The following is a 55,549-nucleotide window of genomic DNA, read 5'->3' on the forward strand; positions in this document are numbered from 1 at the left end:
CGTGCTGGCCATTCCGTCCGACGCACAGGGCCTGGAGCGCTCGGACGACCTGCAACTGATGGGCCTGCAATCGAGCAACACCGCGGCACTGGCCTTCCACCAGGTGCAATTGCAGCGTGGCTGGTTGCTGCATGAAAATGCCCGCGAGTTCCTTCCCCGGGTACGCCCGGCTTTTCTGGCGCTGCAGTGCGGCATGGCCATTGGCCTGGCGCGGCGGGCACTGGCGGAAGTGCAGGCACACCTGCATGGCCGTGCCTCGTTCCTCGACGAAGCCCGCCAGGTGCTCAGCGAGCGCCTTGAAAACACCGTGAGCGAGCTCAAGCAGGGCCTGCTCGATGGCCGCTTCCAGCAGCAACCGGCAGCCTTGTTCAAGCTGCGCATCACCCTGGCCGAAAGCGCTGCCGACGCCGTACAGCTGGAGTTGCAGGCCAGTGGTGGCAAGGCCTACCTCAGCGAGTACGGTGAAGGCTTTGCCCGCCGCTGGCGCGAGTCGGCCTTTGTCCCGATCGTCACGCCCAGCCTGGTGCAACTGCGCGCCGAACTGCAACGCCAGGCGGGCGCGGCATGAGCTCAGTGTTGCTCGAAGCCCGCGACATCAGCCTGGGCTACCCGCGCGAGGGTGGCTGGCAGGCGGTGCTGGCGCAGTTCGACCTGCAGCTGGCCCCCGGCGAAGTGGTGACCATCCTCGGCCCCAGCGGGGTCGGCAAGTCCAGCCTGCTGCGGGTACTGGCCGGCCTGCAGCAGCCCCGTGGTGGCAGCGTGACCCTGCACGGCCAGCCGTTGCAAGGCCCGCACCCACGCCTGGCGGTGGCCTTCCAGGACCCGAGCCTGTTGCCCTGGTTGAACCTGGAGAAGAACGTCGCCTTCGGCCTGGACTTCGCCCGCCAGCCAAAACTTGCCGCTGCCGAACGGCGCGCGCGCATTGATCATGCGATTGCCGCCGTGGGCCTGGCCCATGCCCGCGGCCAGTACCCGGCGCAGTTGTCCGGTGGCATGGCCCAGCGCACCGCGCTGGCCCGCTGCCTGGCCCGCCAGCCCGAAGTGCTGTTGCTCGACGAGCCGTTCGGCGCGCTGGATGAAGTGACCCGGGCCGACATGCAGCAACTGCTGCTGCAACTGATCGCCACCCACAACACGGCGGCGGTATTGATCACCCACGATATCGACGAAGCCCTGCTGCTGTCCGACCGGGTACTGCTACTGGGCAACCACCCAGCGCACACCCTCGGCCAGTGGCACATCGACCTGCCGCAACCACGGACGCAGCGGGTCGAGGAGCTGGGCGCCTTGCGCATCGAAATCCTCAAAACCCTTCGGCGGGCAAGCCGCACAGTCGAACCTACCCTAACCCCGTTGCCCTCGGAGGCTGTCCATGTGCATGGATGACTGCTGTTCTTCTTCGCGTCGCGATTTCCTCAAGCTTGGCGCCATGCTCACGGCCGCCGGTGCGCTGCCGTTGCTGTCGAGCCTGCAGGCCCGTGCCGCCGCCGAGCCGGACGCGCCGGTGCGTATCGGCTATCTGCCTATCACCGATGCCACGCCGCTGCTGGTGGCGCACAACAATGGCCTGTTCGAGGCCGAGGGCATCAAGGCCGAGCGCCCGGTGCTGCTGCGCAGCTGGGCCCAGGTGATCGAGGCGTTCATCTCTGGCCAGGTCAACGTCATTCACCTGCTGTCGCCGATGACCGTATGGGCCCGCTACGGCAGCAAGGTGCCGGCCAAGGTGGTGGCGTGGAACCACGTGGGTGGTTCCGGCCTGACCGTGGCCCCGGACATCAGCGACATGAAACAGCTCGGTGGCAAGACCGTGGCCATCCCGTTCTGGTACTCCATCCATAACGTGGTGCTGCAACAGATGCTCAACGACAACGGCCTGACCCCGGTGTCGAAGCCGGCCAATGCGCCACTGGCCAGCAACGAAGTCAACCTGCTGGTGTTGCCGCCATCCGACATGCCGCCAGCGCTGGCCAGCAAGCGCATCGCAGGCTATATCGTCGCCGAGCCATTCAACGCCCTGGCCGAGAACCTCAAGGTCGGCCGCGTGCAGCGCTTTACCGGCGATGTTTGGCGCAACCACGCCTGCTGCGTGGTGTTCATGCACGAGCACGACCTGAACAACCGCCCGGAGTGGTCGCAGAAGGTAGTCAACGCCATCGTCAAGGCCCAGCACTGGACCCGTGACCACCGCGCCGAGGCCGCCGCGTTGTTGTCCAAGGCCGGCCCCAACAAGTACACACCGCACGAGCCAGCGGTTCTCGGCAAAGTGCTGGCCCCGGCCGCCGAGGACCGTGCCGGTTACATTGCCAGTGGTGCCATTCGCCACCAGCAGTGGGACGAAAAGCGCATCGATTTCCAGCCTTACCCGTTCCCCAGCTACACCGAAGAACTGGTCAAGCGCCTGAAAACCACCCTGATCGAGGGCGACCACGCTTTCCTGGCCGGCCTGGACCCGGCACAGACCGCTCGCGACCTGGTCGACGACCGCTTCGTGCGCAATGCCATCGCCAGCGTTGGCGGGCCGTCGGTGTTCGGCATCGCCGATAACTTCGAGCGTAGCGAGGAGTTCGCGGTCTGATGCGCAAGCATGTCGTTCATGCCGGCCTGGGGCTGGCCGGTTTGCTGGGTTTGTTGCTGTTGTGGTGGGCCGGTGTCGTGCTGTTTGGCCAGGCCGATGGCCTGTCGGCGCGCTTTTCCCCGGCAGCGACCCTGGCCAGCCTGGTCGAGTTGCTGGGGCAGGGCGAGGTGTACGGGCATATCTGGGTCAGCCTCAAGCGTATCCTGATCGGGCTGCTGCTGGCGCTGCTGGTCGGCGTGCCGCTGGGTTTGCTGGTGGGCAGCTACCGGCACCTGGAGGCGGCTACCACGCCGGCGTTCCAGTTTCTGCGCATGATCTCGCCGCTGTCGTGGATGCCGGTGGTGGTGATGCTGATGGGCGTGGGTGACCAGCCAATCTACTTCCTGTTGGCATTCGCCGCATTGTGGCCGATCTTGCTGAACACGGCGGCCGGGGTAAGGCAGCTGGACCCGCGCTGGTTGCAGTTGAGCCGCAGTTTGAGTGCCACGCGTTGGGAAACCTTGTGCAAGGTGATCGTGCCCGGGGTGATCGGCCATGTGCTGACCGGCGTGCGCCTGGCCATCGGTATTCTGTGGATCGTGCTGGTGCCGTGCGAAATGCTGGGGGTTAGCGCGGGGCTGGGGTACTTCATTCTCGACACCCGCGACCGGCTGGCGTATTCCGAGCTGATGGCAATGGTGCTGCTGATCGGGGTACTGGGGTTTGTGCTCGATGCCCTGGCGCGTGGGCTGCATCGGCGCTGGGTGCATGGCTGAAGGGCCAGTGGGGCTTGTTCGCGGGCTTGCCCGCTCCCACAGGTATCCTGGCGATACCCCTGTGGGAGCGGGCAAGCCCGCGAACAGGCACTTGGATCAATGCACGAGCTTGCGCTGCCGTACACACTCCTGCGCCTGAGCGGTCAGTTCGTCCAGCCGCTCATCCCGCATCTGTTCTGCTTCGATCATCGCATCCTCACCCTGCTGGTTGAGCAGGTAGGTATGGATCTGCATCACTTCCGCCGTCTGGTAGATCGGCGCAATGTCCAGCCGCCCGATCAGCGCGCCGCTAGCCTGCCCGGTACTGCTCATCAATACTTGCGGCCCATTGACGGCCACCACCTGCATGCCCATCGCCTCGAACCACGGTACCTGGCTGGCAAAGGCATTCAGTTCGACGCAGGCATGGCGTGCCTGCAGGTCGCCCAGCAGTGCGCGGGCGATGCCTTGGCGACGATGGCTGGCGCGCACGGCCAGGAACGCCAGGGCGCACGCTTGTTCATCGTCCTCGGCGGGCAGTGACAGGGCAAAACCCAGCAACTGGTCCGGCGCCTCGGCATCCAGCGCAAGGGTCAGTGTCACGGCCAGGCCGCGGGTGCCGTCCAGCGCTTGCAGGTACTGGTGCACCTCCATGCCGACGCCGTACTGGTACAGCGGGTACAGCGGGTTGTCGGCGCTGATGGCGACACTGCTCAGTTCGCCGACGTGGTGGATCACCAGTTCGCGGATCTGGTTCTGGAAAGATTCAGGCGGCACGCTGTCGAGGCGGCTCAGGATGAACATCGGGGGGCGGGCTCCGGCGGGTAGAAGGACGGCCCGCGCCATGCGGGCGCGGGCTGTACAGTCTAACCGTTTTTGCCGATCAGCCTTGTACCTGCAATGCACCGAGCATCAGATCGAGGTTTTGCACTGCCGCACCGGAGGCACCTTTGCCAAGGTTGTCGAACACTGCGGTCAGCAGTACCTGGCCATGCTCCGGGTTGGCGTAAAGCGCCAGGCGCAGGTCGTTGCTGTCGTTCAACGCCTCGGGGTCGAGGTTCGGCGCTGCGCCGTGCTGGTGCAGGGGCATCAGCTGGACATGGCGTGCACCTTGGTAGTGCTGCTGCAGGCAGGCCTGCAGCTGTTCGGCACTGACCTGGCCGGGCAGCAGGCGTAACTGCAGCGGGATGCTCAGCACGATGCCCTGGCGGTAGGCGCCGTAGCCGGGCATGAACATCGGGCGCGCCGACAGCCCGGCGTGTTGCTGGATTTCCGGCACGTGCTTGTGCGCCAGTTCCAGGCCGTACAGTTGCAGGGCGGGGGCTTTGCCAGCGGCGGGCTGTTCATGCCGTTCGACTGCGGCGCGGCCACCGCCGGAGTAGCCTGAGATGGCGTGGATGTTCAGCGGGTAATCCGCTGGCAGCAGGCCGGCCTTGACCAGTGGGCGCAACAGGGCGATGGCGCCGGTAGGATAGCAGCCCGGGTTGCTGACGCGCTTGCTGTGCGCGATGCGTTCGGCTTGCTGTTCGTCTAGCTCCGGCAGGCCATAGACCCAGCCTGGGCTGGTGCGGTGCGCGGAGCTTGCGTCGATCACCCGCACCTGCGGGTTGTGAATCGCCGCCACGGCCTCGCGGGCGGCATCGTCAGGCAGGCACAGCAGGGCGATGTCGGCGCTGTTGATCGCCTCGCGGCGGCGTTGCGGGTCTTTGCGCTCGGCTTCGGGCAGGGTCAGCAGACGCAGGTCGCTGCGGCCTTGCAGGCGGGCGTGGATCTGCAGGCCGGTGGTGCCTTGGTCACCGTCGATGAAGACAACAGGGGTGTGCATGGTCAAAGTCCGGTCGGGGAGGGATGGCCTATGCTCGCCGGTAGTTGTAGTAAAGAAAATTTGAATATGATGACCGATATGTTCATCTTTTCTGAATGAGTCGGGCCCATGCGCGAAATCAGCCTCGATCGCCTCCGCACCCTGGTAGTCATCTGCGACCTGGGCTCCTTTGCCGAAGCAGCTCGCCAGCTCAACCTGGCGCCGCCCACCATCAGCCTGCACGTGGCCGAGCTGGAAGCGCGCATCGGCGCCCCGTTGCTCACCCGTACCCGTGGCCAGGTGCGGCCCACGGTCATCGGCGAAACCCTGCTGGCTCGAGCCCGCCGCCTGCTGGCCGACGCCGACCTGGCGCTGGACGAAGTGCGCCGGCAGGTTGAAGGCCTGACCGGGCGGGTGCGCCTGGGCGCCTCCACCGGTGCCATTGCCCACCTGCTGCCGCAAGCGCTGGAGCACCTGCGTACGGAGCACCCCGGGATCGATGTGCAGGTACAGGTGCTGACCTCCCAGGCCTCGTTGACGCGCTTGCGGGAGGGCACGCTGGATATCGGCCTGGTGGCCTTGCCGCAGGTGGCCGGCAAAGGGCTTGCGGTTACCCCTTGGCGGCGCGACCCGATACTGGCCTACGTGCCGGCCGACTGGCAGCCGCCGGCCAGGGTCACGCCGGCGTGGCTGGCACAGCGGGCGTTGATCCTCAACGACAGCAGCACCCAGCTTTCGCGGGTGACCGGTGAGTGGTTCGCGGCGGCGGGCTTGTACCCCGAGCCGCGAATCGAGTTGAACTACAACGATGCGATCAAGAGCCTGGTCGGGGCCGGGTATGGGGCGACGTTGCTACCGCAGGAGGGGGAGTCGGCCGAGCTGGACCGGCGCATTGCCCGTCGGCCGCTGCGGCCGGGGTTGTGGCGGCAATTGGGCATCGCTTGCCGGGAAGGGCAGGTTGAGCGGGCCACGGGGTATGTGTTGCAGGCGTTGGGGCGGTTGCGGCAGTAGGGGCTGCACAGCAGCCCCCATGGGGTTACCTCCGCGGGTTGTCTGTTCGATCAGCTGGCGCTTGTGTTCAGCGCCCACATCTTCATCGGTCACGCGAAGATGGACATAGGGCATGTCGCCACCGCCACGCTGGTGCGCCATGGCGGCGGGCTGATGCAGGCCTACCGCTTTACTGTGCAGGACGCACTGGCCAGTGGCGAACTGGTAGAAGTGCTCGCCGAGTTTGGCGGCACCGCGCGGCCGATTTCCTGTTGGCCGAGGGGGCATGGTCCCCGGGCTGAGCCGAGGCGCCGGAAGGTATGGCCGACTATGCTGTTTGCTGCGTCGAGCCAATGTCATCTCGATGACCCTTCAGGTTTTCCAGGAGAACGCTCCATGAAATCCACGAAATGCATACCGTTGCTAGTGATTGCCTCGGTCCTCAGTTTTGCCGCACACGCAGACCCGGCGAGCAACTGTGCGGCGAAGATCAAGGAACTTGAGGATTTCGACAAGGCCAGTGGCCAGGCAATGCATGGCGGCATGGCCCATGACTTCAAAGTCCACCTGCAAAATGCCAAGGATGCTCAGAGCAAGGGCGATATGACTCAGTGCCAGGCCTCGGCAGACCTGGCCAAGACCATCTACAACAAGGCACGTAGCAGGTAAGCCCTTCCCGGCCTCTTCGCGGGCTCGCCCGCTCCCACAGGTACTGCGCAGGCCTTGAGCCTGTTGGAAACCCTGTGGGAGCGGGCAAGCCCGCGAAGAGGCCGGTGCAGGAAAGCCCAGTCAGAACCAGCGATCGTTCTTCCTGCGCCCACGGGTCAGTGCCGGCAGGATCAGCCCCGCCAGCAAGCCCGCGCCGGCAATGCTGCCGCCATACACCATATAGCGCATCATCACCTGCTTGTTCTCATCCCCCAGGCGTGCCTGGGTATCGCGCAGCTGCGACTGGCTCTGGTCGAGCTGTTCATTCAGCGCCTTGTTGCGCGCTTCCAGTTCGTCGATCAGTTTCTTGCGTGAATCGAGGGTTTCCTGCATGCCCTGCACACGGTTCTTCCAGCTTTCGTCGATATTCTTCAACTGCCCGGTCAGCTCCGCGACCTGGGCATCAAGCTGCGGCAGGCGCTCGTTCTGGCCTGGCACCGACTGCAGGTCGCTGCTCAGAATCCACACCACATCGCCGTTCTGCCCACGCACCTGGCTGTAGTTGCCCTGGCTGCCGATCAGCGTCAGTTTCTGCCCGGACTTGAGCGTACCGACGATGCGGTGGCCATCGGTCGGGCCGCTGCGCACATAAGTGCTCAGGCTGTCGCTGACCCAGCGTGCATCGCTGGCAGGCTCTTCGGCGTGCACCGGTGCGGCAAGGGCTACCAGGGCGGCGATCAGGCCGCCGCGCAGGACGGTGAGGGCGGAAACAGTTGGGCGGGAATCGGGCATGTTGGGTCTTCGCTGAAACAGGACAAAAGTAGGCCCGGTGACTGGGCCGATGAACCGGTCGGTGAGTTGACCGTCAGCGAAAGACCCTTTTTTTGTCAGCAGGTTCACTACCTGATATCGGAAATGTCTGCAGGATGTTGCACGGCAGCAAACGGCAACGCCGGGCTAGACTCAAAGGCTCACACACTTTCATGGAGCAAGACCATGACTGCCAAGAACACCATTTGCCTCTGGTACGACAACGATGCCGAGGAAGCCGCGAATTTCTATGCCAGGGTTTTCCCTGACAGCAGAGTGATTGCCGTGCACCTGGCGCCTGCCGACTACCCTTCCGGCAAGCAGGGTGACGTGATTACCGTGGAGTTCAGCGTGATGGGGATTCCCTGCGTGGGGCTCAATGGCGGCAAGGCCTTCACACACTGCGAGGCTTTTTCGTTCCAGGTCAGTACCGAGGACCAGGCCGAGACCGACCGGCTGTGGGATGCCATTGTCGGCAATGGTGGCGAGGCCAGCGTCTGCGGGTGGTGCAAAGATAAGTGGGGGATTTCGTGGCAGATCACACCGCGCATTCTCATCGAAGCCATTGGCAACCCCGACCGGGCGGCGGCCAAGCGGGCGTTCGAGGCCATGATGCAGATGGGCAAGATCGATGTGGCGCAGATCGAAGCGGCATTGAAGGGCTGACCGCGCCGCCTGATTCGCGGGTGAACCCATTCCCACAGGTACTGCACCTGGCTTGGAGGCAATGCGGTCGGGGTGGGAGCTGGCTTGCCGGCGATGGGCTGCGCAGCAGCCCCCGGCTCCCCTGGCGTGCCCGATCAGTTGCCGGTCACTTCGGTCCCTGCCGACGTCGCCTTGACCGAAGCTTTCTTCTCCTGCACCACGATGTAGAACTCTTCGCCATGCTTCACCGCACCATACAGCACGGCCTTCTCGATCAGTTCGTTGCCGCGCAGGTGGCGCAGCATCATCGGGTCCTTGCGCAGGTCGCGATACAACGCCAGGCACAGCAGCACCATCACCACCACGAACGGCAGGGCCACGACGATGGTCAGGTTCTGCAGGCCGGTAAGCGCCTTGCCAGGGTCGCGCGGGTCGCCGATTGCCAGCATGATCGCCGCCACCGTACCGGTCAGCGCGCCCCAGAAGATCACCGTGCGCCGTGATGGCGTGGTGGTGCCGTGTTCCGACAACGTGCCCATCACCAGCGAGGCCGCATCGGCACCGGAGACGAAGAAGATACCCACCAGAACCATCACCAGCACTGATGTCGCCGAGGCCAGCGGGTAGCTGTCCAGCAACTGGTACAGCGCGTGGTTGCTGTTGACCGCACCATTGGCCAGCTGGAGGGCGCCATCGCGCAGGGCGTCGATACTCGCACCGCCAAAGATGGTGAACCACACCAGGCTGACCAGGCTCGGTACCAGCAGCACTCCGGTAACGAACTGGCGGATGGTGCGGCCGCGGCTGATGCGGGCGATGAACATGCCCACGAACGGCGTCCAGGAAATCCACCAGGCCCAGTAGAACACGGTCCAGCCGGCCAGCCAGCTGTTCATCTGCTCACCGCCGCTGGCGTTGGTGCGTGCCATCATTTCCGGCAGCATCTTGACGTAGATGCCGATCGAGGTGGGCAGCAGGTTGAGCATCAGCAGGGTCGGGCCGACCATGAACACGAACACCGCCAGCACCAGTGCCAGCACCATGTTGGTGTTGGATAGCCACTGGATACCCTTGCCGATGCCGGACACCGCCGAGGTGACGAAGGCAATGGTCAGCAGGGTAATGATCGAGATGTAGAACAGCTTGCCGGGGCTCTCGATCCAGCCGTTGTATTCCAGGCCACCGGCGATCTGCAGCGCGCCCAGGCCCAGCGAGGCCGCCGAGCCGAACAGCGTGGCGAAGATTGCCATCATGTCGATCAGGCGGCCAAGCGGGCCGTTGGCATGCTTGCCGATCAACGGCCGGAAGGCGGCGGAAATCAGCTGCGAGCGGCCGCGGCGGAAGGTGCCATAGGCAATCACCAGGCCGACGATGGCGTACATGGCCCAAGGGTGCAGGGTCCAGTGGAACAGCGTGGTGGCCATGGCCACCTGCATCGCTTCACTGGACTGCCCGGTGGCCGTCCCTGGCGGTGGCGACACATAGTGCGACAGCGGTTCGGCAACACCGAAGAACATCAGGCCAATGCCCATGCCGGCACTGAACATCATCGCCACCCAGGACACCGTGCGAAATTCTGGCTGTTCGCCATCACGGCCCAGCGGGACCCGGCCGTAACGGCTGGCGGCCAGCCATAGCACGAACACCACGAACAGCGTGGAGGTGAGCACGAAGAACCATCCGAAGTTGAGAATGACCCAGGATTGCGCGCTGGAGGCGCTGCTGGCGAGGCTTGCCTGGTTGAGGAAGCCCCAGAGGACGAAAGCGATTGCCAGAAGGCTGGTGAAACCAAAGACGATCCAGTCCAGCTTGCCCTCGAAATGCCGATCCTGGCGTGCTTCTGCGGTTTTTGAGGGGTCCGTCACGCCAAGGTCAAGCGTTTCGGTGATGTGTTCCTTTGCCATGAATGATGAGGCCCCTTTCTGGCTTACCCGCAGGTGCAGGCTTGTAGTTTTGTGTGGGCTACCGAGTTCGGTGACTGCCTCGGCGGAAGTATTGCCGGCGCGATTATCCTGCGCAGCAAACGACCGCTCCTGTCCCGATAGCGCCCCGGGGCGTCCATTACGCGACCTGGCAAATACTTTTAGTTCTGGGGGCGATGGCCCTTTCTGCCTCGCGTTCTGGTACCCTGATGGGCATTACCCGGGCCTGCACATCCGAGCACCGTAGAAGCGCTGCTGCTTGTGGGCCTGGCCGTATCAGGAAACGGAGATTCGTGAAAATGGCCACTGACCGTGTGAGCCTGATCCATTTCGATAAATTGAGCATGAGCCCTGCCGCTGCCGATCGGTTCCAGAAAGCCCTCGACGCGCTGGAAGCGCTCAAGCTGCAGGACCGTTACGTGTATCTCATCGCTCCTTATCTGGGTGATGTCGCTGACGCCTCCGACCGCGAGCAACTGGCTACCGCCCTGGAGCAGGGCCTGCGTGTGGTCGAAGAACTGCTGGCTGCCAGGTCGGTCAGCAAGGTCAAGGCCGAGGAAGTACGCCAGGTATTCCACACCGCCGCCGAGCGTGCGCGGGCAGAATTGCCCGGCTGATTGGTGGCATGGCCAAAGACATCGACAGCCCGTGCGTCTCGCTATGCCAACTCAATGGCGAGTTGTGCCTGAGCTGCGGCCGCACCCGTGACGAAATCCGCAAATGGCGGGGCATGAAGCGCCCCGAGAGGATGGCCACCGTGCAGCGGGCGGCAACGCGAATGAAGGCTATCGCCAAGAAGGCGGCCAAACGGCAGAATGCGGGCTGAACCTGCGTGCCTCGCGCGCGGCCCTTTCTGATTGCCTGAAGAGTTTGAAATGGATTCTCACTCGCTGTTTGCGTTTACCTTGGTCGCCGCCATCGCGATCGCCAGCCCTGGCCCTGCCACGCTGATGGCCATCAACAACAGCCTTGCCCATGGCCAGCGCAGCGCGATCTGGTCATCGCTTGGCAATGGCTCCGGGCTGTTCTGCCTGTCGGCTGCCGCCATGCTGGGGCTGGGTGCGCTGCTGGCCAGTTCCGAAGTCCTGTTCAATGCCGTGAAGATCCTGGGGGCGGGCTACCTGTTCTACCTGGGGGCGCGGCAACTGCTGAAAAAGAGCCCGATGCTGGCGCAAGGCGCTGCAGAGGGTATGGCCAAGGTCCGGCCCTCGCCGTTGAAGCTGTACAAGTCGGCCTTCCTCACGGCGGTGACCAACCCCAAGGCGACCATGTTCTTTACTGCGCTGTTCCCGCAGTTCATTGACCAGGGGGCGGCGTTGCTGCCGCAATTCCTGATCCTGACCGGAATTTTCGTCGCGTTGTCGCTGGTTTCGCTGAGCCTGTATGCCGCGCTGGCTGCGCGGGCCAAGGGTGTGCTGACCCGGCCGTCGCTGTCGCGCTGGGTGAGCCGGGTGGTGGGTACGACCTTTATCGGTTTTGGCGCGGCGATCCTGGCGATGCGCCGGCAGGGGGCCTGAAAAACCAGGGCATCTGGCCGATGAAAGGCCAACCTGATGCCCCCACATGGTCCAGACTGTCTACAGCACGCACAGTTGGATGCTGCAGTCGACCACAGGATGTGGCAGCCTTCGGCCACCGCCGGGTCTGCGGATGTTACCTGGGCCGAGGGTTGACGATGATCGAGCGCTGCTTTCGCCACGCCTTGCTGCTGTTACCGTGCCTGTTGCTGCTTCCGCTGGCGGCGGTAGCGCACGAGGACTGCCGGCGGCTGACTGCTACCGGCAACTCGGAATATCCCCCCTACCTGTGGCGCGACCCGCAAAACCCCGGGCAGCTGATCGGTGCCAATGCCGACCTGCTCAAGTACCTGGGCAGCCAACTGGGGCTGGAAATCGAGGTGGTCTACGGCGGGCCATGGTCGCGCGCCCAGGAAGAAGTACGCACGGGCCGGATCGACCTGATGGCCGGGTATTTCCTGACCAAGGCCCGTCAGCAGCAGATGGACTTCATTGCACCGGCATTCCTGCATACCCCAAGTGTTGTCTGGGTGCGCCAGGACAATACCTTTGCCTACCGGGAATGGGCCGATCTGAAGGGCCGCAAAGGCGGCACGCTGGTGAACAACAGCCACGGCCAGCAGTTCGACGACTACGCCAGGGCCAACCTCCTCCTCGAAGCAGTACCCGGTGCCAGGCAGGCGTTCGAGAAGTTGATGCTCAAGCGCAGCGACTACGTGGTGTACGAGCAGTATCCCGGCTTGGCGCTGGCACGCACTTTGGGAATTGCCGACACATTGCAGGTACTGGAACCACCGATATCCAGCGAGGGGCTGTACCTGGCGCTGTCGCATGAATCGCCTTGCAACCAGCCGAAGCTGCGTGAGGCGCTGGCTAGGGAGATGGAAAAGATCGTTGCCGGGGCGTTGCCGGAGCAACTGTTGCAGCAAAACCTGGAGCGTTGGCAATAGCAGCCAGGGATGCGCTCCTACAGGGTCAGTTGCTCGGCTTCCTTGGCCCGGGTCACGCTGACCGCGTTCTTCGTCGCGAGGATCTCGGCCATGACGCTGACGGCGATCTCGGCCGGTGTCTTGCTCCCGATATAAATGCCGATAGGGCCGTGCAGGCGCTGCAACGACGCTTCGCTTTCGCCGAAGTGCTCGATCAGCCGCTCGCGGCGCAGCTGGCTGTTGCGCCGTGAGCCGATCGCGCCGATGTAGAACGCCGGGCTGTGCAGGGCTTCGAGCAGGGCCAGATCGTCCAGCTTGGGGTCGTGGCTGACGGCGACGATGGCGCTGCGCAGGTCCGGGGCGAAGGCGCGGACCACGTCGTCCGGCATGCCGGCCAGGCGGGTGACGCCGGCAACGTTCCAGCCTGCCGTGTACTCGGGGCGTGGGTCGCACAGTGAAACGCTGAAGCCATTGAACAGTGCCATGGTCGCCAGGTATTCGGCGAGCGCGCCGGCACCGATCAGCAGCAGGCGGTAGCCGGGGCCCAAGGTACTGAGCATGTGCCGGCCATCGAAGCTGAACAGTTCGGGCGTGGTGGTGGCGGTGAGGCTGGCTTTGCCGCTGCCCAGGTCGAGCCCGCGGCGTACCAGGTTGCCGTCGTCGAGGCCGGCAAGCAGTTGCTCGAGATGTGTCAGCGACGGGGAGAATTCCAGTACCAGTTCGAGGGTGCCGCCACAGGGCAGGCCGAAGCGGTGGGCCTCGTCGGCACTCACGCCATAGCGCACCACCTGGGGCAGGCCGCCGGACATGCCGGGGCCGCCATAGGCGCTGGTGTAGCGGTGGATGAGGTCGTCTTCGATGCAGCCGCCAGAAACACTGCCGACCACGCGGCCGTCGCTGCGCAGGGCCATCATCGAGCCCACCGGGCGGGGGGAGGAACCCCAGGTGCGGGCGACGGTGGCGAGCAGGGCGCGGTGGCCGGCGGCGAGCCAGTCGCGGGTGGTGCGCAGGACCAGCAGGTCGATGCTTTCCATGGGGACTCCATTAAACCTGATGTTGGCTGTACCGGCCTCTTCGCGGGCTTGCCCGCTCCCACAAGGCCCCCACAGTCCTGAAGGGCGGCGCCATAGCTGTGGGAGCGGGCGTGCCCGCGAAGAGGCAGGTACAGGCATTACCCATTTCAGCGCATATGCAAAATGATCGGGCTACTGCTGGCCGGGTTGGTATGCCCGCGCAACTTGCCCACCGCCTGCGCATTCACCGCACCGCCATTGTTCCCCCAGGCACTGCGCACGAAGCCCAGCACATCAGCAATTTCCTGGTCGCTCAATTGCTCACGGAAGGCCGGCATGCGATAGGCATCGGGCAGCCCGGCCGTCACCACCCGCTGGGAACCATTGAGGGTGATATTGATCGCCGAGGCGTCTTCCTTGGCCAGTACCGAGGTAGCGCCGGCCAAGGGCGGCATCCATTCGGCCTGGCCCTTGCCGTCCAGGCCGTGGCACGACGCACAGCGGGTTACATAGGTATGTGCCCCGGGGCTATCGAGCCGCGCCGCCGTCGCTTCGGCCTGGTATTGCCACGGCGCGCCATCGCGTTGCGGGTCGCCGGGCAGCGATTTCAGGTAGTGGGCGATGGCGGCCAAGTCGTCGTCGCTCATGAACTGCGTGGAGTTGTTGAATGCCTCGGTCATCGAGCCGAATACCACCGCGTGCCGGTTGCGCCCGGTCTTCAGGAACTGCGCAATCTCGGCCTCGCTCCAGCGTCCCAGCCCGTTGTTAGGGTCGGCACGCAGGCTCGGTGCATACCAGCCGTCGAGCAGGGCACCGGCGAGGAACGGCTTGCCGCTGTCATCCAGGGCCTTTTCGTTGAAGGCCAGGCCGCGCGGCGTATGGCAGCTGCCACAGTGGCCGGGGCCCTGGACGATGTAGGCGCCGCGGTTCCACTGCGCATCCTGCCCGGCCTGGTCGGTGTACGGGGTGGTGGCGGTGAACAGGCCGTTCCACAAGGCGATGGGCCAGCGCATGTTCAGCGGCCAGGGAATGTCGCTGGCCCGGTTGGCCTGTTGCACCGGTTGCACGCCGTGCATGAAGAACGCATACAGTGCCTTTACATCGTCATCGCTGAGCTTGGCGTAGGACGGGTAGGGCATGGCCGGGTACAACCGCCGGCCCCCGGGTGCGACGCCCTGGCGCACGGCACGGTCGAAGTCGGCCAGGCTGTAGTCACCGATGCCGGTGTTGCGCTCGGGGGTGATGTTGGTGGCGTGGATCGCCCCCAGCGGGGTGGCCATTTCCAGCCCGCCAGCGAACGGTTTGCCCTCCGGCAGGCTGTGGCAGGCCACGCAGTCGCTGAGGCGGGCCACGTACTCGCCACGGCTGACCAGCGCCGGGTCGGCAGCGGCGGCCTGTACATCGGCAAATGGCGAGGCGGGCTCGCGGGTGACGTACCAGGCCAGCAGGCCTGCCGCGACCAGGCACGGCAGCGCCAGCCAGCCAGCGGTTCTTGCGAAACGATGGTTCATGGGGCGTCCTTGTCTGCTCAGCTGAAGGTATGGCGGCTCAATGGCAGGCTGCGCACGCGCTGGCCGGTAAGCTGCGCGACTGCGTTGGCCACCGCCGGTGCCACGGCGGGCAACGGTGGCTCGCCTATGCCGCCCATCTTCGCCCCGCTCTCGATAATGCGCACATGCACCCTGGCCATGCGCGATGGCGGCAGGATCGGGTACAGGTCGTAGTTGCGCGCGCGCGGCTTGCCATCCACGTACACCGCTTCTTCCAGCAGCGTCTGCGACAGGCCCAGGGCGACCGCGCCGTTTACCTGATGCTCGATGATCGCCGGGTTGACGATGCTGCCTGGGTCGATGGCCTGCCAGATGTCGTGGACCTTGACCTGGCCGTTCTCGATCGACACCTCGGCAATGACCGCTGCCTCCGAGCCGAACGGCGAGGCCATGGCCACGCCACGTGCACGCTTGCTGCCGTCTTCGGCGGTGAACGGCCCACGCTTCCAGCCGCCGGAAAGCTCGGCGACGGCCTGCAACAGGTTGGTCAGGCGCGGGTTGTCGCGCAGCAGGTGCAGGCGCAGGTCGAACGGATCCTTGCCGCCTTTGTCGGCCAGTTCGTCGAGGAACGACTCATAGAAGAAATCGTTCAGCGAGTTGCCCACCGAGCGCCAGTAGCCGAGCATGGCCGGGCCTTTGACGTAGATTTGCGCGATGCGCTTGTTGGCGATGGCGTAGGCCTTGCCCGACAAGCCTTCGAGCGCGGTCGGGTCGAGCTTTTCGCCCTGCTTGCCGGCGATGGCTTCGGTCGGGCCTTCGGTGGCGCTGACTGCTTCGAGGGCCACCGGCAGACCGTCGGCATCCAGCCCGGCGCGGAACTTCACCACGGCGACCGGGCGCAGCACATCGCGGAGGAATTCTTCCTCGCGGCTCCAGATGAGTTTCACCGGCCTGCCGACCGCCTTGGCCAAGGCAATGGCCTGCGGGTAGGGGTTGGCCGAGTCGTACAGGAAGTGGCGGCCAAAGAAACCACCCAGTAGCGGCGAATGCAGGGTGATCTGCGCCGGGGCCAGGCCGGTGCGTTTGGCGATGTCGTCACGGAACATGTCCGGCGCCTGGTTGGGCAGCCACACTTCCAGGGTGCCGTCCGGGTTGAAGCGTGCCAGTGCCGACGGCGGTTCCAGCTGGGCGTGGTTGAGGTACTGGTTGTGGTAGGTCGCCTCGACCCGGGTCTTGGCACTGGCCAGCATGCCGGCTACATCACCCTGGTTTTCGTCGTCGCGCGCCGGGCCCGTGACCGTGGCCAGGTGCTCGCGCCAGCCATCGCTGGAAAAATCGGCCGGCATCGGTCTTACCGAGCTGTCGGCCGCGGGCTCCTTCCAGTCCACCTGGATGGCTTCGACCGCGCGCTTGGCGTGCCACCAGCGTTCGGCAACCACCGCCACTGCGCCCGGCAACTGATGCACCGAATGCACGCCCTTCATGGCCTTGACCTGGTCTTCGTTGCGCATGCTGCCGACGGTCATGCCCAGGCGTGGCGCGTGCTGCACGGCAGCGTGGAGCATGCCGTCGACCTTGATATCGATGCTGTACACCGCCTTGCCGGTGGACTTGTCGTAGGCATCCAGGCGACGTACCGGCTTGCCGATCCAGCGAAACTGGCTGGGGTCGCGCAGCTTGACGCTGGCCGGGTCCGGCACCGGCAGGTCCATGGCACGCCCGGCCAGTTCACCGTAAGGGATGGAACGGCCAGTCGTGGTATGTACCACGTAACCCGGTGTGGTGGTGAGCTCTTCGACCGGTACGCCCAGCTGTGCGGCGCCTGCCTGCAGCAGCATGGCCCGGGCCAGGGCGCCCAGGCGGCGCATGGTCGGGTAGCTCATGCGTACCGACATGCTGCCGCCGGTGATGCGCATACCGTTTTCCATCACCACATAGGCTTCCCCGGGCGGTGCGCTGTCGACCACGAAGTTGGCCGGGTCGACGTCCAGCTCTTCACCAACGATCTGCGCCATGGCGGTGAAGGGGCCTTGACCACCCTCCATGAACGGGCTGAGCAGGCGCACTTTGCCGTCCGGGCGGATCTCCAGAAACGCCGGCACCTGGGTGCCGCGCTCCGGGGGTGCGGCGGCTGCCTGCACGCGGGCCGAGCCCATGGGCAGGCCGAAGCCAAGCACCAGCGCACCGACAGCCGTACCGGCAAGAAAGCGCCGACGCGACAGGTTGACCGTTTCGCCCTGCTGCAGCCTGAGCAATTCGGCGGGGGTATCGACTGGTGTGTTCATCAGGCCTTCTCCCCTTGGGCCAGTTCATGCACGGCGGCATGGATGGCGTTGTAGGTGCCGCAGCGGCACAGGTTGACCATGGCCGCCTCGATCTGGGCGTCACTGGGCTTGGGCGTGTGCTTGAGCAGCGCCGTGGCCGCCATGACCTGGCCGGACTGGCAGTAGCCGCACTGGGCCACCTGGTGCTCGACCCAGGCCGCGACCACGCGCTTGCCGACGGCATCTGCCTCGATCGCTTCGATGGTGGTCACCTCGCGCCCGACCACGCCGGCCACCGGGGTAACACAGGCGCGCACCACGTTGCCGTCCACCAGCACCGAACAGGCGCCGCACTGGGCCAGGCCGCAGCCATATTTGGTGCCGGTCAGCCCCAGGTCGTCGCGGATCACCCACAGCAGGGGCGTGTCGGCGTCTGCCTCGACCTGGTAGGTCTTCTGGTTGATGCGTAGTTCCATGGTTCACCTGCCCGTCAACGGTTGCTGTCGCCTGGTTTCTTCTGATTGGGGAGTACGGTGCTCCCCAGTGCAGAAACGCTAGCACAGCGGGGTGGCCGCCGGTCTGCTGGCGGCGCAGGTTCAGAGGATCAGGCAAGCAATTCGTTGAAATGCGCAAGCCTGTACCGGCCCTATCGCCGGCAAGCCGGCTCCCACAGTGTCCCGTCCAATCCAATGGGTCATCTGCAGTGGCATGACAACTGGCTTGCCTGCGATCAGCAGGCCATGCGGGTGTATCAAGGCTTGATGAAGGTTCGCCCGCCGTCGGCATTGGGTAGGGCGCAGATAAATCAGCCCCGGCTGGCCTCCAGTGCCTGGGCCAGGTCGGCGATGATGTCGTCGCTGTGCTCGATGCCGATCGACAGGCGCACCATGTCCCGTGGCACGCCGGCCCTTTCCAGTTCCTCGTCGTTGAGCTGGCGGTGGGTGGTGGAGGCGGGGTGGCAGGCCAGCGACTTGGCATCGCCGATGTTCACCAGGCGCACCACCAGTTGCAGCGCATCGATGAAGCGCGCACCGGCCGCCTGCCCGCCCTTGATGCCGAATGACAGGATCGACGCCGGCTTGCCGGCGGTGTAGCGCCGGGCTAGTTCATGCTCGGGGTGGTCGGGCAACCCGGCGTATTTCACCCAGGCTACCTGCTCGTGGGCTTGCAGGTAACGGGCGACTTTCAGCGCGTTCTCGGTGTGACGCTCCATGCGCAGGGCCAACGTTTCCAGGCCTTGCAGGATCAGGAAAGCGTTGAACGGCGACAGCGCGGCACCGGTGTTGCGTAATGGCACCACGCGGCAGCGGCCGATGAAGGCGGCGGGGCCGAAGGCTTCGGTGTAGGTAACGCCGTGGTAGGACGGGTCGGGGGTGTTGAGCAGGGCGAAGCGTTCCTTGTTGTCGGCCCAGGGGAATGTGCCGGAGTCGATGACGATGCCGCCGATGCTGGTGCCATGACCGCCGATGTACTTGGTCAGCGAATGCACGACGATATCGGCGCCATGCTCGAACGGCCGGCACAGCACCGGGGTGGCTACGGTGTTGTCGACGATCAGCGGTACACCGTGGCGGTGGGCAGCCTCGGCCAGCGCGGCGATGTCCACGATATTGCCGGCCGGGTTGCCGATGGACTCGCAGAACACCGCTTTGGTGCGCGAATCGATCAGCGCTTCGAGGGCGGCAATGTCGTCGTGGGCGGCAAAGCGGGTGTGGATGCCCATGCGCGGCAGGGTGTGGGCCAGCAGGTTGTAGGTGCCGCCGTACAGCTTGGCCACCGAGACAATGTTGTCGCCAGCCTCGGCGACGGTCTGGATGGCGTAGGTGATGGCCGCCATGCCCGAGGCCACCGCCAGCGCGCCGACCCCGCCCTCCAGGGCGGCCATGCGCTGCTCGAGCACGTCGTTGGTGGGGTTCATGATGCGCGAGTAGATGTTGCCGGCCACCTTAAGGTCGAACAAGTCGGCGCCGTGCTGGGTGTCGTCGAAGGCGAAGGAGGTGGTCTGGTAGATCGGTACGGCCACTGCCCGGGTGGCCGGGTCGTGGCTGAAGCCTGCGTGGATGGCGAGTGTTTCCAGCTTCATGCAATCGTTCCTTGAGCGTGGGTGGAGCGACCGAGCATGTGGCGGGGGAAGGGTGTGGGTCAAGAACGTTGTGGAGCCCACTTGAGCAGTGCCGCACACTTAATGTGCAAATCGAAGGGAGCGGTAAGGTGCCGTCATCTGCGACCCAACAGAGGCGACTTACGGAAAGAATGAACGCAACTGCAGACTACAAAAGGTGACGTATCACCATGAAAAGGCGGGCAGGCGTTGGCCTGGGTTGCGGACAGGTGACAAGCGGTATCTGTTAGGGCAGGATATGGGTGATGGCTAATTGCCTCTAATGTATGGATAAACACAAGCCTGCATTGGAATCCACATATGGAGGGTGGGGTGCAACAACTCTGGCATGACTTGGAAGCCTTCCTGCAAAAGCACAGTCCGCGGCAATTCGCTGACCTCAATGCTTGCGCGTCGGTTGTACAGATATCAGCACTGCAAGACCAATTGGGCGCGGCGTTACCCGCTGACTTCGTACAGTGCCTGCTGCGACATGACGGCCAACAGGGCAAAGCAGAAGGGCTGTTCGAGGGCTACGAATTTCTTTCGTCCCGCAAGATCCTCCTGGAATGGTGCGCGCTACGCCGTCTACTCGACCACGGCGACCTAGACGAGCCACTTGATCATCCCGATCCCGCTGTACTTCATACATGGTGGCACCCGTGCTGGATTCCTTTTGCTGCCAACGGTGCCGGTGACAACCTCTGTCTTGACCTTGCTCCAGCCGCCGCAGGCGCCCACGGTCAAATTATCAGCTATTCCCATGAATTCCCTCGTCGATCGGTGAAGGCACCCAATTTCACTGTTTGGTTCGAGAATTTAGTCAATCGCATGTGTGCTTGAGCCCCCCATGGAAATGACCCTTACCGAAATGCGCGAGCAGCGCTTGCAAAAACTGTTCGATGATTGCCAGCAACAGGTCATCGGGCAAATCATCGGGCCTTTTGGTCTTTCTACGGCTATGTTTGAGGACAAGAACGGCGGAAATGTCACTACGCTGCACAACTTCTCTCGTGGCGATGACGGTTACATCGCCACTGACTCCGACAAGGCGCTGCATGCGCATTCGAAAACAGAGTACAGCGAAGAAGTTCGATCCCAGTACGAGATCAAGACTCAAAAACAAGCTGAGGCGACTGGCGGCAAGACTTGGGATAAGAAGCGTGACGAGCGGATTGCGAAGGGGCGGGACGACTATACCGGTGCCAAGGTTGCGGCTGATGGGACCACGGTCATGCATACAGGCGAGACGGTTACTGTAGAGCTGGATCATGTGGTGTCCATCAGTGAAGTCCACCGTACCCCCAAGAATCATCTTGCTCTAGGCGATGTAGTGGTCGACCCCACAACGGGCAAGAAGCAAGTCGACGCTGGGCGTATGCGTAAGATGGTCAATGATGATAATAACCTTGCCTTGACCAACAAACCCGCAAACGGGTCGAAGAAAGGTCATGATCTTGACGAATGGTCAAACCGTGAACGAAATGACGGAACGACCAATGCGGAGGAGTTTGGGCTCAACCAGAACATGGTCGAGGAGGCTTACCAAAAAGCCCGGGCACATGTCGACAAGACTGCCAACAGTGCTCTGTTCAAGAAGCAGGCTGGCGAGTTGCTCAGCACCGGTGGCAAACAAGCGGCGACCATGGGCCTTAAGCAGGCGCTGGGAGTTCTTCTGACGGAGTTGGTCAATGGCCTGTTCATCGAGTTCAAGGTGCTGATCAAAGCGGGGGCAAGTGCGGGCAAGACCCTCTTCGAAGAAATCAAGGTGCGTTTGCAACGGGTAATCGCCTCGGTCATCAAGAAGATTCCGGACGCTGCATCCCAGGCCCTTAAAGGGGGGGCCAGTGGATTCATGAGCAATTTGATCACGTTCTTGATCAACAACTTCCTGTCCACCGCCAAGCGCTTCGTTACTGTCATCCGCGACGGTTTGCTGAGTTTGGTAAAGGCCATCAAGATGATCATGTTTCCGCCCAAGGGCATGACGTCTGACCAGGCTCTTCAGGAAGGACTGAAGATTCTCACCACCGTCGTAGTGACAAGCGTCGGCTTCCTGTTGCAAGAAAGTGTGGCGACGTTTCTGAAGACGCTGCCGTTCCTGCTTCCGATTGCCGACATTGTCGCCGGTGTGCTGGTTGGCATGCTCACCGGTTTGCTCAGTGCCTTTCTGGCTTACCAACTGGATAACCTGTTCGCGCGCTACCGTTATGCCTACGACGAAAAACTTCTGGACGCCATCATCCTTGATGGGCGCTTGAGTGAACGGCTGGCGGGTGACTTGCTGGCGCAGGCTGAGGTCTCGCTGCAGTCCATCGGTAAATATGCTGAGTCAATCAAAAGCTACGAGTCCACCGAGCATTCATTTATTAACGCTGCACAGGCTGCCCAAAGTACATTGTTCAGCCTTGCAGCGAGCATCGAGACGGCCAAGGCGCAGGTCAGCGAAACGCGCCAGATGGTGGCCTATCTGGACGAAACCCAGGTGCTGCTGGAAGACTTTTTCAGGACAAGGTAACGCAATGAGTAGTTTGAAAGGCAAGGAAATCCAGATCGTCACCGCGTTGTCTCAAGCGGATTTGTCAGAATCGGTAATTGGTGGCAGCTGTGTAAAACAACTGATTACTGCAGTCGTTGATGCGCAGAACCAGGCCAAGAGCGCCAACGATGCGTTGCAAAGGGCGCGCAGTGAAAAGAGCTCTCAGAATATTCTGAGCAATTGGTGGAACAACACCGAGGACAAGATCAAGGATGCTCAACTCACCCTGAGTACCGAGATTGCCAACCTCAACCGGCACTCATCGCAGTTGCTCATTTTCAACACCGCGGTGTCGAAAGTGCTGTGCGATCAGCAAGATATTTTACTAAGTCAGCAGCAGCGTCTTGAGGCTCAAGCGGCCCAGTTGCGGGCACAGAATGTTCAAATCCTTGAGCAGCAGGAGCAGCTGGCGTCCCAACAGCAGGACATTCGCACGGCCAACCAAGGGCTACTCGAGGCTAAAGGCCTCACCGCGGCCCAAGCGCGTGACTTGATCGGTTGCGTACAGCGGGTCGAGGCGGCCGAGAAGCGCATTGGCCAGGTCAGCCAGGAATTACTGACTGAAATTGGTCGGCAACTCGAAGTTGCACGCAAGGATGTTGCAGATTCTCTTGCAGCCGCAGTCAGCAATCTGGAAGCAAGGGACAAGCAGCTACTGCGCATCGCCCATGACCAAAAGCAGAAACTTGCCAGCCATAGCGAAGCGATTGACGGTAAGCTTGATGCCTTCGATCAGGCCTTGCCTGCTCGACTTGAGCATGCGATCAAACAACACTTGGAGCCCAGCATTGAAAAAAGCCAGGCGCTGGAATTGCGTCTGGAGCAACAGACGGTCGAGCAGGCTCGCTTGGCCAAACGCCTGCTGATCAGCTCAACTGTTCTCGGTGCTGCACTCCTTGCAGTCGGCGTGGCAGCGGTATTGCTTTGAAGAAAGTCGCACAGTAGGGAGTCGCCAGTGTTCGCGGGTGAACCCTACTGCCCATCAGCTAAACAAGTTGAGGCCACTTCGCGGGCTTGCCCGCTCCCACACAGGTACTGCACATCACATCAAATCGGTGCGATCGAAGTGTGAGCTGGCACATTGAGCACAGAGTCAGCCGCCGAACGCTCGCGATTCGCCACCCCGAACGGCACATGCACCATCGGCAAATCCCCCGCCGGCGACTGCAGATGACTACGCTGGTCATCAAAGAACACATGCGGCTTCAATATCGACAACACCCTGGGCTTCTCCATCCCACCCAGAAAGAAGCACTCGTCCGGCGATACGCCCCAGTCCTTCAGCGTCGTCACCACCCGCTCATGCGAAGGTGCATTGCGCGCCGTCACTATCGCAATCCGCAGAATCCGTTTGTACGCCGGGTCCTCGGCCAACTTGCGGTCCTCGAGCATGCGAATCAGCGAAAGCTTGCGGTACAGGTCCGCCAACGGCCCCGGCGAGTGCGGGATGCCCTTGCGCGCCCGCTCATGCTCCTGAAACTCGTCCAGGTTGTCGTCGCGCTTGTACACGCGCTCCGCCTCGTCATCGGCGATCACCCCGTCAAAGTCAAAGGCCACCCGCAGTTCGGTGTCGATCTCGTCATCGTAGATGCGTGTCGGCAGCACCCGACCGGCCGGGTAGTCGGCGTCGATGGCTTTCTGCACATCCTCCTCGTTGGCACTGAGGAACAGCGAGGCATTGAACGCCGGGATATACTCGTAGGGCGATCGGCCCGACATGAACGCCGCACGGGTGATGTCCAGCTGGTAGTGGCTGATCGAGCGAAACACCCGCAGGCCGGTTTCCGGCGAGTTGCGCGACAGCAGCACGACCTCTACCGGCAACTGCTCGGGGAACGCCTGGTTGATGCTCAGGAAGCGGCGAATGAACGGGAACGCCACGCCCTTGGGGAAAGGTTCGTCCAGGTTCTGCTGCTGGTGCTGACGGTAAGCCTCGACGCCCTGGGTCTGGTAGATGTCATCCGAGACGGTGAGGTCGAACAGCGCACTCGAAGCAACGCCGATGACCAGTTTCTGTTCGATGGGGTAGGGCATGAAACAACTCCTGAGCCTGAGCTGAAGGCAAGTGTACCGCGCGCTTCGCGGCGCTGTTGGCGTCAGATCAGGATGTAGTCGTTACGCACCACCACCGGCTCGTGTGCGCCTTCGACCAGGTGCACGAACTGGCCTGCCACCCGATCGATCGCCAGGCAATCGTCCACATCCAGCAAGGCATCGGTATGCGGCTTCAGCCAGTCCGCCTGCATGCGTTGTTTGCCCAGGGCCTTGGCCTCGGCCTTGTTGTGGGCAGTAACCAGCAGGTAGCGGTGGGCCTCGCCGAATATCTCGCGTTCGTAGCCACCGAGGTTGATGAAGTACAGGCGCAGGGCGCCAGGGGCCGGGGCGTCAGGGCGCAGTTCGATGCGTTGGCCGTCGATACCGTGCAGTTCCAGCCACGAATCGATATGCAAACCTCGCGGGCTGCCGAACCAGGCCTGGCGCAATTGCGGGTAGGCCTGTTCGAAGGTGTCGGCCTGGGCGAACACCACATCGTGGACTTCGATCTTGGCGCCGGGGTGGCGGCCTCCGAGCATGACGACGTAAAGCATGGGCGGTCCTTTGCGTGGCTAACGTAAGAGTGCGGCATTGTACTGCCTGATCGGTGGATGCCGCTTTCATGGAACCGCACATGACTCATTGAATTGGCAGGGGCCCCGTGGGAGCGGGCATGCCCGCGAACACCGGCGTAGCCGGTGCCAGGCACTGTGTTGGATTCTTCGCGGGCACGCCCGCTCCCACAGGTGCGCGAATGGGCTTGTGGACTCAGTTCTCTGCGCGACAGCCCAGGCCTGACGGTTGCTCCACCAGAAAATCCACGAACACCCGCACCCGCGCCGGCATCGCCGGGCCGCCGACGAACACCGCATGGATCGGTTCGCGATCACCGGGGTTGTACACCTCCAGCAACGGCACCAGCTGTCCGCTGGCCAGGTCATCGGCCACGGTAAAGGTTCCGATGCGCGCCACGCCGGCGCCGAGCCTGGCCAACTGCGCCAGGGCTTCGCCGCTGCTGCATTCGATATTGCCCGTCACCTTCAATGAAAATACCTGCCCGTCGCGGCGGAACGGCCAGTCGGGCGCGGCGCGGCGGAAGTTGAAGCGCAGGCAGTTGTGCTCGGCCAGGTCCTCCGGCACAAGCGGCGTGCCGCAGCGCGCCAGGTAATCGGGCGAGGCGACGATCACCTGACCGGTTTCGCCAATGGCGCGGGCGCTCAACGAGCTGTCCGGCAGGTGGCCGAAGCGCAGCGCCACGTCGGCCTGGCCTCCGAGTATGTCGGCCACTTCGTCACTGAGGGTAAGGTCGACCAGCACCTGCGGGTAGCGTGCGCTGAACGCGGCCAGCAACGGCACCACGGTCAGCCGGCCATGGCCCAGCGCAGCGCTCACCCGCAAGCGCCCGCGTGGCACGCCCTGGTCGGTGATGGCCTCTTCCACTTCGAGCATGTCGGCCAGCACCCGCCGTGCACCGCGCAGGTACGCTTCACCCTCGGGCGTGAGGGTGATCGCCCGGGTGGTACGCAGCATCAGGCGGGTGCCCAGGCGCTGTTCGGTCCGCGCGAGGATGCGGCTGACCGCCGAAGGCGTAAGGCCCAGCGCCCGGGCGGCGGCGGACAGGCTGCCCTCCTGGGCCACCTTGGCGAATATTTCCATCTCTCCGGATCTTCCACTGAAGTCCATTTGTGCCTCTTCAGCAAAGGTGGTTCGCAAAAACGCAGTCTAGTGCCGCTCAGCTTCTGATCGTAGCATTTGCAGCACAGATAAGGAGTTTGCCATGCGTATCAATCCACCGCTTGTCGCACTCGCCATCGGAGCCTTTGGCATCGGTGTCACCGAGTTCGCCCCCATGGGCATGCTGCCCAGCATCGCCACCGACCTTGGCGTCTCAATCCCGGCTGCGGGGCTGTTGGTCAGTGCCTATGCGATCGGTGTGCTGATCGGCGCACCACTGATGACCCTGGCCACGGTGAAGGTCCCGCGGCGTTACCTGTTGATCGGCCTGATGGCCATCTTCACTTTGGGCAACCTGATGTCGGCCCTGGCCAGCGACTACGCCAGCCTGCTGGTCGCCCGCGTGGTCACCTCGCTGAACCACGGTGCGTTCTTCGGCATTGGCTCGATCGTCGCGGCCAGCGTGGTGCCGCCCGAGAAGCGCGCCGGGGCCGTGGCCGCGATGTTCATGGGCTTGACCCTGGCCACCATCGGCGGGGTGCCACTGGCGACCTGGTTCGGTGAAATGCTGGGCTGGCGTACGGCATTCTGGGGCATCGCCGGGCTCGGCCTGGTGGCAATGACCACCCTCTGGCATGCGCTGCCCAATGTACCGTTGCCCAAGGGTGACGGGGCAATGGCCGAAATCCGCGTGCTGGGCCGCGGGCCGGTGCTGGCGGCATTGCTGCTGACCGTGGTGGGCTCCAGTGCGATGTTCACGGTATTCACCTATATCGCGCCGATCCTGCAAAGCGAGGCGGCGGCTTCCACCACCTTCGTCACGGCCATGCTGGTGTTGTTCGGTGTCGGCCTGACCTTGGGCAACGTCTGGGGTGGCAAGGCCGCGGACCGCTCGATCGACCGAACCCTGATGCTGTCACTGGCCACGTTGATTGCGGTGCTGCTGGTGTTCCCGCTGGTGATGGACTGGCCGCTGCCGACCGCGCTGGCGGTACTGGTGTGGGGCGCTGCCAGCTTTGCCTTGGTGCCGCCGCTGCAGATGCGGGTGATGGAAGCGGCCAAGGATGCGCCTAACCTGGCGTCGGCGGTAAATATTGGGGCGTTCAACCTGGGTAACGCGATTGGCGCGGCGCTGGGTGGGGCGGTGATCAATGCGGGGTTGGGGTATCCGGCGGTTTCCCTGGCGGGGGCGGCGATGGCGGCTTTGGGCTTGGTGATGGTGCTGCTGTTCGCCTGGCGGGGGCGGTCGGGGGCTGCGGCGAGTCAGGTTGCTGTTTAACAGGTGGAGACTTCAGGGGCTGCAAGGCAGCCCCACACTTTTGCCCATCACGGCGTACCGTTACGGCCATGCAGGTGATAGGCCGGGCGTTCGCTCAGCCGCTCGTAATAATCGCGCACGGCCGGCAGGTGCGGGTGCTCGAACGGCGTTTCGAACCAGCGGTTGACCGACAGGCCAATTGGGATGTCGGCCAGGGTGAACTGGCCGCCGGCCACGTAGGCACCGGTGTTTGCCAGCTGGCGGTCAAGAATGTGCATGTAGCGCGACCACTCCGCGCAGCCGGCTGCCAGGGCCTGTGCGTCCTGGTGGGCGGGCGAGTGCCTGACCAGCGACATGAACGGGTAGCTCCACGAGCGATTGAGGTCCGACGCCTGCCAGTCGATCCACTGATCGATCCTCGCCCGTGCCTGTGCCTCGCCCGGGTAGAACGCGGTGGCGCCGTAGCGCGTGGCCAGGTAGCGGATGATGCTGTTGGATTCCCACAGGGTGAAATCGCCATCCTGGATCACCGGGATCATGGCGTTGGGGTTCAATGCAAGGAATTCGGCGCTGTCCGTGGGCCTGAAGCCCGACCCCCAGTCTTCGCGCTCGAACGGGACCTCGAACTCGGCGCACGCCCACAGGACTTTTCGTACGTTGATGGAAGAGGCTCTGCCCAGTATCCGTAGCATGGTGTTCATCCTTGTGTGGGGGAGGTTGATCGTCCGCCACTGGCGGTTGCCGGTCAAGCGCCTGGTCATTGGCAGAGCGTCCCTTTCGTGGGGATTTTGTAGTCCATTTCCGAAAGTTAGCCTTTCCACCCCAAGGTGATTGTAGTGGGGCAGGCAGCACCCTAGTCTCGGCACGCTCGTAACCCCGAGGAATGGACATGGACAAAGACACTCCGAAAGAAAACAGCAATCTCAATGTCGTGCGCGCAGCGGGCCGCTTTGGTCACGGCGGTGCCGAACTGGTGCAGATGAAAGCGCAGTTGCCCATGCGCACGGCGCTGATGGAAGCATCGAATATCATGGGCTGCATTACCGAGCTCACCCGCAAGGCCATCGACCGGCCTGGCGACCGCAAGGTGATGATGCAGGCCACGTGCTACCTGGCAGGCATGGCCAAGGCGCTGATCGATGGCCAGTTGCAGCAGTTGCGCCAGGCGCGGGAAGGTGAGGAGCAGCCCTAGTCAGGCTTGCCTGGGGGGCGCGAACTTGGCACCCTTGGTCAGTTTGAATCGTCTGTATCACCACAGAAGGAAGGTCGCATTGAGCTGGGACAAGGTGGGGAAGCTTCTGGTAGCCGTGCTGCTTGGCCTGATGGTCCTGCTGGTCGTCTATGGGGTGTTCAGAAGCAACCCGCGCCTGGAGGCATCGCTGACCTACGCCTACCTCACCTATCCCAGCCAGTTCAGCGAACGCATCAGCAAGGCCAGCGAACAGCTCAAGTACGAGCAGTTGCAGGGGCATATCAACACCATCAGCCAGGGCACGCTGAGCCACGATCAGGTCGAGCGCCTGATCGAAATGGCCCAGGCACCCTATGCCCAACTGTTCGCCAAGCCCTTCGAGGCCGGGCTGGTCGACCACCGCACGGGTTTGCTCATCGAGTTGCGCAACAGCGGTGATACGCAAGTGCGTCAGGTGAAAATCCGCCTGCCGGCCAAGGGCCTGGTGCAGGTGCGCGATGCCGCGGGCAATGACACCATCCTGGAAACCGCCACCATGCAAGCGGATATCGCCGCCATCGAGCCGGGTGGCGCATGCAAGGTATGGGTGTATTTCGATGCGGACTATTCGCAGATCCGCCAGGGCGGGGTCAGCATCAGTCACGCGGACGGTAAGGCCGACATACAGGTGTACCGCGAGGTCATCGGTTTCCCGGCCTGGGTGGCCCGCTACAGCCGCGAGCTGGTGGTACTGCTGGGTTTGTTGGTGGCCAGCGTGCTGGGCCTTGGGTATGCCTGCCTGTCGCGCCGTAAGCCGCACTGAACGCTTCAACTTTAGGGGAGCCTCTTCGCAGCACAAGGCTGCTCCTACAGAAAATGCAAAATGGGTGTTTCTGAGGCAAAGGTCATTTGCCCCCAAGTCAACAATCGTGAGTTTGCGACCCTCTATAGTGCTCGGCATTCCAAGACCCATGCCGAGCCTGCCCGATGATTCCCACCCTGGATTCGATTTTTTCCCGCCTGCGCCTGCGTCAGTTGCGCCTGCTGATCGAACTGGACCGCTGCGGCTCCTTGCACAAGGCGGCGGAGGCCATGGCGATCTCCCAGCCCGGAGCCACCAAGGCCTTGCGTGAGGTGGAGGAGGTGCTGGGCGTGCCGTTGTTCCAGCGCCTGCCTAGCGGCTTGGTGGCCAATGACGTGGGGCGTTGCGTGGTGCGTTATGCGCGCTTGATCCACAGCGACCTTGGGCATTTGCGCGAAGAAGTGCTGGGCATCGTCCAGGGGCAGGGTGGACGGCTGGCGGTGGGCAGCATCATGGGTGCCATGCCGACCTTGGTCGGCGCCCTCGGGCGGCTGCGCAGCAAGCAGCCGCAACTGGCGGTGGAGATCGCCGAGAACACCAGTGCCAACCTGCTGGCCCAGCTCGATGAAGGGCGCCTGGACCTGGCGATCTGCCGGCCGGGGTTGGGCCGTAATGCGGCGGACTACGCTTTTGTCGAGTTGGCCCAGGAGCCGCTGGCGGTGGTCGCGCACCCGCAGCACCCGCTGGCTGGGGCGGCGGCGCTGGCAGTGGGCGACCTGAGCCAGTACCGCTGGGTTGTGTACCCGGCCAACATGCCCATGCGCCAGGCGCTGGAGCGTGAGTTGAGCGAGGCGGGGGTGGAGGTGCCACGCTATCCGTTGGAAACCTTCTCCACCTTTGCCACCTTCATGCTGCTGGAGGATGACCCGACGCTGGTAGCGGTGATCCCCAGCGCGGTGGCGGCCTTTGCCGAGCATCGCGGGTTGCTGGTGTCGCTGGCCGTGCAGCTGCGGGCGCTGAGCGAACCGTTCGGCATCGTGCACCGGGTGGCCGCGCCGCTGTCACCGGCGGCGCGCTTGCTGGTGGAGGAGTTGACGGCTGGTCGAAACCTATAGCGGCCCCTGTGGGAGCGGGCGTGCCCGCGAACACCGGCGCAGCCGGTGCCATCCACCGCGTTGCCTGCTTCGCGGGCACGCCCGCTCCCACAGGGGCTTGCAATCCCAAACCTCAGAACTGCCGCTCGCGGTAATCGATAAGGCTCGAGAACACCGCAATCAACACCGCCGCCACCACAAAGAAGATCAGCGCAAAGAAGTAATCCCCGGTGAACTGTACGATCAGCCCGATCACGATCGGCACCAGCACCCCGGCCATGTTGCCGCAGAAGTTCATGGTGCCACCCAGTACGCCGGTGCGCGACGGCCCACCAATGATCGCCGGCAGGCACCAGTACATCCCGCACCAACGGATGAAGAACATCGCCACGCACAGCAGGCTGACCACCGCGACGGTTTCGCCCACATAGGCTGCTGCCAGGATGCACAGCGCCGCCACCAGCGCCGAACCGCTGAACAGGGTGCGCATCACCAGGTTCGGCGAGGCACCGCTGGCCCGCCAGCGGTCACCGATCCAGCCGCCGATCAGCTCGCCGACAAACCCGCACATGAAGATCAGGAAGGTTGCTCCGCCCATGGCCGAGATGTTCAGGCCATGGGCTTTGTGCAGGTAGCTCGGCATCCAGGTCAGCAGGCCGTAGAACACCGCCAGGATGCAGCTGTAGCCGGCGAACATGGCAAAGATCGAACGGTCCTTGAGCAGCTCGCGCAGCGGCAGGTTGGTCTTGGCCGCCGCGGCATGGGCACTGGCATTGCCTGCGGTGATGTGGCGCAGCTCGGCCTCGTTCACCCCCGGGTGTTCGCTGGGGTGGTTGCGGATGTACTTCCACGCCAGAATGCCGGCCAGCACGGTGCCGACCCCGGCCACCACGAAGGCCAGGCGCCACGAGCCCAGCCAGGCGATCAACCCGGAAATCAGGATCGCCCCCAGGGCGCTGCCCAGAGGTGCGCCGCCATCTACCAGCACGGCGCCACGGCCGCGCTCGTTGGGCGTCAGCCAGGCGCCATTGAGTTTGGCCCCGGCGGGCATGATCGGCGACTCGGCCACTCCCAGGCCGATGCGCGTCAGCAGCAGGACCAGCCAGTTGTGCGAGGCCGCGCCCAGCGCCTGGAACAGGCCCCAGGCCACGGTTGCCGCGCCAATGATGCCGCGGGTGTGGAAGCGGTCCAGCAACAGGCCGCCAGGAATCTGCATCAAGGCATACGACCAGAAGAACGCACTGAGCATCAGACCTTCCATGGCCGGGGTCAGATTGAATTCGGGGGCGATCAGCGGCAGCGCCACCGACAGCGAGGCGCGGTCGATGTAGTTGATTGCGGTCAGCAGCAACAGGATCAGGAAGATGCGCCAGCGCACCGTGGTCATCGGGGCCGCAGCGGGCAGCGCCAGGTCGGCCGGGGAGGGGAAGGTCTTCATCGCAGGAGCTCGTTGTTGTGATTATCGGGAGGCGTAGCAATTACGCAGGCCGATTGTTGGAGCGCAGCCGACGGGGCGGGTAATGAAAAGAGCTGATCCGCCAATAACGGCTGCTTATTACCCGGTCAGGGGATAAGCAGTGGTTATTGGCGGATCAGCTCTTTTCATTATCGGCGGCCCCGGCCTGCGCTCTAGATTGCCCCGGCACGGCCCGCCAGCGTCGCGGCGGGCACAACAAGAACAACGCAGTTGCCTGAGGACCCCTCATGAACCAGTTCCAGTTCCATTTTCCTACCATTGCCAAATGCGGCGCGGGCCTGGCCGACCAGGCCGGTGCGCTGTTAAAACCGTACCTGGACGGCCCCCTGCTGGTGGTCACAGACCAGGGCCTGATCGACGCTGGCATCCTGGCCGGCTTTTTTGCCTCGCTGGAGCAGGCGGGCATCGACTACCAGCTGTTCTGCGCCGTTGAAGCCAACCCCGGCACCGACGTGCTCGATGCTGCCGTGGCGCTGCTTAAACAGCGCAACTGCACCGCCGTGATCGGCGTGGGTGGCGGCAGCAGCATCGACACCGCCAAGGGCGTGGCGGCGATGGCTACCAACCCTGGCAACATCCTAGACTATGAGGGCTACGACAAACTCACCCAGCCGCCGCTGCCGATCTTCGCCATCCCGACCACCTCGGGTACCGGCAGCGAATGCACGGCGTCGACCGTGTTCACCAACAAGCGCACGCTGTTCAAGACGGTGATCGTCAGCCCGCGGCTGTTCCCGCGGCTGGCAATCCTTGACCCGGCACTGACCCTGAAACTGCCTGCGGCCATCACCGCTGCCACTGGCATGGATGCGCTGACCCACGCCATCGAGTCGTATGTGTCGCGCCAAGCCAACTCCATCAGCCAGGCCATGGCCCTGCAAGCCATTCGCATGATTGCCGGCAGCCTGAAAAAAACCTACTTCGTCGGCACCGACATGGCCGCCCGCGAGCAGATGCTGCTGGGCTCGTTCCTGGCCGGGGTGGCGTTCTCGCAATCCAGACTGGGCAACGTGCATGCCATTTCCCACACGTTCGGCGGGGTGTTCAACATCCCCCATGGCATCGCCAACGCCGCCCTGCTGCCTTACGTGATCAAGTTCAACCTGCCGGCCTGCCCGGAGCGCTTCCGCGACATCGCCATTGCCCTGGGCGCCGATGTGACCGGGCTCAGCGTGGAGCAGGCTGCGGCGTGCACGGTAGAGGCGGTGGTGGCCCTGAACCAGGCCATCGGCATCCCCGCGACCATCCGTGAGCTGGGCGTGGACCTGGAGTTTCTGCCGCAGATGGTCAGCGACTCGATGCGCAGCGGCAACGTGCTGGTCAACCCACGCCTGACCACCGCGCGTGATGTCGAGCGCCTGATCACCGACGCCTACCACGGCAACCTCTGAACCTTAACGGAACCACGACCATGTTCTATGAAATGCGTACCTATACCCTGCACATCGGCAAGATGAAGCAATACCTGGAGCACTTCGAAAAGGAAGGCTTGCCGGTGATCTCACGCTACGCCAAGCTGGTGGGCTGGTGGTACACCGAGATCGGCGAACTGAACCAGGTGGTGCACATCTGGGCCTACGAGAGCCTTGACGAGCGCATCGAGCGCCGTGCCGCCCTGTACCGCGATGCGGACTGGCTGGAGCGCTTCATCCCGGTAGCCTTTCCGATGCTGGTGCGGATGGAGTCGAAGCTGCTGATGCCGGCCGCGTTTTCGCCGATCCGGTGACCCTGTAACGGCATTGCATCAAGGAGCAACCCAATGGATCTAGGTATTACCGGCCGCTGGGCCATCGTCTGCGCGGCCAGCCAGGGCCTGGGCAAAGGCTGCGCCGAGGCGCTGGGCAGAGAAGGCGTCAACCTGGTCATCAATGCCCGCACCCAGGCCACCCTGGAGCAAACGGCCGCCGAGTTGCGTGCGGCCTGCCCGGGTATCGAGGTGCGCAGCGTGGCCGGTGATGTCGCTGACGCCGAGGTGCGCCAGGCACTGCTGGCCGCCTGCCCGCAGGTGGATATCCTGGTCAACAACGCCGGTGGCCCGCCGCCGGGTGATTTCCGTGACTGGGGGCGTGAGGACTGGCTGAAGGCGCTGGACGCCAACATGCTTACCCCTATCGAGCTGATCAAGGCGGTGGTCGATGGCATGGCCGAACGCGGGTTCGGCCGGGTGGTGAACATCACCTCCGGCGCGGTGAAGGCGCCGATCGACATTCTGGGCTTGTCCAATGGTGCACGCAGTGGCCTGACCGGCTTCATTGCCGGCCTGGCCCGTCAGCAGCGCCTGGCGGGCAGCAACGTGACGCTGAACAACCTGCTGCCTGGGGCGTTCGACACGGCGCGCCTGCAGAAAACCCTGAAGGCGGCAGGTGGCGATGTGCAAGCCACCGCCCAGGCGCGGCGCAAGGCCATCCCGGCGGCGCGCTTTGGCAGTGCCGATGAATTCGGTGCTTACTGCGCGTTCCTGTGCAGTGCGCATGCCGGGTACATCACCGGGCAGAACCTGTTGATCGATGGTGGGGCGTTCCCCGGTACGTTCTAACGGCCCGACCGTTCCCCCCTTGTAGGAGCAGCCTTGGGCTGCAAAGCAGCCCCAGTGAAGCCTTTTGAAACCTTAACTGACTGGCATTACCCCGGGGGGGGTAATGACTTTTGCTTGCCACTCAACAACCCTCCTCGTGCAGCGCCAGGCTCTGGCGCAACTGTTCGAGCATGGCCTGGCGCAGTGCCTGTGGCGCCTGCACACGGATCGAACCGGCCTGGGATAACAGCCAGCCCATCAGCGCACGGTTGTCGTTGACGGTGGCCACCAGCCTGGCGCCGCCGTTCGCTTGCGGCGTCAGTTGCATGTCTGCCGACAGTGGCGACGCTTCCAGGCGCCGGGCCAGCGCATCGTCGACCCAGGCGTGCAACTCGACCTGTGGCGCAGGTGTGAGCGCATCGGGCTGCAGCTGTTGCGCCTCGCCCAGGCTCAGGCCTGGTTGCCAGTACCAGCCGTAGGGCATGCCTTTGCTGTTGCACTGCAGCGGGAACAGCGCCGCGAGTTCGACCAGGTCGCGTTCGACGGTGCGTTTGCTGGTGGTATGGCCCGTGGTTGCCAGGGCAGCCTGCAACTGGGTGGAACTCATCCCCGGATGACGGCCCGGCAGCAGCCTGAGCAACTGCCACTGGCGGGCGATGGTGTGACGGGTAGGGTGGCTGGGCAAAGGGCTCGTCCTTGAAGGCAGGTACGAAGCCTGCCTGGATAGTGGCGTTTAGCTATTGCCCAGCATACCGTGTCGCAGAATGGGATCCAAGTTCTCCTGCACAGCCTTATTCGAGGCGTGTCACCCATTTGCCTGGGCCTTGGCCTTCTTTCAACTGCCGCAGCGCCAGTGGCAATGCCGAGAAGGCGAACTCACGGCGCTGTGGCGTGATCAGGCTGCCATCGGCGACAGCCTGCAGCAGTCGTTCACCGGCCACGCGCAGGGCTTGGCGGTCTGCCAATCGGCCGTGGGCGTGAATGCTGTTGAGCGCCACCTCATGCAGCGAGATCGCCGTGCTGAAGGCAGGCGTTGGCGCGGTTTCCTGGCGGTCCTGAATGCACACCAGGTGGCCGTTGTAGCCGAGCAGGTGGGCAAGGCTGCCTGCATGGGCGCCGCTGACCGTGTCGAACAGCGCATGCAGCGGGCGCTCGCCCAAGGCGCCCTGCAGTTGGGTCTGCCAGTCGGCGTCGTGGTAGTCGAACACCCCGCTCACACCGAGGGCCTTGAGCGTGGCGTGGTGGCGTTGGCCGGCACTGGCCCATACGCGCAGGCCACGTTGCGCGGCCAGTTGCGCGAGGTAGAAGCCCACCGCGCCACCGGCGCCAATCACCAGCACGTCGCGGCTGGCACCCTCGGGTACTTTGGCCAGGGCCTGCCAGGCGGTCAGGGCGGGGCAAGGCACGGCGGCCGCGGTGGTGTCGCCGAGCGCACTGGGGATATGCAGCACCAGGCTTGCATCGAGCAGGCAGTGCTCGGCAAAACTGCCGTCACGCGCCAACGATTGGTGGTAGGCAACACGGCTGCCCAAGGGCATGTCGACGCCTGCGCCAACGGCGACTACCACACCGGCGCCATCCACGCCCGGGACCGTGCCCTGCTGCCAAGCCGGGTGGCCCCACTCGCAGATCTTCCAGTCCACCGGGTTGAGGGCAATGGCGCGGTTGGCCACCAGCACCTCACCGGGGCCGGGTTGTGGCAGGTGTTTACGCAGCAGATGCAGGCCGTCGAGGCCGGCGTTCGGGGTCCAGGCCCAGGCTTGATGATCGGTTGGCATGGTGCGGGTCCTTTCGAGACGGGTGTGGGCGGCAGGCTAGCGGAGATGGGGCGGGGGAAACAGCTGCGGCGAGGGCAAGGTGTTTTGATTTCAGGGCAAAAGTCTGGGGCCGCTTTGCGGCCCCCAGGTTGAACTCAGATAGCCAGGCTGTCGACTACGCCGCCGTCGACCCGCAGGGCCGCGCCGGTGGTGGCGGAGGAGTAAGGGGAGGCCAGGTACACCGCCAGGTGGGCGACTTCGTCGACATCCGCGGCGCGCTGGATGATCGAGCTCGGCCGTGCAGTACGCACGAAATTGTCGGCTTCTTCACGAATGCTGCGCCCGGACGCCTGGGCTGCATCAGCCACCAGCGCGGCCACGCCGTCGGTCAGGGGCGGGCCGGGCAGCACGGCGTTCACGGTTACCCCGGTACCGGCCAGGCGCTTGGCCAGGCCATGCGATACCGCCAGGTTGGCGGCCTTGGTGACGCCGTAGTTGATCATGTCGGCAGGGATGGCAATGCCCGATTCCGAGGAGATGAACAGGATCCGCCCCCAACCTTTTTCGACCATCCCCGGGGCATAGTGACGGGCCAGGCGCACGCCGCTCAGTACGTTGGTATCGTAGAAGCGCGTCCACTCGCTGTCGGCCACCTCGAAGAAGTCGACGTCGTCGTAGATACCCAGATTGTTGACCAGGATGTCGGCCCGTGGGTGGGCGGCGAACAGGGTTGCGGCACCGGCGGCGGTGCCCAGGTCGGCGACCACGCCGTGGATCTGCCCACGGCCACCTTGCTCGCGCAGTTCGGCCAGGGCGGCATCCAGCGAATGCTGGCTGCGCCCGGCAATGACGACGTCGGCGTTGGCGCGGGCCAGGCCGCGGGCGATAGCCAGACCAATACCGCCGGTCGAGCCGCTGATGATGGCGGTGCGTCCGCCGAGGTCGATGTTCATGGAATGGCTCCTGTGGGTGAGTTGCATCGATGGGAGCCATCCTAGAGAACCGCTTTTAGACTGTAAAAGACGCAATTCGACTGAGTTCAGACCTTCCTGGACTTATCCGCTTCCTGCTCGGCCAGTGCCAGCACTTGCTCGCGGAAAATGCCCACGATCGGTCGCAAGTCGACCTGGTGCCATACCGCCCACAACTGCTCGCTGGGCTGGAACCAGTCCAGTTGGCGCAGCACCACGGTCGGCCCGGCGCTGGCCGACAGGCTGCTTTGCACCATGGCCAGGCCCAGGCCGGCGGACACCAGGCCGAGCACGCTCAGCGGGTCGTTAGCCTCCAGCGACAGGCGCGGGGTGAAGCCGGCATCGCCACAGCGGGCGATGAAATTGTCGCGCTTGTGAACCTGGTCGGGCTGGCCCCCAGTGATGATCCAGTCCTGCTCGTGCAGGTCGGCGGGGGTCAGTCCGGCCTTGCCGGCCAGCGGGTGCGCGGCCGGGATGGCGAGCAGCAATGGGTCGTCCAGCACCGGCTGGCCACGCAGGTCGGGGTCGTCCTTTGGCGGCCGCTCGCACACCAGGGCAATGTCCAGGCTGCGCTGACGCAGGCCTTCGAACTGTTCGTTGGGGGTCATGTTGTACAGCGCAATGTGAATGTTCGGGCGCTCGCCTCGAATGGCCCGCACCGCGCCCGGCAGCACGCCGGCATGGATGGCGTGGTTGACATAACCGATGCAAAGCCCGCCTTCTTCGCCACGGCCCAGGCGCTTGCCCAGCGATTCCAGGCGCTCGGCATGCTTGAGCAGGCCACGCGCTTCGGCCAGGAAGGTGCGCCCGTCCCTGGTCAGGTACAGGCGCTGGTTACGCCGTTCGAACAGCGCCAGGCCAAGGTTGTCCTCCAGCTGGGCAATCTGCCGGCTGAGGGGCGATTGGGAAATGTGCAGCTGCTCGGCGGCACGGCCGACGTTCTCGCATTCGGCGACGGCCACGAAATAGCGCAACTGACGTAGATCTTGCATGAGACCTCCAGGGACTTAACTGTTAACAATTATGACTTGGACGGTCTTGATCTTGCCAGCCTGAGGGCGGCCACTTCGTCGGTTGAGCATGGCGACAGCGACCCGGTGGCTCCATTCGCGGGCACACCCGCTCCCACAGGTACAGCGCTGTTTTCAACTGCAGTGCAGTACCTGTGGGAGCGGGCGTGCCCGCGAATGCGTCTGTCTAGGCAACACAATAGATTGACCCTTTCGCAACAGCACGGTCGCAACCTTTGCTTCCAGATCAAAACTCATTGTCCCGCACCCATCTTTTTCCCATCCCTGCGTCCCTCGAGAATTCACCTATTCCAACCTTCAACAGGTGATTCTCAAATGCCTCTCGCCTTGTTAGCCCTGACCCTGGCGGCCTTCGCCATCGGCACCACGGAGTTCGTGATCGTCGGTCTCATTCCAGCCATCGCCAATGACCTGGCCGTGACCCTGCCTTCGGCCGGCCTGCTGGTCAGCCTTTACGCCCTCAGCGTCGCCATCGGCGCCCCCCTGCTCACTGCCATGACCGGCCGCGTACCGCGCAAGCTGTTGTTGGTCGGCCTGATGGCGCTGTTCACCGCCGGTAACCTGGTGGCCTGGCAGGCGCCCAGCTACGAATCGCTGATCATGGCGCGTATCCTCACCGGCCTGGCCCACGGGGTGTTCTTCTCGGTCGGCTCGATCATCGCCACCAGCCTGGTGCCGAAAGAAAAAGCCGCCAGCGCCATCGCCACCATGTTCAGTGGCATGACCGTGGCCTTTGTCACCGGTATCCCGCTGGGCACCTTCATCGGCCAGCACTTCGGCTGGCGCGTGACCTTCCTGGTGGTGGCCGCCTTCGGCCTGGTGGCGCTGCTTGGTGCACTGGTGTTCGTGCCAAGGCGCATCCAGCACAGCCAGCCGGCACCGTTGCTGCGCCAACTGCGGGTGATGCTGCAACCGCGCCTGCTGCTGGTGTATGCCATGACTGCCGTGGGTTACGGCGGCTCGCTGATCGCCTTCACCTTCCTTGCCCCGATCCTGCAGGACATCGCCGGCTTCGGCGCCAACAGCGTCGCCCTGGTGCTGCTCGCCTACGGTGTTTCGGTTGCCCTGGGCAACATCTGGGGCGGCCGCCTTGCCGACCGCAAAGGCCCGGTCAAGGCCCTGTCGATCATCTTCCTGCTGCTGGCCGTTGTGCTGCTGGCACTGACCTTCACCGCGCCGCATCCGGTGCTGGTGGTCGTCACTGTGCTGGCCTGGGGGGCAGTAGCCTTCGGCAATGTGCCGGGCCTGCAAGTGTACGTGGTACAGCAGGCTGAAAAGGTCGCCCCCGATGCAGTCGACGTGGCCGCCGGTTTCAACATCGCCGCCTTCAACCTGGGTGTGGCCGGTGGCTCCTGGGGCGGTGCCCAGGTGGTGCAGCAGCTGGGCCTCGGCCATACCCCGTGGATCGCCGCGCTGGTCACCCTTGCTGCCTTGGCCCTGACCCTGTACAGCGGCCGCCTCGATCGCCGCGTACCTGCCCAGCCACAACCTGTCGTCAGCCGCGCCTGACCCCCTGATTCGACTTACGGAGATGCTCGCAATGACTCAAGATCCGCTGTTCCAACCCTTGCAACTCGGCGCCCTGAACCTGCCCAACCGCGTGCTGATGCCGCCGATGACCCGCTCCCGCGCTGCCCAGCCTGGCGATGTACCGACTGCGCTGATGGCCGAGTACTACGCACAACGCGCCAGTGCCGGGCTGATCGTCAGTGAAGGCACCTGGATCTCGCCACTGGGCAAGGGTTACGCCCGCACCCCGGGCATCCACACCCAGGCGCAGGTCGACGGCTGGCGCCTGGTCACCGAGGCTGTGCATGCCGCGGGCGGGCGTATCTTTGCCCAGCTCTGGCACGTCGGCCGCCTCAGCCACAGCAGCCTGCTCGGTGGCCAGGCACCGGTGTCGTCCTCGGCGATGCAGGCCGAAGGCGTGAATGTGTTCATCGACAATGCCGATGGCACGCCTGGCTTTGTCCAGGCCTCCACACCGCGCGCATTGAGCGAAGCGGAAATTGCCGAGATCATCGAGCAGTACCGCCAGGCTGCGCGCAATGCCATGGCTGCCGGTTTTGACGGTGTCGAGTTGCACGCGGCCAACGGTTACCTGGTCAACCAGTTCCTCGACTCCGGCGCCAACGACCGCACCGACCGCTACGGCGGTTCGCTGGAGAACCGCCTGCGCTTCCTCGACCAGGTCACCCGTGCGCTGGTCGATGGCACCGGCGACGCCCAGCGCGTAGGTGTACGCCTGGCGCCGCTGACCACGCTCAATGGCTGTGTCGATGCCGACCCGGTCACTACCTATACCGCAGCGGCCCGGCACCTGGGCGAAATCGGCATCGGCTACCTGCACATTGCCGAAGCCGACTGGGATGACGCGCCGGACATGCCGGTGGACTTCAAGCAACAACTGCGGGCGGTGTTCCCCGGGGTGATGGTGTATGCCGGCAAATACACCGGCGAACGTGCACGACGTGCGCTGGAGGAGGGCTGGGCTGACCTGATCGGCTTTGGCCGGCCATTCGTGGCCAACCCGGATCTGCCGGCACGGCTGCAGCTGAATGCACCACTGGCCGAGCATGAACGGGCCACGCTGTTTGGCGGTGATGCCCGTGGCCTGACCGACTACCCGGCGTTGGCAACAGCCTGACCGCTTATTCGCCGCTGACCAACTGACGCGCCAACTGGTTGTGGCGCTCCAGTACCCGTGGCAGGTCGACCGTGGCCAACTGGCCGTCCTTCACCACCAAACGGCCATTGATGACGCTGGTGTGCACCTGGGTCGGGGTGCAGAACACCAGCGCTGCCAGCGGGTCGTGGTGACCACCGGCATAGGCGACGTGGCCGAGGTCGAAGGCCACGAAGTCGGCCACCATGCCTGGGGTCAAGGCGCCGATGTCAGTGCGGTTGAGCACCTTGGCGCCGCCGAGTGTGGCAATTTCCAGCGCTTCGCGTGCGGTCATCGCGTCGGGGCCGAAGCCTACCCGTTGCAGCAACAGGGCCTGGCGCACCTCACCGATCATGCTGGCGCCATCGTTGGATGCCGAACCGTCGACCCCCAGGCCCACCGGGACCCCGTAGTCGCGCATCTTGCGCACCGGGGCGATGCCCGAGGCCAGGCGCATGTTCGAGCAGGGGCAGTGGGCGACACCGGTGCCGGTGCGGGCGAACAGTTCGATACCGTGCTGGTCGAGCTGCACGCAGTGGGCGTGCCACACGTCGTGGCCAACCCAGCCGAGGTCCTCGGCATATTCGGCGGGGGTCATGCCGAACTTCTCGCGGCTGTAGGCGATGTCGTTGACGTTCTCGGCCAGGTGGGTATGCAGCGACACCCCGTACTGGCGCGCCAGCACGGCGGCTTCGCGCATCAGGTCGCGGCTGACCGAGAACGGCGAGCAGGGCGCTACCACGATGCGGCGCATCGAGCCGTGGCTGGCGTCGTGGTAGTCCTCGATCAGGCGCTGCGATTCCTTGAGGATGTCGGCTTCCTTTTCCACCACCGAATCAGGCGGCAGGCCGCCCTGGCTGCGGCCCACGCTCATGCTGCCGCGTGCGGCATGGAAGCGCATGCCGATCTCGTCGGCGGCATGGATGCTGTCGTCGAGCTTGCAGCCGTTGGGGTAGATGTACAGGTGGTCGCTGGAGGTAGTGCAGCCGGACAGGATCAGTTCGGCCATGGCGGTCTGGGTCGACACCGCGATCATCTCGGGGGTCAGGCGCGCCCAGATCGGGTACAGGTTGGTCAACCAGTTGAACAGCTCGCCGTCCTGGGCCGCCGGCACCACGCGGGTGAGGCTCTGGTACATGTGGTGGTGGGTGTTGACCAGGCCTGGGATGACCACCTTGCCGGCCATGTCCAGCACCACGTCGGCGTGCTGCGGCAGGGTATCGCTGGGGCCGACCTGGCGGATCAGGTTGCCTTCGATGAACATTCCGCCGTGCTTGATCTCGCGGCGTTCGCCGTCCATGGTGACCAGCAGTTCGGCGTTTTTGACCAGTAGCGTTTTTGGAGCATTTGTAGATGACATGGCTTGAGCCTGTCGCAATATGCATCGGCGATTACCGATGTCATAGGCGCAGGGCATTGTAAGCAAGGTATTTGCAAATTGTATACAGGGTTGGTTGTCCTGTACCGGCCTCTTCGCGGGCACGCCCGCTCCCACAGGTACTGCACAGTTCTCGAACCCTGTGCAGTACCTGTGGGAGCGGGCGTGCCCGCGAAGAGGCCGGTACAGGTTACCTCGTCAACAGATCACGCCGCTCCACGGCTGGCAACCCCATCCACCAACCGCGCAATCCCCAGCGGGTTGGCACTTTGCAGTGCTTCCGGCAGCAGCGCATCCGGGTAGTTCTGGAAGCACACCGGGCGCAGGAAGCGGTCGATGGCCAAGGTCCCGACCGAAGTGCCACGGGCATCGGAGGTGGCCGGGTATGGCCCGCCATGCACCATCGCGTCGGCTACCTCGACGCCGGTCGGGTAGCCGTTCAGCAGCAGGCGCCCGGCCTTGTGCTCCAGCAGCGGCACCAGGGTGGCAAAGGCACGCAGGTCGTCCGGCTCGGCAATCAGGGTGGCGGTCAGCTGGCCTTGCAGGTGGCGCAGCGCTTCGGCCAGTTGCCGGGCATCGGCCACTTCCACCACCACGGTGGTTGGGCCGAACACTTCTTCCTGCAGCAGCGGGTCGCTGTTCAGCAGCAGGCTCACGTCCGCCTTGAACAGCTGCGGCTGGGCCTGCTTGCCGGTTTGTGGCTGGCCGGCCAGGTGCTTGATGCCCGGGTGCGCCAGCAGGTGCTGTACACCGTTCTGATAGCTGCGCAGGGTACCTGCGTTGAGCATGGTCTGCGGCGCCTGGTCGGCCATGCGCGCCACCAGCGTGTGCACAAAGCGTTCGAACTGCGGCGACTTGATGCCCACCACCAGGCCCGGGTTGGTGCAGAACTGCCCGCAACCCAGCACTACCGATGCAGCCAGTTCGCCGGCTACCTGCTCACCACGGGCCTGCAGGGCCAGGGGCAGGACGATGACCGGGTTGATGCTGCTCATTTCGGCGAACACCGGAATCGGCTGCGGGCGCGCAGCCGCCATGTCGCACAGGGCGCGGCCACCACGCAGCGAACCGGTGAAGCCGACCGCCTGGATCGCCGGGTGCTTGACCAGAGCCTCGCCCACGCCGGCGCCGTAGATCATGTTGAACACGCCTGCCGGCATGCCGCTGGCGGCCACCGCGCGGTCAATCGCCGCGGCCACGTGGGCGGCGGTCAGCATGTGCCCGCTGTGGGCCTTGAACACCACCGGGCAGCCGGCGGCCAGCGCCGAGGCGGTGTCACCGCCGGCGGTGGAGAAGGCCAGCGGGAAGTTGCTGGCACCGAATACCGCCACCGGGCCGACGCCGATGCGGTATTGGCGCAGGTCCGGGCGTGGCAGCGGGGTGCGCTCGGGCAGGGCACGGTCGATGCGCGCACCGAGGAAGTCGCCACGGCGCACCACCTCGGCGAACAAGCGTAGCTGGTTGCTGGTGCGGGCGCGCTCACCGCGGATGCGTGCCTCGGGCAGCGCGGTTTCGCGCATCACCTGCTGGACGAAGTCATCGCCCAGGGCGTCGAGTTCGCTGGCGATGGCGTCGAGGAAGGCGGCGCGCTGGGCCGGGCGGGTGCTGCGGTAGGCCGGGTAGGCGACCTCGGCGGCCAGCACGGCGGCATCGACTTCGTCGCCGGTCGCCTGGTGGAAGGCGTAGGGCAGTGGCTCGCCGGTGTGGGCGTCGACGCTGTTCAGCAGCACGTCACCGTTGCCGCTGAGCTGGCCGGCGATGTGGTTCAGGCGATGTTCGATGGACATTTCGTTTCCCGTTGGCAATGACAGTCGTTGTGCTGGGACTGTAGGGGGCGAAATGTGTGCTGAATAATGATTAATGCGGATCAGGTGATAACGTTCTGTTATCGCATGGCCTGCTATTGAGGAACGATGTTCGAGCGTATGCCATGCCCGTGGGAGCGGGCGCGCCCGCGAAGCGCCCGACACGGTGTATGGCACCGGCTTTGCCGGTGTTCGCGGGCACGCCCGCTCCCACAACGACCGCGCAGGCTTCCAGTCTGAGTAAGGCGGTTGTGGGGGCGCTGTTTGTGTCACTCGGCCATCTGCAACTCCGGCAGCTTCACCCGGAACGCCCGGGTAAGCCCCAGCAGCACCACAAGGCCCATGCCCATCCAGCACAGACCGATGGTGAACGACAGGCTGGTCAGGCTGCTCCACAGCCACAGCGTGCTGAGGAAGCCAAGGCCGGGAATGGCACCATACAGCAGGTAGTTACGACCACCTCGCAGCTTGTGGTCTACAAGGTAGTGCTTGACCACGGCCAGGTTCACCGCCGAGAAGGCGAACAGTGCGCCAAAGCTGATCATGTTGGCCACCGTGTCGAGCGTAATCACCAAGGCAATCAGCGATAGCAGGCTGACCAGCAGGATGGCCGTGGCCGGTACGCGCTTTTTCGTCACCAGCTGGCCGAACGCACGGGGCAATGCACCGTCGCGGCCCATGGCGAACAGCACCCGCGACACGCTGGCCTGGGACACCATCGCCGAGGCGAAGCAGCCGGCCACGTAGGTGGCGGTGAAGGCGGTGACCAGCAGCTCGCCGCCGACCCGGCGCATCACGTCCACCGACGCCGAGTCCGGGTCGGCGAAGCTGCCCCAGTCAGGGAACACCATCTGCGCGCAATACGACACTACCAGGAACAACAGGCCGCCAATCAGCGATACGGCGAGAATCGCCACGGGAATGCGGTAGGTGGGGTTGCTGGTTTCCTCGGCCATGGTCGAGACCGCATCGAAGCCCAGGAACGACAGGCACAGCACGGCGGCGCCGGTCATGATCAACGGCACGCTGAAGCCTTCGTGGTGGAAGGGCGCCAGCAGCGACACCGGCTGCGCCTGCCCGCTGAGGTTGTGGATGGACAGGGCGACGAACACGATGATGAACACCAGTTGCATCACCACCAGGACCCAGTTGACCCGGGTGATCGACTCGATGCCGATCAGGTTGAGGAAGGTGACCAGGGCAATGGAACCCGCCACCCACACCCAGGCGTGGATGGCCGGGAAGTATTCGGACATGTAGATGCCTATCAGCAGGTAGCTGAGCAGCGGCAGGAAGATGTAGTCGAGCAGCAAGGTCCAGCCGGCGATGAAGCCGATGTGGCTGCCGAAGGCCTTGCGGGTGTAGGTGTAGACCGAGCCGGAGTATGGGTGGGCCTGGACCATGCGGCCGTAACTGTAGGCGGTCAGCAGCATGGCGGCGAGGGTCAGCAGGTAGGCGGTGGGCAGGTGCCCCTTGGTCATCTGGGTGACCAGCCCGTAGGTGGTGAATACTGCAAGCGGGACCATGTAGGCCAGGCCGAACAGCACCAGGGCGGGCAGCCCCATGGATTTGCGGAAACGGCCGTTGCTGGCGGTGGGTTGCGACGGGCTATGTGCAGGGCTATGGGCTGTACTTGTTGTTGTATGCATTGCTAACTCCTGAAAAGGGATGCAGCACGCCGCGGTATGCGAGCGGGCTCGATACCGGTGGGTGTTGTGCAAGGAGGTCGAGCGGGTGGCTCGCAGCGCTGGGGCGGGTTGATGCTCCCACACCCCGCCGGTACCCGGAATCACCCTTTGGGGTGAGCCGGCAGGCGGTTGTACCTGCTCACCCCAAAGGGTGATTTCGGTGTTTGCAGTGCCATGGGAGTATCTGGCCAACAACGCACCGCACTGGCAGCGGTGCCTTCACTTGAGACGGCAGGCCCACAGTGACTGATCAATTGCTTACGCAACAGTGGTTCGAGCACCAGGCCAAGGTCACCGAGGCGATCGGCCGGCCGGGCTTTGCCGCCACCCTGTTTGCTGCGCTTGGGGTGATCCGGCCGATCCAGGCGACCACGGTGTACCTGTACCCGCACCACGGCATGCCCTGCGCACTGTTCGAGCAGGATGACAAGGCGCCCTGGCAGCCCGAGGGCAATGTCAGCCGCTACCTGTCTGGCTTCTATCTGCTCGACCCGTTTTACGGGGCTTGTGTGGAGCAGGTCGAGTCCGGTTGCTACGGCCTGTTCGAAGTGGCGCCCGACCAGTTCGAGGTCAGCGAGTACTACCAGTCGTTCTACCGGCACTCGCACCTGGAGGATGAGCTCAACTACATCCTGCAGGTCGCACCCGGGCAGAGCCTGGCGGTATCGCTGGCGTTCACCGACAAGCTCGATGGGCAAACCCGTGCGCTGTTCGGGCGTATCACGCCCTGGGTGCTGGCGCTGCTCGGCAAGCACTTCGCCGGGCTGGACAGCCGCGCCGGGCGCTTCGAGAACATCCTCGAGCAGCGCATCCACGCGGCCCTGAACAACTTCGGCAGCTCGCTGCTGACCGAGCGTGAATGCCGTATCGCCCAGCTGATCCTGCGTGGCCATTCGACCAAGTCGCTGGCCGAGCGCCTGGGGGTGTCGGAGGACACCATCAAGTCACACCGCAAGAACGTCTACGCCAAGCTCGACATCGGTACCCAGTCCGAGCTGTTCTCCCTGTTCATCGACGCGCTGGCCAATGCCCAGGGCGTGCTGGGCAAGGACCCGCTGGAAAGCTACATGGGCAAGCTGCGCTGAGCGCAAGCCACCCTGCAACCCACCGCAAAGGAAAACCAACAATGAATGCGCCTTTCGCCCCGCAACGCCAGACCCGCGACTACCAGGCAGCCGATGCCGCGCACCACATCCATGCCTTCCTCGACCAGAAGGCGCTGAATGCCGAAGGGCCGCGGGTGATCGTCGGTGGCGAACGCCTGCACCTGTGGGACAGCGAGGGCAAGCGCTACCTGGACGGCATGTCCGGCCTGTGGTGCACCCAGCTCGGCTACGGCCGCCGCGACCTGACCGCCGCCGCCGCCGCGCAGATGGATCAGCTGGCCTACTACAACATGTTCTTCCACACCACCCACCCGGCGGTGATCGAACTGTCCGAGTTGCTGTTCAGCCTGCTGCCGGGGCACTACAGCCACGCGATCTACACCAACTCCGGCTCCGAGGCCAACGAGGTGCTGATCCGTACCGTGCGCCGTTACTGGCAGGTGGTCGGCCAGCCGAACAAGAAGATCATGATCGGCCGCTGGAACGGTTACCACGGCTCGACCCTGGCCGCCACGGCGCTGGGTGGCATGAAGTTCATGCACGAAATGGGCGGGCTGATCCCGGATGTGGCGCATATCGACGAGCCGTACTGGTACGCCGAGGGCGGCGACCTGACCCCGGTCGAATTCGGCCGCCGCTGCGCCCTGCAGCTGGAGGAAAAAATCCTCGAACTGGGCGCCGAGAACGTCGCCGGCTTTATCGCCGAGCCGTTCCAGGGGGCGGGCGGCATGATCTTCCCGCCAGAAAGCTACTGGCCCGAGATCCAGCGCATCTGCCGCCAGTACGACGTGCTGCTGTGCGCCGATGAAGTGATCGGCGGCTTTGGCCGCACCGGCGAATGGTTCGCCCACGAATACTTCGGCTTCGAGCCCGACACCCTGTCGATCGCCAAGGGCCTGACCAGCGGTTATGTGCCCATGGGCGGGCTGGTGCTGAGCAAGCGCATTGCCGAGGCACTGGTGGAGCGGGGCGGGGTGTTCGCCCACGGCCTGACCTATTCCGGCCACCCGGTGGCAGCGGCGGTGGCCATTGCCAACCTGAAGGCGTTGCGGGACGAAGGCATTGTGCGCCAGGTGAAGGACGATACCGGGCCGTACTTGCAGCGCATCCTGCGCGAGGTGTTTGCCGATCACCCGTTGATCGGCCAGGTGCAGGGCGCCGGGTTGGTGGCGGCGCTGCAGTTTGCCGAGCACAAGCCGACGCGCAAGCGCTTCGCCAACGAGAATGACCTGGCCTGGCAGTGCCGCACCTTCGGTTTCGAGGAAGGGGTGATCATTCGTTCGACCCTGGGCCGGATGATCATGGCGCCGGCACTGGTCGCCAACCACAGCGAACTGGACGAGCTGGTGGAGAAGACCCGGGTAGCCGTGGACCGTACGGCGCGCCTGGTCGGCAAGCTCTGAACCGCTGACCCCTGTGGGAGCGGGCAAGTCCGCGAACACCGGCGAAGCCGGTGCCATCCACCGCAGCGCCTGATTCGCGGGCACGCCCGCTCCCACAGGAACCGCGTAGCCCCCTGTCAACACTGCTCCAACAGTTACCAGGAGTACAAATGTACACCCTCGAATTCTGGCAACATCGCGCCTCGGACCTTTACCTCCCGGCCACTGCACTGATCGACGGCAAAGCCGTCAACGCACAGGACGGCGCCACCTTCGCCGCCATCAACCCCGCCACCAACAAGGTACTGGCGCAGGTCACCGCCTGCGGCCAGGCCGAGGTAGACCTGGCCGTCGCCAGCGCCCGCCGGGCGTTCGAGCAAGGCCCGTGGCCGCGCATGGCCCCGGGCGAGCGCAAGAAAGTGCTGCTGCGCCTGGCCGAGCTGATCCTGGCCCATCGCGAAGAACTGGCCCTGCTGGATTCGCTGAACATGGGCAAGCCGGTCATGGACGCCTACAACATCGACGTGCCGGGCTCGGCGCAGGTGTTCGCCTGGTACGGCGAGGCGCTGGACAAGCTGTACGACCAGGTGGCACCCACCGCGCCCAACGCGCTGGCAACCATCACCCGCGAAGCCCTGGGCGTGGTAGCCGCCGTGGTGCCATGGAACTTCCCCCTCGACATGGCTGCCTGGAAGCTTGCCCCGGCACTGGCTGCCGGCAACAGCGTGGTGCTCAAGCCTGCCGAGCAATCACCGTTCTCGGCCCTGCGCCTGGCCCAGCTGGCGCTGCAGGCCGGTGTGCCCGAAGGTGTGCTGAACGTGGTGCCGGGCCTGGGCGAGCAGGCCGGGCAGGCGTTGGGCCTGCACCCGGACGTGGATTGCCTGGTGTTCACTGGCTCCACTCAGGTGGGCAAGTACTTCATGCAGTACTCGGCACAGTCCAACCTCAAGCAGGTGTGGCTGGAGTGCGGCGGCAAGAGCCCCAATCTGGTGTTCGAAAACTGCCAGGACCTGGACCTGGCTGCGGAAAAGGCGGCATTCGGTATCTTCTTCAACCAGGGCGAGGTGTGCTCGGCCAACTCGCGGCTTTACGTGCAGCGCTCCATCCATGACGAGTTCATCGAGCGCCTGCAGGCCAAGGCCCGCCAATGGCTGCCAGGCAACCCGCTGGACCCGGCGAGCCGTGCCGGTGCGATTGTCGATGCCGGGCAGACGGGCCGGATCGAAGCTGCCATTGCCCGCGCCGGGCAGGAGGGGGCGCGGTTGCTGTGCGGCGGTCGGCGCCTGACAATCGACGGTTCGGACAATTACATCGAGCCGACCATTTTTGCCGGGGTCGATGGCCATATGAGCCTGGCGCGGGAGGAGGTGTTCGGGCCGGTGCTGGCGGTCAGTACCTTCGACAGTGAAGAGCAGGCGGTGCGCCTGGCCAACGACAGCATCTACGGCCTGGCAGCGTCGGTGTGGAGCGATGACTTCAACCAGGTGCACCGGGTAGCGCGGGCGCTGAAAGCCGGCACCGTGTCGGTGAACACGGTCGATGCGCTGGATGTGACAGTGCCGTTCGGCGGCGGCAGGCAGTCCGGGTTTGGCCGCGACCTGTCGCTGCATTCGTTCGACAAGTATTCGCAGCTCAAGACCACCTGGTACCAGTTGCGCGCCTGATACATCCGGTCTTGCACCGCGTTGGATTCTTCGCCGCTAAAGCCGCTCCCACAGGTACTGCACAGGCTCAGGTGCTGCGCGGTCGCTGTGGGGGCGGGCAAGCCCGCGAAGCAGGCGACGCGGTGCCCGGATCATTCATGGCGTTGCGTTAATTTTCGTTGCCAACCCGGCAGAAAGCTCGGGTCCGCTCTACACTGCTGCCATGGTGGGGTAGGGCTATGTGCCACTACACCCCCGTCTTACTGCCTGCGAATGGCTTCGGCCTGCATGATCGTCCTGGCTGCCCCGTCAAACCGCCATACATGGAGTACCTGAGATGGGCTGCGTGTCGAATGGTCGTGCTACTGGCAACGCCGAACGTGGCATTTCGCTGCAGTGGCTGGTGGCGCTTGCCATCGTACTAGGCATGCTGCTACTCGGCGCTGCCCTGGCCTGGCAGGGTTATCGCAGCATTCGCCAGACCTTGGTGGCCGCAGCGGGTGATGCTGCCCAGCAAATTGGCAAGACCATCGATGAGCGCGCCCGGCGCCTGATCGACCCGGTGCACAGCAGTATCCGCCTGCTCGCCCACAACCCGGCAGCGCAAAACGCGGCACAGCGCCTGCAAAGCTTGCCGCAACTGGTCGAGACGCTGGAAGCCAACCGCATGCTCAGTGCTGCCTACATGGGTTACCCCAGTGGTGATTTCCTGCTGGTGCGCCGCCTGCGCGACCCGCAGCTGCTGCAGCGTTTTGCTGCGCCGCCGGGCACGGCATTCCTGGTGCAGAGCATCAGCCGCGAGGGTGGGGCGGTGCAGGGTGAATGGCGTTTCTACGACCGCGCACTGAACCTGCTGCAGGCCCAGGCCAGGCCCGAATACCGCTACGACCCGCGTGCGCGCCCGTGGTTTGTCGAAGCCAGCGCCCAACCCACCACGGTGCTGACCCACCCCTATGTATTCTTCACCACCCGCGAGATCGGCCTGACCATGGCCCAGCGCAGCGTCGACGGCGGGGCGGTGATCGGTATGGACGTTTCGGTCGACGACCTGGCCAGCGAGACCCAGGGCCTGCGCATGACTCCCGGTACCGAGATCGTCGTGGTCGACGACCAGGGCAGCGTGGTGGCCTACCCGGACCTGCAACGGGTGATCGTGCACGAAGGGCAGGCCGTGCGCTTGTCGCGCATCGGTGAACTGGGCATCCCCAGCCTGCAGCACCTTTACGCCGACCTGCCGCAAGGCACCCGGCCGCAGGCTTATGAGGTCGACGGCCAGACCTGGTATGGCATGCGTGTGCAACTGACCAACCTGGCCGGGCAGGACCTGCAGGTGCTGATTGCCGTGCCAGGCCAGGAATTGCTGAGCGGCGCGCGCACGGTGCTGTTCGAGCAGCTGCTCTGGACCGCAGTGCTGATTACCGTGCTGCTGGTGCTCGGTGGTGTGCTCGGTCGGCGTATCGGTCGCCCGCTGCGGCGGCTGGCCGAACAGGTGCACGGCCTGGCCGGTTTTGATTTCAGCCGCGACGTTGGGGTGCGCTCGCGGGTGTCCGAGGTGCGCGAACTGAGCCGCGTGTTGAGCCGCATGTCCGGCACCATCCGCAGCTTCCAAGCGATTACCCTCACGCTCAGCCGCGAGCGCGACCTGGAGCGCATGCTCGACGGTGTGTTGAGCCATCTGGTGGAAGCCGCAGGGGTCAATGCCGGCGTGGTGTACCTGTTCGATGCCGAACACGCATTGCTGCGCCTGGCCGCCTCGTGCCGCGGCGAGCAGTACCCGGGCGAGCTGGCCGTGGATGAAACGGCCCGGCAGCAGTTGGCCGCGGCGGTGATCCAGACCCTTGGCCTGCACGAACGCAGCCTGGCCGTGGTGTTGAATGACCGCAGCCAGGCGTTGCTGGGCATCCTGGTGCTGCAACTGGACGATGAACAGGCGCGCGAGCAGTTAGGCGAACCGTTCCGACGCTTTGTCGAGGAGCTGTCCGGGGCGGCGGCGGTGGCCATCGAGACGCGTCAACTGGCCGAAGCCCAGCAACGCCTGCTGGATGCCATGATCAAACTGCTGGCCGACGCCATCGATGCCAAGAGCCCTTATACCGGCGGCCACTGCGAGCGGGTGCCGCAACTGGCGCAGATGCTTTTGGACCAGGCGGTGGCGGCCGACAGTGGGCCGTACGCCAGCTTCAGCATGACTGCTGCCGAACGCTACGAATTCCGCGTGGCGGCCTGGCTGCACGATTGTGGCAAGGTCACCAGCCCCGAATATGTCGTGGACAAGGCGACCAAGCTGGAAACCTTGTACAACCGTATCCACGAGGTACGCATGCGTTTCGAGGTGCTCTGGCGGGATGCCGGGCTGGCCTATTGGCAAGGCCTGGCCAGCGGTGGCGATCCACAGGCGCTGCAAGCCACCCTGGCGCGCAGCCAGGCGCAGCTGCAGGATGACTTCGCCTTCGTCGCTCAGGCAAACATCGGCGGCGAGTTCATGCACGACGCCGACATCGAGCGCCTGCAGCAGATTGGCCAGCAACGCTGGCAGCGCCACTTCGACAACCGCCTGGGCATTTCCCGTGATGAGGCGGAGCGCTTTGCCGACCAGCCAGCGCCTGCGCTGCCGGTTGACGAACCACTCCTGGCGGACCGGCCTGAGCATTGCGTGCCCTGGGGCCCCCGCAAGCCGCCGGTGACCAAGGGCGACCCGCGCAACCGCTGGGGCTTCGACATGCGCCTGCCAGCCTGCGCCAGTAACTACGGCGAGCTGTACAACCTGGCGATCCGCCGCGGCACGCTGAATGATGAGGAGCGCTTCAAGATCAACGAACATATCGTGCAGACCATCATCATGCTCAGCGCCTTGCCGTTCCCGCGCCACCTCAAGCGTGTTCCGGACATCGCTGGCAACCACCACGAGAAAATGGACGGCAGCGGTTACCCGCGCCGGTTGGGCGAACAGGACCTGGGCATTGCCGAGCGGGTGATGGCGATTGCCGATATCTTCGAGGCGCTGACCGCGGCCGATCGGCCTTACAAGGCGCCGAAGACTTTGTCCGAGTCGGTGAAGATCCTGGTGGGCATGGCTCGCGACGGGCACATTGACGGGCAGTTGTTGGAGCTGTTTCTCAGCAGTGGGGTGTACCGCCAGTATGCCGAGCGCTTCCTGCGTGCCGAGCAGATCGACGAGGTGGATGTGGCGTACTGGTTGGGGCAGATGCGTTGCCCGGCCTGAATTGCCCAATTGGCGCAGCACTTTGGTCTGGAGCAGCAGTCATGTGTTGCATGCTCTGGCCTCTTCGCGGGCACGCCCGCTCCCACAGGACCTTGCACCGTACCTGTGGGAGCGGGCAAGCCCGCGAAGAAGACACCGCGGTGGATGGCACGGGCTTCGCCCGTGTTTGCGCGGTTCGACGCCTCGACAAGCCCGCTCCCACATGGCACGGCCATCAGTGATCGCTCACCTCATTCATACTCCTGCACCCCGGCAATATGCCGCCCGGCCACATAGCCAAAGGTCAGCGCCGGGCCGAGGTTAATGCCACCCGACGGATACCAGCCGCCAAACACGCTGGCCATGTCGGTACCCGCCGCATACAGGCCTGCGATCGGTTGCCCGGCCTCATCCAGCACCCGGGCACTGCCGTCGGTACGCAGCCCGGCAAAGGTGCCAAAGCAGCCGGGCTGTACCTTCACCGCATAGAACGGCCCATGCTCGATAGGCGCCACGCAAGGGTTGGGCCCCTTGTGCTGCGGGTCCCCCTGCTTGCGGTTGAACGGTGTGGAACCACGGCCGAACTCCGGGTCCTGGCCATTGCGCGCATGGTGATTGAAGTCACTGACCGTGGCGCGCAACCCTGCCGGGTCGATGCCGCAGGCCTGGGCCAAATCCTCAAGGGTTGCACCTTCCCTGAGGTAGCCGCTGCGAAGGTGCGGCCACACCGGCAGCGGCGCCGGGCGGGCATGCCCCAGGCCATAACGACGCAGGAAACGGTGGTCGCAGACCAGCCACGAGCACACCTCTTCGCCCTGTGGCACCGCCGCGATCATCGCTGACACATAGTCGTAGTAGCCATGCGCTTCGTTGACGAAACGCTTGCCGTTGGCCAGCACGCCGATGATGCCCGGTTTGCCGCGCTCGATGATGTGCGGGAAGTGGCCAACACTGCCGTCGCGGTGCGGTACTTGCGAAACCGGCGCCCAGGCCACCGGCGACTTCAGGTCGATGGCGACCACGCCGCCGACCGACTCGCCCAGGCGCAGGCCGTCGCCCGAACAACCCTTGGGGGGCAGGGCCAGGTTGTCATGGCCGCTGGCATCGCGCGGGAACAGTTGCCGGCGCCGGGCGTTGTCGTTGGGGAAACCACCCGCCGCGAGCACCACAGCCTTGGCACGGATCAGTTGCTCGCCTTGTGGGGTAGCCACCAGCGCCCCGCGCACCTGGCCATCCTCGACCAGCAGGCTTTTGGCCGGCGCCGATTCCTGCAGGCGCACGCCCAGGTCCTGTGCCGACCTGGCCAGGCGGGCCACCAGCGCCACGCCGTTGACCAGGTGCATCGCCCGGCCATACCGCGCCAGATGGCACAGGTGGCGGCCAAAGCGTTTGCACACGTGCAGCAAGGCTTTGGGCGAGCGGGTCATGTTGAGGAACGCGGCAAGGTCGGCACCGGCCATGATCGGCATGCCCATGAACGAAGTCTCGCGCAGGGTCTTGCGCAGGCGTGGCAGCAGCGCGCCAACCTCGCGGGCATCATAGGGGGCGGCGATCACCTGATGCCCGCCCTCGGCAGCGCCTGGTGTGTCGCCATGCATGTCGGGGATACCGTTGCCGTCGGCAAACTGCAGCGCCGTGTGCTTTTCAAAAAACGCCACCATGTGCGGGCACGCCTCGAGAAAGGCGTCGACACGCTCGGCGTTGTAGTACGCCCCTAGCTCATTGCGCAAGTAGGTACGCGGCTGCTCGATGTCTTCCTCGATGCCGGCCCGGCGTGCCAGCGGGTTGCGCGGCACCCAGGCCCAGCCGCCGGACCAGGCGGTGGCGCCGCCGAACACGGGTTCCTTTTCCACCACGATCACCTTCTGCCCATGCCAGGCAGCCGTCACCGCCGCAGCCAGCCCGGCGGCACCAGAGCCTATGACCAGTACATCGCATTCGGTTTCGTAGGGAGCGCAAGGCATTGCGGGTTTCCTGTATTGTTATTGGAACAAGGTTCCACATTCTTATTGGCAGGCAATCGTGCCGCAAGGGTGTGACGGCCCTGGCGAGCAAGTAGCGGGCGATAACCGGACAGTTCCTGCCGTGCCAGCGGCGACAGCTACCGCCGGTGTGGAATCATCTTCTAGAATTCGCAAAAAATTTCAGGGACCTGTGTCATGGCTGGTAGTCAGATCGAACGCGCCTTCAGTCTTGTAGAAAGCCTTACCGGTGAGCCGCAAGGCCTGCCGCTGCAAACCCTGGCCGAGCGCCTGGACATCCCCAAAAGCGCCGCCCATCGCATGCTCACCGAGCTGGTGCGGCTGGGCTACGTGCGGCAGAACCGTGACAACAGCCGCTACCAGCTGTCGGCCAAGCTGGTGGCGCTGGGCTTTCGTTACCTGGCCAGCAGCGGTGCCGACATTATCCAGCCCATACTCGACCGCCTGGCCCAGGACAGCGGCGAACTGGTGCGCCTTGGCGTGATCGACGGTGCCCGCCAGACCTGGATCGCCAAGTCCCAGGGCGCCCGCTCCGGGCTGCGCTACGACCCGGACATGGGCCGCGACGCGCCGCTGTTCTATACCGCCTCCGGGCATGCCTGGCTGGCCAGCCTGGACGATGACCAAGCGCTGCAGATGGTGTTGCGCCAGGGCATTGCCGACCCGGCGCAGTTCGGCCCGAATGCGCCACGCTCCACCGATGAGCTGCTTACCTACTTGCACCGCGCCCGCGAGCGCGGCTATGCCTGGGTCGAGGAAACCTCGGCGATTGGCACCTCGGCCTTGGCTGCGGTGGTGCGCCGCCCGCAAAGTGATGAGGTGATCGGAGTACTGAGCATCGCCGGGCCCAGTGCGCGCCTGGCGCAAACCCGCCTGGCAGAGCTGGCGCCGCTGTTGCTGGCGGCGGCGGACGAACTGTCGGCGGCCAGCCGG

Annotated in this window: 50 protein-coding genes and 1 pseudogene (2 of these 51 only partly in view); 29 read left to right on the forward strand and 22 right to left on the reverse strand. The window is 64.5% G+C overall.

Annotated features, from left to right (window positions below; genetic code table 11):
- The 4 genes in view from CAF70_RS06055 to CAF70_RS06070 are tightly spaced (each overlapping or abutting the next) and all read left to right on the forward strand, a layout consistent with a single transcriptional unit that may run on beyond the window.
- Positions 1-568, forward strand: partial view of an acyl-CoA dehydrogenase family protein gene (locus CAF70_RS06055; RefSeq protein WP_085623579.1) — the 3' portion only. The gene continues 497 nt to the left of window position 1, outside the view; only the last 568 of its 1,065 coding nucleotides appear in the window; its start codon lies off the left edge, out of view; it ends in the stop codon at positions 566-568.
- Positions 565-1,386, forward strand: coding sequence for an ABC transporter ATP-binding protein (locus tag CAF70_RS06060; protein WP_085623577.1), 822 nt, complete (start codon positions 565-567; stop codon positions 1,384-1,386). The genes CAF70_RS06055 and CAF70_RS06060 overlap by 4 nt, the downstream gene beginning before the upstream one ends.
- Complete coding sequence (locus CAF70_RS06065) at positions 1,373-2,575, forward strand: ABC transporter substrate-binding protein (RefSeq protein WP_085623575.1); 1,203 nt, start codon at positions 1,373-1,375, stop codon at positions 2,573-2,575. The genes CAF70_RS06060 and CAF70_RS06065 overlap by 14 nt, the downstream gene beginning before the upstream one ends.
- Positions 2,575-3,330, forward strand: a complete 756-nt coding sequence (locus tag CAF70_RS06070) for an ABC transporter permease (protein WP_085623573.1) — start codon at positions 2,575-2,577, stop codon at positions 3,328-3,330. The genes CAF70_RS06065 and CAF70_RS06070 overlap by 1 nt, the downstream gene beginning before the upstream one ends.
- Before the next feature lie 96 nt (positions 3,331-3,426).
- Here CAF70_RS06070 and CAF70_RS06075 read toward each other — a convergent pair whose 3' ends face one another.
- Both CAF70_RS06075 and argC read right to left on the reverse strand, forming a co-directional pair.
- Positions 3,427-4,113 carry a GNAT family N-acetyltransferase gene (locus CAF70_RS06075; protein WP_085623571.1) on the reverse strand — a complete coding sequence of 229 codons (687 nt, stop codon included), beginning with the start codon at positions 4,111-4,113 and terminating at the stop codon, positions 3,427-3,429.
- Positions 4,114-4,192: 79 nt separating this feature from the next.
- A complete protein-coding gene (gene argC, locus CAF70_RS06080; protein ID WP_085623569.1) occupies positions 4,193-5,134 on the reverse strand; it encodes an N-acetyl-gamma-glutamyl-phosphate reductase in 942 nt (313 codons plus the stop codon).
- Between the two features lie 108 nt (positions 5,135-5,242).
- Between argC and CAF70_RS06085 the strand changes: the two genes are divergently transcribed.
- The 3 genes and pseudogenes from CAF70_RS06085 (at position 5,243) to CAF70_RS06100 (ending at position 6,772) form a co-directional block, all read left to right on the forward strand.
- Positions 5,243-6,124, forward strand: coding sequence for a LysR family transcriptional regulator (locus tag CAF70_RS06085; protein ID WP_085623567.1), 882 nt, complete (start codon positions 5,243-5,245; stop codon positions 6,122-6,124).
- A 114-nt stretch (positions 6,125-6,238) separates the two neighbouring features.
- Positions 6,239-6,367, forward strand: a pseudogene (locus tag CAF70_RS28080) (LysR family transcriptional regulator); the annotation flags it as partial.
- 132 nt (positions 6,368-6,499) lie between these two features.
- Entirely contained in the window at positions 6,500-6,772 is a 273-nt protein-coding gene (locus CAF70_RS06100; protein WP_046615461.1) for a hypothetical protein, read from the forward strand.
- 120 nt (positions 6,773-6,892) lie between these two features.
- Here the strand turns inward: CAF70_RS06100 and CAF70_RS06105 are convergent, their stop codons facing one another.
- The gene (locus tag CAF70_RS06105; RefSeq protein ID WP_085623565.1) at positions 6,893-7,543 is read right to left on the reverse strand and encodes a TIGR04211 family SH3 domain-containing protein; all 651 of its coding nucleotides are present in this window, start codon (positions 7,541-7,543) and stop codon (positions 6,893-6,895) included.
- A gap of 204 nt (positions 7,544-7,747) precedes the next feature.
- Between CAF70_RS06105 and CAF70_RS06110 the strand changes: the two genes are divergently transcribed.
- Positions 7,748-8,227: a VOC family protein gene (locus CAF70_RS06110; RefSeq protein WP_085623563.1), complete on the forward strand. Its 480-nt coding sequence runs from the start codon at positions 7,748-7,750 to the stop codon at positions 8,225-8,227.
- A 134-nt stretch (positions 8,228-8,361) separates the two neighbouring features.
- Here CAF70_RS06110 and CAF70_RS06115 read toward each other — a convergent pair whose 3' ends face one another.
- Entirely contained in the window at positions 8,362-10,110 is a 1,749-nt protein-coding gene (locus CAF70_RS06115; protein WP_085623561.1) for a BCCT family transporter, read from the reverse strand.
- A 317-nt stretch (positions 10,111-10,427) separates the two neighbouring features.
- On the opposite strand from CAF70_RS06115, the gene CAF70_RS06120 reads away from it, so the two are divergent.
- From CAF70_RS06120 to CAF70_RS06135, 4 genes are all read left to right on the forward strand, one after another.
- Positions 10,428-10,745 carry a hypothetical protein gene (locus CAF70_RS06120; protein ID WP_085623558.1) on the forward strand — a complete coding sequence of 106 codons (318 nt, stop codon included), beginning with the start codon at positions 10,428-10,430 and terminating at the stop codon, positions 10,743-10,745.
- A gap of 8 nt (positions 10,746-10,753) precedes the next feature.
- Complete coding sequence (locus CAF70_RS06125; protein WP_085623556.1) at positions 10,754-10,954, forward strand: DUF1289 domain-containing protein; 201 nt, start codon at positions 10,754-10,756, stop codon at positions 10,952-10,954.
- A gap of 49 nt (positions 10,955-11,003) precedes the next feature.
- On the forward strand, positions 11,004-11,645 hold the full coding sequence (locus CAF70_RS06130; protein ID WP_085623554.1) for a LysE family translocator: 642 nt from the start codon (positions 11,004-11,006) through the stop codon (positions 11,643-11,645).
- Between the two features lie 158 nt (positions 11,646-11,803).
- Positions 11,804-12,595 (forward strand): ABC transporter substrate-binding protein, encoded by a 792-nt coding sequence (locus CAF70_RS06135; RefSeq protein WP_085623552.1) that lies wholly within the window; start codon positions 11,804-11,806, stop codon positions 12,593-12,595.
- A gap of 17 nt (positions 12,596-12,612) precedes the next feature.
- Here the strand turns inward: CAF70_RS06135 and CAF70_RS06140 are convergent, their stop codons facing one another.
- From CAF70_RS06140 to CAF70_RS06160, 5 genes are all read right to left on the reverse strand, one after another.
- Entirely contained in the window at positions 12,613-13,608 is a 996-nt protein-coding gene (locus tag CAF70_RS06140) for an XdhC family protein (protein ID WP_085623550.1), read from the reverse strand.
- A 146-nt stretch (positions 13,609-13,754) separates the two neighbouring features.
- Complete coding sequence (locus CAF70_RS06145; protein WP_085623548.1) at positions 13,755-15,098, reverse strand: cytochrome c; 1,344 nt, start codon at positions 15,096-15,098, stop codon at positions 13,755-13,757.
- Between the two features lie 17 nt (positions 15,099-15,115).
- Positions 15,116-17,362 carry a molybdopterin cofactor-binding domain-containing protein gene (locus tag CAF70_RS06150; RefSeq protein ID WP_085623546.1) on the reverse strand — a complete coding sequence of 749 codons (2,247 nt, stop codon included), beginning with the start codon at positions 17,360-17,362 and terminating at the stop codon, positions 15,116-15,118.
- The gene (locus CAF70_RS06155; protein WP_003259224.1) at positions 17,362-17,817 is read right to left on the reverse strand and encodes a (2Fe-2S)-binding protein; all 456 of its coding nucleotides are present in this window, start codon (positions 17,815-17,817) and stop codon (positions 17,362-17,364) included. The genes CAF70_RS06150 and CAF70_RS06155 overlap by 1 nt, the downstream gene beginning before the upstream one ends.
- Before the next feature lie 329 nt (positions 17,818-18,146).
- Complete coding sequence (locus tag CAF70_RS06160; protein WP_085623544.1) at positions 18,147-19,424, reverse strand: bifunctional O-acetylhomoserine aminocarboxypropyltransferase/cysteine synthase; 1,278 nt, start codon at positions 19,422-19,424, stop codon at positions 18,147-18,149.
- Between the two features lie 351 nt (positions 19,425-19,775).
- Here CAF70_RS06160 and CAF70_RS06165 point away from each other — a divergent pair, with 351 nt between their 5' ends.
- From CAF70_RS06165 to CAF70_RS06175, 3 genes are read left to right on the forward strand one after another with little or no spacing between them, the layout of a single operon-like run.
- Positions 19,776-20,285, forward strand: coding sequence for an SMI1/KNR4 family protein (locus CAF70_RS06165; protein ID WP_158090310.1), 510 nt, complete (start codon positions 19,776-19,778; stop codon positions 20,283-20,285).
- 7 nt (positions 20,286-20,292) lie between these two features.
- Positions 20,293-21,960, forward strand: coding sequence for a hypothetical protein (locus CAF70_RS06170; RefSeq protein WP_085623540.1), 1,668 nt, complete (start codon positions 20,293-20,295; stop codon positions 21,958-21,960).
- 4 nt (positions 21,961-21,964) lie between these two features.
- Positions 21,965-22,909: a hypothetical protein gene (locus tag CAF70_RS06175; RefSeq protein ID WP_085623538.1), complete on the forward strand. Its 945-nt coding sequence runs from the start codon at positions 21,965-21,967 to the stop codon at positions 22,907-22,909.
- Between the two features lie 119 nt (positions 22,910-23,028).
- Here CAF70_RS06175 and CAF70_RS06180 read toward each other — a convergent pair whose 3' ends face one another.
- The 3 genes from CAF70_RS06180 to CAF70_RS06195 all read right to left on the reverse strand — a co-directional run bounded on the left by CAF70_RS06180 (position 23,029) and on the right by CAF70_RS06195 (position 25,698).
- Complete coding sequence (locus CAF70_RS06180; RefSeq protein ID WP_085623536.1) at positions 23,029-24,015, reverse strand: 5'-nucleotidase; 987 nt, start codon at positions 24,013-24,015, stop codon at positions 23,029-23,031.
- A 62-nt stretch (positions 24,016-24,077) separates the two neighbouring features.
- Entirely contained in the window at positions 24,078-24,569 is a 492-nt protein-coding gene (locus tag CAF70_RS06185) for a DUF1543 domain-containing protein (RefSeq protein ID WP_085623534.1), read from the reverse strand.
- A 214-nt stretch (positions 24,570-24,783) separates the two neighbouring features.
- Positions 24,784-25,698: a LysR family transcriptional regulator gene (locus CAF70_RS06195; RefSeq protein ID WP_085623532.1), complete on the reverse strand. Its 915-nt coding sequence runs from the start codon at positions 25,696-25,698 to the stop codon at positions 24,784-24,786.
- 94 nt (positions 25,699-25,792) lie between these two features.
- Here CAF70_RS06195 and CAF70_RS06200 point away from each other — a divergent pair, with 94 nt between their 5' ends.
- Positions 25,793-26,968, forward strand: coding sequence for an MFS transporter (locus tag CAF70_RS06200; protein WP_085623530.1), 1,176 nt, complete (start codon positions 25,793-25,795; stop codon positions 26,966-26,968).
- A 47-nt stretch (positions 26,969-27,015) separates the two neighbouring features.
- Here the strand turns inward: CAF70_RS06200 and CAF70_RS06205 are convergent, their stop codons facing one another.
- Positions 27,016-27,639, reverse strand: coding sequence for a glutathione S-transferase family protein (locus CAF70_RS06205; protein WP_085623528.1), 624 nt, complete (start codon positions 27,637-27,639; stop codon positions 27,016-27,018).
- Between the two features lie 197 nt (positions 27,640-27,836).
- Here CAF70_RS06205 and CAF70_RS06210 point away from each other — a divergent pair, with 197 nt between their 5' ends.
- From CAF70_RS06210 to CAF70_RS06220, 3 genes are all read left to right on the forward strand, one after another.
- The gene (locus CAF70_RS06210) at positions 27,837-28,139 is read left to right on the forward strand and encodes a DUF3077 domain-containing protein (RefSeq protein ID WP_085623526.1); all 303 of its coding nucleotides are present in this window, start codon (positions 27,837-27,839) and stop codon (positions 28,137-28,139) included.
- A 79-nt stretch (positions 28,140-28,218) separates the two neighbouring features.
- Positions 28,219-28,941 (forward strand): hypothetical protein, encoded by a 723-nt coding sequence (locus CAF70_RS06215; RefSeq protein ID WP_085623524.1) that lies wholly within the window; start codon positions 28,219-28,221, stop codon positions 28,939-28,941.
- A gap of 164 nt (positions 28,942-29,105) precedes the next feature.
- On the forward strand, positions 29,106-30,035 hold the full coding sequence (locus CAF70_RS06220; protein WP_085623522.1) for a LysR family transcriptional regulator: 930 nt from the start codon (positions 29,106-29,108) through the stop codon (positions 30,033-30,035).
- A gap of 112 nt (positions 30,036-30,147) precedes the next feature.
- Here CAF70_RS06220 and CAF70_RS06225 read toward each other — a convergent pair whose 3' ends face one another.
- The gene (locus CAF70_RS06225) at positions 30,148-31,452 is read right to left on the reverse strand and encodes an MFS transporter (RefSeq protein ID WP_085623520.1); all 1,305 of its coding nucleotides are present in this window, start codon (positions 31,450-31,452) and stop codon (positions 30,148-30,150) included.
- A gap of 266 nt (positions 31,453-31,718) precedes the next feature.
- On the opposite strand from CAF70_RS06225, the gene CAF70_RS06230 reads away from it, so the two are divergent.
- From CAF70_RS06230 to CAF70_RS06240, 3 genes are read left to right on the forward strand one after another with little or no spacing between them, the layout of a single operon-like run.
- Positions 31,719-32,882 carry an iron-containing alcohol dehydrogenase gene (locus tag CAF70_RS06230; protein WP_085623518.1) on the forward strand — a complete coding sequence of 388 codons (1,164 nt, stop codon included), beginning with the start codon at positions 31,719-31,721 and terminating at the stop codon, positions 32,880-32,882.
- A 20-nt stretch (positions 32,883-32,902) separates the two neighbouring features.
- Entirely contained in the window at positions 32,903-33,217 is a 315-nt protein-coding gene (locus tag CAF70_RS06235; RefSeq protein WP_085623516.1) for an NIPSNAP family protein, read from the forward strand.
- A gap of 33 nt (positions 33,218-33,250) precedes the next feature.
- Complete coding sequence (locus CAF70_RS06240; RefSeq protein WP_085623514.1) at positions 33,251-34,027, forward strand: SDR family oxidoreductase; 777 nt, start codon at positions 33,251-33,253, stop codon at positions 34,025-34,027.
- Positions 34,028-34,148: 121 nt separating this feature from the next.
- On the opposite strand, the gene CAF70_RS06245 is transcribed toward CAF70_RS06240, so the two are convergent.
- The 4 genes from CAF70_RS06245 to CAF70_RS06260 all read right to left on the reverse strand — a co-directional run bounded on the left by CAF70_RS06245 (position 34,149) and on the right by CAF70_RS06260 (position 37,726).
- Entirely contained in the window at positions 34,149-34,691 is a 543-nt protein-coding gene (locus CAF70_RS06245; RefSeq protein WP_085623512.1) for a WYL domain-containing protein, read from the reverse strand.
- Positions 34,692-34,797: 106 nt separating this feature from the next.
- Positions 34,798-35,784 carry a zinc-binding dehydrogenase gene (locus CAF70_RS06250; protein WP_085623510.1) on the reverse strand — a complete coding sequence of 329 codons (987 nt, stop codon included), beginning with the start codon at positions 35,782-35,784 and terminating at the stop codon, positions 34,798-34,800.
- Between the two features lie 134 nt (positions 35,785-35,918).
- Positions 35,919-36,716 carry an SDR family NAD(P)-dependent oxidoreductase gene (locus CAF70_RS06255; protein ID WP_085623508.1) on the reverse strand — a complete coding sequence of 266 codons (798 nt, stop codon included), beginning with the start codon at positions 36,714-36,716 and terminating at the stop codon, positions 35,919-35,921.
- A gap of 86 nt (positions 36,717-36,802) precedes the next feature.
- Positions 36,803-37,726: a LysR substrate-binding domain-containing protein gene (locus CAF70_RS06260; protein ID WP_085623506.1), complete on the reverse strand. Its 924-nt coding sequence runs from the start codon at positions 37,724-37,726 to the stop codon at positions 36,803-36,805.
- A 354-nt stretch (positions 37,727-38,080) separates the two neighbouring features.
- Here CAF70_RS06260 and CAF70_RS06265 point away from each other — a divergent pair, with 354 nt between their 5' ends.
- Both CAF70_RS06265 and CAF70_RS06270 read left to right on the forward strand, forming a co-directional pair.
- Entirely contained in the window at positions 38,081-39,274 is a 1,194-nt protein-coding gene (locus tag CAF70_RS06265) for an MFS transporter (protein ID WP_085623505.1), read from the forward strand.
- 31 nt (positions 39,275-39,305) lie between these two features.
- Positions 39,306-40,412 (forward strand): alkene reductase, encoded by a 1,107-nt coding sequence (locus CAF70_RS06270; RefSeq protein ID WP_085623503.1) that lies wholly within the window; start codon positions 39,306-39,308, stop codon positions 40,410-40,412.
- A 4-nt stretch (positions 40,413-40,416) separates the two neighbouring features.
- On the opposite strand, the gene CAF70_RS06275 is transcribed toward CAF70_RS06270, so the two are convergent.
- From CAF70_RS06275 to CAF70_RS06290, 3 genes are all read right to left on the reverse strand, one after another.
- On the reverse strand, positions 40,417-41,790 hold the full coding sequence (locus CAF70_RS06275; RefSeq protein ID WP_085623500.1) for an 8-oxoguanine deaminase: 1,374 nt from the start codon (positions 41,788-41,790) through the stop codon (positions 40,417-40,419).
- 224 nt (positions 41,791-42,014) lie between these two features.
- Positions 42,015-43,595, reverse strand: a complete 1,581-nt coding sequence (locus CAF70_RS06285; RefSeq protein ID WP_085623498.1) for an aldehyde dehydrogenase (NADP(+)) — start codon at positions 43,593-43,595, stop codon at positions 42,015-42,017.
- A 287-nt stretch (positions 43,596-43,882) separates the two neighbouring features.
- Positions 43,883-45,262, reverse strand: coding sequence for an APC family permease (locus CAF70_RS06290; protein WP_085623496.1), 1,380 nt, complete (start codon positions 45,260-45,262; stop codon positions 43,883-43,885).
- A gap of 281 nt (positions 45,263-45,543) precedes the next feature.
- Between CAF70_RS06290 and CAF70_RS06295 the strand changes: the two genes are divergently transcribed.
- From CAF70_RS06295 to CAF70_RS06310, 4 genes are all read left to right on the forward strand, one after another.
- Positions 45,544-46,386 (forward strand): helix-turn-helix transcriptional regulator, encoded by an 843-nt coding sequence (locus CAF70_RS06295; protein ID WP_085623494.1) that lies wholly within the window; start codon positions 45,544-45,546, stop codon positions 46,384-46,386.
- Positions 46,387-46,427: 41 nt separating this feature from the next.
- Positions 46,428-47,810 (forward strand): aspartate aminotransferase family protein, encoded by a 1,383-nt coding sequence (locus CAF70_RS06300; RefSeq protein WP_085623492.1) that lies wholly within the window; start codon positions 46,428-46,430, stop codon positions 47,808-47,810.
- Positions 47,811-47,959: 149 nt separating this feature from the next.
- Positions 47,960-49,453: an aldehyde dehydrogenase gene (locus tag CAF70_RS06305; protein WP_085623490.1), complete on the forward strand. Its 1,494-nt coding sequence runs from the start codon at positions 47,960-47,962 to the stop codon at positions 49,451-49,453.
- Positions 49,454-49,769: 316 nt separating this feature from the next.
- Positions 49,770-52,655, forward strand: a complete 2,886-nt coding sequence (locus CAF70_RS06310; RefSeq protein WP_085623488.1) for an HD domain-containing phosphohydrolase — start codon at positions 49,770-49,772, stop codon at positions 52,653-52,655.
- Between the two features lie 230 nt (positions 52,656-52,885).
- Here CAF70_RS06310 and CAF70_RS06315 read toward each other — a convergent pair whose 3' ends face one another.
- Complete coding sequence (locus CAF70_RS06315) at positions 52,886-54,598, reverse strand: FAD-dependent oxidoreductase (RefSeq protein WP_085623486.1); 1,713 nt, start codon at positions 54,596-54,598, stop codon at positions 52,886-52,888.
- A gap of 195 nt (positions 54,599-54,793) precedes the next feature.
- Between CAF70_RS06315 and CAF70_RS06320 the strand changes: the two genes are divergently transcribed.
- On the forward strand, positions 54,794-55,549 hold the 5' portion of the coding sequence (locus CAF70_RS06320; protein WP_085623484.1) for an IclR family transcriptional regulator. 21 nt of this gene lie beyond the right edge of the window; 756 of the gene's 777 nt are visible here — the first part of the coding sequence; the start codon lies at positions 54,794-54,796; the stop codon falls past the right edge of the window.

The organism is Pseudomonas sp. B19(2017) (assembly GCF_002113165.1).
Classification (GTDB): Bacteria; Pseudomonadota; Gammaproteobacteria; order Pseudomonadales; family Pseudomonadaceae; genus Aquipseudomonas.

What these genes read in the sequence shown, in the direction of transcription:
- CAF70_RS06195 (WP_085623532.1), bottom strand. Translation starts at nt 25,698, where the DNA reads ATGGACTTCAGTGGAAGATCCGGAGAGATGGAAATATTCGCCAAGGTG.
- CAF70_RS06135 (WP_085623552.1), top strand. Translation starts at nt 11,804, where the DNA reads ATGATCGAGCGCTGCTTTCGCCACGCCTTGCTGCTGTTACCGTGCCTG.
- CAF70_RS06205 (WP_085623528.1), bottom strand. Translation starts at nt 27,639, where the DNA reads ATGCTACGGATACTGGGCAGAGCCTCTTCCATCAACGTACGAAAAGTC.
- CAF70_RS06260 (WP_085623506.1), bottom strand. Translation starts at nt 37,726, where the DNA reads ATGCAAGATCTACGTCAGTTGCGCTATTTCGTGGCCGTCGCCGAATGC.
- CAF70_RS06130 (WP_085623554.1), top strand. Translation starts at nt 11,004, where the DNA reads ATGGATTCTCACTCGCTGTTTGCGTTTACCTTGGTCGCCGCCATCGCG.
- CAF70_RS06255 (WP_085623508.1), bottom strand. Translation starts at nt 36,716, where the DNA reads ATGAACATCGACCTCGGCGGACGCACCGCCATCATCAGCGGCTCGACC.
- CAF70_RS06125 (WP_085623556.1), top strand. Translation starts at nt 10,754, where the DNA reads ATGGCCAAAGACATCGACAGCCCGTGCGTCTCGCTATGCCAACTCAAT.
- CAF70_RS06060 (WP_085623577.1), top strand. Translation starts at nt 565, where the DNA reads ATGAGCTCAGTGTTGCTCGAAGCCCGCGACATCAGCCTGGGCTACCCG.
- CAF70_RS06170 (WP_085623540.1), top strand. Translation starts at nt 20,293, where the DNA reads ATGGAAATGACCCTTACCGAAATGCGCGAGCAGCGCTTGCAAAAACTG.
- CAF70_RS06150 (WP_085623546.1), bottom strand. Translation starts at nt 17,362, where the DNA reads ATGAACACACCAGTCGATACCCCCGCCGAATTGCTCAGGCTGCAGCAG.
- CAF70_RS06160 (WP_085623544.1), bottom strand. Translation starts at nt 19,424, where the DNA reads ATGAAGCTGGAAACACTCGCCATCCACGCAGGCTTCAGCCACGACCCG.
- CAF70_RS06155 (WP_003259224.1), bottom strand. Translation starts at nt 17,817, where the DNA reads ATGGAACTACGCATCAACCAGAAGACCTACCAGGTCGAGGCAGACGCC.
- CAF70_RS06225 (WP_085623520.1), bottom strand. Translation starts at nt 31,452, where the DNA reads ATGAAGACCTTCCCCTCCCCGGCCGACCTGGCGCTGCCCGCTGCGGCC.
- CAF70_RS06185 (WP_085623534.1), bottom strand. Translation starts at nt 24,569, where the DNA reads ATGCTTTACGTCGTCATGCTCGGAGGCCGCCACCCCGGCGCCAAGATC.
- CAF70_RS06315 (WP_085623486.1), bottom strand. Translation starts at nt 54,598, where the DNA reads ATGCCTTGCGCTCCCTACGAAACCGAATGCGATGTACTGGTCATAGGC.
- CAF70_RS06235 (WP_085623516.1), top strand. Translation starts at nt 32,903, where the DNA reads ATGTTCTATGAAATGCGTACCTATACCCTGCACATCGGCAAGATGAAG.
- CAF70_RS06285 (WP_085623498.1), bottom strand. Translation starts at nt 43,595, where the DNA reads ATGTCCATCGAACATCGCCTGAACCACATCGCCGGCCAGCTCAGCGGC.
- CAF70_RS06300 (WP_085623492.1), top strand. Translation starts at nt 46,428, where the DNA reads ATGAATGCGCCTTTCGCCCCGCAACGCCAGACCCGCGACTACCAGGCA.
- CAF70_RS06305 (WP_085623490.1), top strand. Translation starts at nt 47,960, where the DNA reads ATGTACACCCTCGAATTCTGGCAACATCGCGCCTCGGACCTTTACCTC.
- CAF70_RS06230 (WP_085623518.1), top strand. Translation starts at nt 31,719, where the DNA reads ATGAACCAGTTCCAGTTCCATTTTCCTACCATTGCCAAATGCGGCGCG.
- CAF70_RS06085 (WP_085623567.1), top strand. Translation starts at nt 5,243, where the DNA reads ATGCGCGAAATCAGCCTCGATCGCCTCCGCACCCTGGTAGTCATCTGC.
- CAF70_RS06275 (WP_085623500.1), bottom strand. Translation starts at nt 41,790, where the DNA reads ATGTCATCTACAAATGCTCCAAAAACGCTACTGGTCAAAAACGCCGAA.
- argC (WP_085623569.1), bottom strand. Translation starts at nt 5,134, where the DNA reads ATGCACACCCCTGTTGTCTTCATCGACGGTGACCAAGGCACCACCGGC.
- CAF70_RS06290 (WP_085623496.1), bottom strand. Translation starts at nt 45,262, where the DNA reads ATGCATACAACAACAAGTACAGCCCATAGCCCTGCACATAGCCCGTCG.
- CAF70_RS06065 (WP_085623575.1), top strand. Translation starts at nt 1,373, where the DNA reads ATGTGCATGGATGACTGCTGTTCTTCTTCGCGTCGCGATTTCCTCAAG.
- CAF70_RS06270 (WP_085623503.1), top strand. Translation starts at nt 39,306, where the DNA reads ATGACTCAAGATCCGCTGTTCCAACCCTTGCAACTCGGCGCCCTGAAC.
- CAF70_RS06140 (WP_085623550.1), bottom strand. Translation starts at nt 13,608, where the DNA reads ATGGAAAGCATCGACCTGCTGGTCCTGCGCACCACCCGCGACTGGCTC.
- CAF70_RS06105 (WP_085623565.1), bottom strand. Translation starts at nt 7,543, where the DNA reads ATGCCCGATTCCCGCCCAACTGTTTCCGCCCTCACCGTCCTGCGCGGC.
- CAF70_RS06210 (WP_085623526.1), top strand. Translation starts at nt 27,837, where the DNA reads ATGGACAAAGACACTCCGAAAGAAAACAGCAATCTCAATGTCGTGCGC.
- CAF70_RS06145 (WP_085623548.1), bottom strand. Translation starts at nt 15,098, where the DNA reads ATGAACCATCGTTTCGCAAGAACCGCTGGCTGGCTGGCGCTGCCGTGC.
- CAF70_RS06115 (WP_085623561.1), bottom strand. Translation starts at nt 10,110, where the DNA reads ATGGCAAAGGAACACATCACCGAAACGCTTGACCTTGGCGTGACGGAC.
- CAF70_RS06175 (WP_085623538.1), top strand. Translation starts at nt 21,965, where the DNA reads ATGAGTAGTTTGAAAGGCAAGGAAATCCAGATCGTCACCGCGTTGTCT.
- CAF70_RS06310 (WP_085623488.1), top strand. Translation starts at nt 49,770, where the DNA reads ATGGGCTGCGTGTCGAATGGTCGTGCTACTGGCAACGCCGAACGTGGC.
- CAF70_RS06220 (WP_085623522.1), top strand. Translation starts at nt 29,106, where the DNA reads ATGATTCCCACCCTGGATTCGATTTTTTCCCGCCTGCGCCTGCGTCAG.
- CAF70_RS06075 (WP_085623571.1), bottom strand. Translation starts at nt 4,113, where the DNA reads ATGTTCATCCTGAGCCGCCTCGACAGCGTGCCGCCTGAATCTTTCCAG.
- CAF70_RS06200 (WP_085623530.1), top strand. Translation starts at nt 25,793, where the DNA reads ATGCGTATCAATCCACCGCTTGTCGCACTCGCCATCGGAGCCTTTGGC.
- CAF70_RS06110 (WP_085623563.1), top strand. Translation starts at nt 7,748, where the DNA reads ATGACTGCCAAGAACACCATTTGCCTCTGGTACGACAACGATGCCGAG.
- CAF70_RS06070 (WP_085623573.1), top strand. Translation starts at nt 2,575, where the DNA reads ATGCGCAAGCATGTCGTTCATGCCGGCCTGGGGCTGGCCGGTTTGCTG.
- CAF70_RS06265 (WP_085623505.1), top strand. Translation starts at nt 38,081, where the DNA reads ATGCCTCTCGCCTTGTTAGCCCTGACCCTGGCGGCCTTCGCCATCGGC.
- CAF70_RS06180 (WP_085623536.1), bottom strand. Translation starts at nt 24,015, where the DNA reads ATGCCCTACCCCATCGAACAGAAACTGGTCATCGGCGTTGCTTCGAGT.
- CAF70_RS06240 (WP_085623514.1), top strand. Translation starts at nt 33,251, where the DNA reads ATGGATCTAGGTATTACCGGCCGCTGGGCCATCGTCTGCGCGGCCAGC.
- CAF70_RS06250 (WP_085623510.1), bottom strand. Translation starts at nt 35,784, where the DNA reads ATGCCAACCGATCATCAAGCCTGGGCCTGGACCCCGAACGCCGGCCTC.
- CAF70_RS06120 (WP_085623558.1), top strand. Translation starts at nt 10,428, where the DNA reads ATGGCCACTGACCGTGTGAGCCTGATCCATTTCGATAAATTGAGCATG.
- CAF70_RS06100 (WP_046615461.1), top strand. Translation starts at nt 6,500, where the DNA reads ATGAAATCCACGAAATGCATACCGTTGCTAGTGATTGCCTCGGTCCTC.